Annotated in this window: 53 protein-coding genes and 3 tRNA genes (2 of these 56 running past the window's edge); 37 read left to right on the top strand and 19 right to left on the bottom strand. The window is 63.7% G+C overall.

All coding sequences use genetic code 11. From position 1 onward, the window contains the following. Positions 1–913: the 3' portion of an acetyl-CoA C-acyltransferase FadA gene (fadA, locus tag G513_RS0111915; protein ID WP_022977074.1), read on the top strand. It extends 248 nt beyond the left edge of the window; 913 of the gene's 1161 nt are visible here — the last part of the coding sequence; its start codon lies beyond the left edge, outside the window; the stop codon is at positions 911–913. Between the two features lie 69 nt (positions 914–982). Here fadA and G513_RS0111910 read toward each other — a convergent pair whose 3' ends face one another. The 7 genes from G513_RS0111910 to G513_RS0111880 form a co-directional block, all read right to left on the bottom strand. Next, complete coding sequence (locus G513_RS0111910; RefSeq protein WP_022977073.1) at positions 983–1648, bottom strand: TetR/AcrR family transcriptional regulator; 666 nt, start codon at positions 1646–1648, stop codon at positions 983–985. 19 nt (positions 1649–1667) lie between these two features. Next, positions 1668–2456, bottom strand: coding sequence for an enoyl-CoA hydratase (locus G513_RS0111905; RefSeq protein ID WP_022977072.1), 789 nt, complete (start codon positions 2454–2456; stop codon positions 1668–1670). 149 nt (positions 2457–2605) lie between these two features. Beyond that, positions 2606–3067: a hotdog fold domain-containing protein gene (locus tag G513_RS0111900; RefSeq protein ID WP_022977071.1), complete on the bottom strand. Its 462-nt coding sequence runs from the start codon at positions 3065–3067 to the stop codon at positions 2606–2608. Between the two features lie 4 nt (positions 3068–3071). Beyond that, entirely contained in the window at positions 3072–4031 is a 960-nt protein-coding gene (locus G513_RS0111895) for a ribose-phosphate diphosphokinase (RefSeq protein WP_211219660.1), read from the bottom strand. Between the two features lie 147 nt (positions 4032–4178). Next, positions 4179–4253, bottom strand: a tRNA-Gln gene (locus G513_RS0111890). A 79-nt stretch (positions 4254–4332) separates the two neighbouring features. Continuing rightward, complete coding sequence (gene lolB / locus G513_RS0111885; protein ID WP_022977069.1) at positions 4333–4965, bottom strand: lipoprotein insertase outer membrane protein LolB; 633 nt, start codon at positions 4963–4965, stop codon at positions 4333–4335. Continuing rightward, positions 4962–6653, bottom strand: a complete 1692-nt coding sequence (locus G513_RS0111880; protein ID WP_022977068.1) for a tetratricopeptide repeat protein — start codon at positions 6651–6653, stop codon at positions 4962–4964. Before G513_RS0111880 ends, lolB begins: the two co-directional genes overlap by 4 nt. A 222-nt stretch (positions 6654–6875) precedes the next feature. On the opposite strand from G513_RS0111880, the gene hemA reads away from it, so the two are divergent. The 13 genes from hemA to G513_RS0111820 all read left to right on the top strand — a co-directional run bounded on the left by hemA (position 6876) and on the right by G513_RS0111820 (position 19457). Further along, positions 6876–8138: a glutamyl-tRNA reductase gene (hemA, locus tag G513_RS0111875; RefSeq protein ID WP_022977067.1), complete on the top strand. Its 1263-nt coding sequence runs from the start codon at positions 6876–6878 to the stop codon at positions 8136–8138. 110 nt (positions 8139–8248) lie between these two features. After that, positions 8249–9337, top strand: coding sequence for a peptide chain release factor 1 (gene prfA, locus G513_RS0111870; protein WP_022977066.1), 1089 nt, complete (start codon positions 8249–8251; stop codon positions 9335–9337). Then, positions 9337–10299 (top strand): peptide chain release factor N(5)-glutamine methyltransferase, encoded by a 963-nt coding sequence (gene prmC / locus G513_RS0111865; protein WP_022977065.1) that lies wholly within the window; start codon positions 9337–9339, stop codon positions 10297–10299. Before prfA ends, prmC begins: the two co-directional genes overlap by 1 nt. After that, complete coding sequence (locus G513_RS0111860) at positions 10296–10670, top strand: MmcQ/YjbR family DNA-binding protein (protein ID WP_022977064.1); 375 nt, start codon at positions 10296–10298, stop codon at positions 10668–10670. Before prmC ends, G513_RS0111860 begins: the two co-directional genes overlap by 4 nt. Further along, positions 10667–11398, top strand: a complete 732-nt coding sequence (locus G513_RS0111855; RefSeq protein WP_022977063.1) for a HesA/MoeB/ThiF family protein — start codon at positions 10667–10669, stop codon at positions 11396–11398. Before G513_RS0111860 ends, G513_RS0111855 begins: the two co-directional genes overlap by 4 nt. 49 nt (positions 11399–11447) lie before the next feature. Beyond that, positions 11448–11834, top strand: a complete 387-nt coding sequence (locus tag G513_RS0111850; protein WP_022977062.1) for a hypothetical protein — start codon at positions 11448–11450, stop codon at positions 11832–11834. Positions 11835–11900: 66 nt separating this feature from the next. Continuing rightward, positions 11901–12704: a crotonase/enoyl-CoA hydratase family protein gene (locus tag G513_RS0111845; protein ID WP_022977061.1), complete on the top strand. Its 804-nt coding sequence runs from the start codon at positions 11901–11903 to the stop codon at positions 12702–12704. A gap of 95 nt (positions 12705–12799) precedes the next feature. Further along, the gene (locus G513_RS0111840) at positions 12800–14506 is read left to right on the top strand and encodes a proline--tRNA ligase (RefSeq protein WP_022977060.1); all 1707 of its coding nucleotides are present in this window, start codon (positions 12800–12802) and stop codon (positions 14504–14506) included. Positions 14507–14650: 144 nt separating this feature from the next. After that, on the top strand, positions 14651–14896 hold the full coding sequence (locus G513_RS26135; protein ID WP_022977059.1) for an antitoxin: 246 nt from the start codon (positions 14651–14653) through the stop codon (positions 14894–14896). Further along, complete coding sequence (locus G513_RS0111830) at positions 14896–15300, top strand: type II toxin-antitoxin system VapC family toxin (protein ID WP_022977058.1); 405 nt, start codon at positions 14896–14898, stop codon at positions 15298–15300. Before G513_RS26135 ends, G513_RS0111830 begins: the two co-directional genes overlap by 1 nt. 1 nt (position 15301) lies before the next feature. After that, entirely contained in the window at positions 15302–18208 is a 2907-nt protein-coding gene (locus tag G513_RS24470) for a class I SAM-dependent DNA methyltransferase (protein WP_022977057.1), read from the top strand. After that, the gene (locus G513_RS26530) at positions 18205–18870 is read left to right on the top strand and encodes a hypothetical protein (RefSeq protein ID WP_022977056.1); all 666 of its coding nucleotides are present in this window, start codon (positions 18205–18207) and stop codon (positions 18868–18870) included. Before G513_RS24470 ends, G513_RS26530 begins: the two co-directional genes overlap by 4 nt. Before the next feature lie 2 nt (positions 18871–18872). Next, positions 18873–19457 (top strand): lytic transglycosylase domain-containing protein, encoded by a 585-nt coding sequence (locus G513_RS0111820; RefSeq protein ID WP_022977055.1) that lies wholly within the window; start codon positions 18873–18875, stop codon positions 19455–19457. Between the two features lie 15 nt (positions 19458–19472). Here G513_RS0111820 and G513_RS25955 read toward each other — a convergent pair whose 3' ends face one another. After that, positions 19473–20093, bottom strand: coding sequence for a LysM peptidoglycan-binding domain-containing protein (locus G513_RS25955; protein WP_169560626.1), 621 nt, complete (start codon positions 20091–20093; stop codon positions 19473–19475). Positions 20094–20702: 609 nt separating this feature from the next. Between G513_RS25955 and wrbA the strand changes: the two genes are divergently transcribed. Both wrbA and G513_RS22715 read left to right on the top strand, forming a co-directional pair. Further along, positions 20703–21299, top strand: coding sequence for an NAD(P)H:quinone oxidoreductase (gene wrbA, locus G513_RS0111805; protein WP_022977052.1), 597 nt, complete (start codon positions 20703–20705; stop codon positions 21297–21299). Continuing rightward, positions 21296–21652 carry a DUF2069 domain-containing protein gene (locus tag G513_RS22715; protein ID WP_084711494.1) on the top strand — a complete coding sequence of 119 codons (357 nt, stop codon included), beginning with the start codon at positions 21296–21298 and terminating at the stop codon, positions 21650–21652. Before wrbA ends, G513_RS22715 begins: the two co-directional genes overlap by 4 nt. A gap of 21 nt (positions 21653–21673) precedes the next feature. Here G513_RS22715 and zapE read toward each other — a convergent pair whose 3' ends face one another. After that, positions 21674–22813 carry a cell division protein ZapE gene (gene zapE, locus G513_RS0111795; protein ID WP_022977050.1) on the bottom strand — a complete coding sequence of 380 codons (1140 nt, stop codon included), beginning with the start codon at positions 22811–22813 and terminating at the stop codon, positions 21674–21676. Between the two features lie 4 nt (positions 22814–22817). After that, on the bottom strand, positions 22818–23573 hold the full coding sequence (locus tag G513_RS0111790) for a lysophospholipid acyltransferase family protein (RefSeq protein ID WP_022977049.1): 756 nt from the start codon (positions 23571–23573) through the stop codon (positions 22818–22820). Between the two features lie 36 nt (positions 23574–23609). On the opposite strand from G513_RS0111790, the gene xerD reads away from it, so the two are divergent. Then, complete coding sequence (gene xerD / locus G513_RS0111785; RefSeq protein ID WP_022977048.1) at positions 23610–24578, top strand: site-specific tyrosine recombinase XerD; 969 nt, start codon at positions 23610–23612, stop codon at positions 24576–24578. A 220-nt stretch (positions 24579–24798) separates the two neighbouring features. On the opposite strand, the gene G513_RS0111780 is transcribed toward xerD, so the two are convergent. The 3 genes from G513_RS0111780 to G513_RS0111770 all read right to left on the bottom strand — a co-directional run bounded on the left by G513_RS0111780 (position 24799) and on the right by G513_RS0111770 (position 26625). Then, positions 24799–25161, bottom strand: a complete 363-nt coding sequence (locus tag G513_RS0111780) for a hypothetical protein (RefSeq protein WP_022977047.1) — start codon at positions 25159–25161, stop codon at positions 24799–24801. A 21-nt stretch (positions 25162–25182) separates the two neighbouring features. After that, positions 25183–25884, bottom strand: a complete 702-nt coding sequence (locus G513_RS0111775; RefSeq protein ID WP_028475449.1) for a phosphoadenylyl-sulfate reductase — start codon at positions 25882–25884, stop codon at positions 25183–25185. A 153-nt stretch (positions 25885–26037) separates the two neighbouring features. Further along, positions 26038–26625: a glutathione peroxidase gene (locus G513_RS0111770; protein ID WP_033417743.1), complete on the bottom strand. Its 588-nt coding sequence runs from the start codon at positions 26623–26625 to the stop codon at positions 26038–26040. 140 nt (positions 26626–26765) lie between these two features. Between G513_RS0111770 and G513_RS22710 the strand changes: the two genes are divergently transcribed. Continuing rightward, positions 26766–27320 carry an RDD family protein gene (locus G513_RS22710; RefSeq protein ID WP_022977044.1) on the top strand — a complete coding sequence of 185 codons (555 nt, stop codon included), beginning with the start codon at positions 26766–26768 and terminating at the stop codon, positions 27318–27320. A gap of 29 nt (positions 27321–27349) precedes the next feature. Here G513_RS22710 and lptG read toward each other — a convergent pair whose 3' ends face one another. Further along, on the bottom strand, positions 27350–28408 hold the full coding sequence (gene lptG / locus G513_RS0111760; protein ID WP_022977043.1) for an LPS export ABC transporter permease LptG: 1059 nt from the start codon (positions 28406–28408) through the stop codon (positions 27350–27352). Then, on the bottom strand, positions 28405–29478 hold the full coding sequence (lptF, locus tag G513_RS0111755) for an LPS export ABC transporter permease LptF (RefSeq protein ID WP_022977042.1): 1074 nt from the start codon (positions 29476–29478) through the stop codon (positions 28405–28407). Before lptF ends, lptG begins: the two co-directional genes overlap by 4 nt. A 368-nt stretch (positions 29479–29846) precedes the next feature. Here lptF and G513_RS0111750 point away from each other — a divergent pair, with 368 nt between their 5' ends. Then, positions 29847–31361, top strand: coding sequence for a leucyl aminopeptidase (locus G513_RS0111750; protein ID WP_022977041.1), 1515 nt, complete (start codon positions 29847–29849; stop codon positions 31359–31361). A gap of 118 nt (positions 31362–31479) precedes the next feature. Here G513_RS0111750 and G513_RS22705 read toward each other — a convergent pair whose 3' ends face one another. The 4 genes from G513_RS22705 to G513_RS0111730 form a co-directional block, all read right to left on the bottom strand. Beyond that, the gene (locus tag G513_RS22705; protein ID WP_022977040.1) at positions 31480–34578 is read right to left on the bottom strand and encodes an efflux RND transporter permease subunit; all 3099 of its coding nucleotides are present in this window, start codon (positions 34576–34578) and stop codon (positions 31480–31482) included. Between the two features lie 49 nt (positions 34579–34627). Next, complete coding sequence (locus G513_RS0111740; RefSeq protein WP_022977039.1) at positions 34628–35908, bottom strand: efflux RND transporter periplasmic adaptor subunit; 1281 nt, start codon at positions 35906–35908, stop codon at positions 34628–34630. An 88-nt stretch (positions 35909–35996) separates the two neighbouring features. Continuing rightward, on the bottom strand, positions 35997–37532 hold the full coding sequence (locus G513_RS22700) for an efflux transporter outer membrane subunit (RefSeq protein ID WP_022977038.1): 1536 nt from the start codon (positions 37530–37532) through the stop codon (positions 35997–35999). After that, positions 37532–38185 (bottom strand): TetR/AcrR family transcriptional regulator, encoded by a 654-nt coding sequence (locus tag G513_RS0111730; RefSeq protein WP_169560624.1) that lies wholly within the window; start codon positions 38183–38185, stop codon positions 37532–37534. The genes G513_RS22700 and G513_RS0111730 overlap by 1 nt, the downstream gene beginning before the upstream one ends. Positions 38186–38509: 324 nt before the next feature. Between G513_RS0111730 and G513_RS0111725 the strand changes: the two genes are divergently transcribed. The 18 genes from G513_RS0111725 to G513_RS22680 form a co-directional block, all read left to right on the top strand. Further along, positions 38510–38998, top strand: a complete 489-nt coding sequence (locus tag G513_RS0111725; RefSeq protein WP_022977036.1) for a DUF4282 domain-containing protein — start codon at positions 38510–38512, stop codon at positions 38996–38998. Continuing rightward, positions 38988–41201 carry a DUF1302 domain-containing protein gene (locus G513_RS0111720; protein ID WP_022977035.1) on the top strand — a complete coding sequence of 738 codons (2214 nt, stop codon included), beginning with the start codon at positions 38988–38990 and terminating at the stop codon, positions 41199–41201. Before G513_RS0111725 ends, G513_RS0111720 begins: the two co-directional genes overlap by 11 nt. A gap of 7 nt (positions 41202–41208) precedes the next feature. Next, the gene (locus G513_RS0111715) at positions 41209–41934 is read left to right on the top strand and encodes a hypothetical protein (protein WP_022977034.1); all 726 of its coding nucleotides are present in this window, start codon (positions 41209–41211) and stop codon (positions 41932–41934) included. After that, positions 41931–42722: a hypothetical protein gene (locus tag G513_RS0111710; protein WP_022977033.1), complete on the top strand. Its 792-nt coding sequence runs from the start codon at positions 41931–41933 to the stop codon at positions 42720–42722. Before G513_RS0111715 ends, G513_RS0111710 begins: the two co-directional genes overlap by 4 nt. Next, on the top strand, positions 42719–43483 hold the full coding sequence (locus G513_RS22695; RefSeq protein WP_022977032.1) for an Abi-alpha family protein: 765 nt from the start codon (positions 42719–42721) through the stop codon (positions 43481–43483). The genes G513_RS0111710 and G513_RS22695 overlap by 4 nt, the downstream gene beginning before the upstream one ends. Positions 43484–43563: 80 nt before the next feature. Beyond that, entirely contained in the window at positions 43564–44850 is a 1287-nt protein-coding gene (locus G513_RS0111700; RefSeq protein ID WP_022977031.1) for a DUF445 domain-containing protein, read from the top strand. Beyond that, entirely contained in the window at positions 44847–45632 is a 786-nt protein-coding gene (locus tag G513_RS0111695; protein ID WP_022977030.1) for an outer membrane lipoprotein-sorting protein, read from the top strand. The genes G513_RS0111700 and G513_RS0111695 overlap by 4 nt, the downstream gene beginning before the upstream one ends. Positions 45633–45799: 167 nt before the next feature. Continuing rightward, a tRNA-His gene (locus G513_RS0111690) sits at positions 45800–45876 on the top strand. 17 nt (positions 45877–45893) lie between these two features. Continuing rightward, positions 45894–45969: transfer RNA gene (locus G513_RS0111685), tRNA-Lys, on the top strand. A gap of 177 nt (positions 45970–46146) precedes the next feature. After that, positions 46147–47355, top strand: a complete 1209-nt coding sequence (locus G513_RS0111680; protein ID WP_022977029.1) for a tyrosine-type recombinase/integrase — start codon at positions 46147–46149, stop codon at positions 47353–47355. Positions 47356–47463: 108 nt separating this feature from the next. Beyond that, positions 47464–47811, top strand: coding sequence for a hypothetical protein (locus G513_RS0111675; RefSeq protein WP_022977028.1), 348 nt, complete (start codon positions 47464–47466; stop codon positions 47809–47811). A 24-nt stretch (positions 47812–47835) separates the two neighbouring features. Beyond that, positions 47836–48489 carry a hypothetical protein gene (locus tag G513_RS0111670; RefSeq protein ID WP_156891608.1) on the top strand — a complete coding sequence of 218 codons (654 nt, stop codon included), beginning with the start codon at positions 47836–47838 and terminating at the stop codon, positions 48487–48489. A gap of 105 nt (positions 48490–48594) precedes the next feature. Then, a complete protein-coding gene (locus tag G513_RS0111665; protein WP_022977026.1) occupies positions 48595–48813 on the top strand; it encodes a helix-turn-helix transcriptional regulator in 219 nt (72 codons plus the stop codon). A 352-nt stretch (positions 48814–49165) separates the two neighbouring features. Beyond that, on the top strand, positions 49166–49678 hold the full coding sequence (locus G513_RS24935; RefSeq protein ID WP_245563115.1) for an ATP-dependent Clp protease proteolytic subunit: 513 nt from the start codon (positions 49166–49168) through the stop codon (positions 49676–49678). A 260-nt stretch (positions 49679–49938) separates the two neighbouring features. Then, positions 49939–50619: a hypothetical protein gene (locus tag G513_RS0111655; RefSeq protein ID WP_022977024.1), complete on the top strand. Its 681-nt coding sequence runs from the start codon at positions 49939–49941 to the stop codon at positions 50617–50619. A gap of 23 nt (positions 50620–50642) precedes the next feature. Then, positions 50643–53381: a DUF927 domain-containing protein gene (locus G513_RS22685; protein ID WP_022977023.1), complete on the top strand. Its 2739-nt coding sequence runs from the start codon at positions 50643–50645 to the stop codon at positions 53379–53381. Positions 53382–54493: 1112 nt separating this feature from the next. Continuing rightward, positions 54494–56857 (top strand): M20/M25/M40 family metallo-hydrolase, encoded by a 2364-nt coding sequence (locus G513_RS0111645; RefSeq protein WP_022977022.1) that lies wholly within the window; start codon positions 54494–54496, stop codon positions 56855–56857. Between the two features lie 270 nt (positions 56858–57127). Beyond that, positions 57128–57671: the 5' portion of a TetR/AcrR family transcriptional regulator gene (locus G513_RS22680; RefSeq protein WP_022977021.1), read on the top strand. It continues 179 nt past the right edge of the window; the window shows 544 of its 723 coding nt (coding positions 1–544); the start codon lies at positions 57128–57130; the stop codon falls past the right edge of the window.

Below are 57671 nucleotides of genomic sequence, written 5' to 3'. Positions count from 1 at the left end.
GGGCCAGACCGTCAATCGCCTCTGCGGTTCGTCGATGACCGCGATCCATTCGGCGGTCGGCGCGATCCAGGCCGGAGCCGGTGAAATCTTCATCTGCGGCGGTGTCGAACACATGGGCCATGTACCGATGGACTACAACTTCGACGGCAACCCGGAACTGTCGGTCACTACTGCGAAAGCGGCGGCGATGATGGGTCTGACTGCCGAAATGCTGGCGACAGCGTTCCAGCTCAGCCGTCTGAAGCAGGACGAGTTCGCGCTGGCCTCGCATCAGAAGGCGGCGGCTGCGCAGAAGAATGGCGGCTTCAAGAACGAGATGGTCCCGGTCGCCGGACATGATGCCGATGGTCTGCCGATCCTCGTCGACTTCGATGAGGTCGTCCGTGGCAACGCCAATATCGAGGACCTCGGCAAGCTGAAGCCGGCGTTCAATCCGAAGGGTTCGGTCACGGCCGGCAACAGCTCGGCGCTGTCCGATGGCGCGTCGGCGGTACTGGTGATGACTGCCGACAAGGCCAAGGCGCTGGGTCTGAAGCCGCTGGCCCGCATCGTGTCGATGGCGAGTGCCGGTTGCGATCCGTCAACGATGGGCCGCGGCCCGGTGCCGGCGACCCTGAAGGCGCTGAAGCGCGCCGGCCTGACCCTGGCCGACATCGACTACTTCGAACTGAACGAAGCCTTCGCCGCACAGGCGCTGTCGGTGATGACCGAGCTGAAGATTCTCGACCGCATGGACCGCGTCAACCTGAAGGGTGGGGCGATCGCGCTCGGCCATCCGCTGGGTTGCTCCGGTGCTCGCATCACCGGTGCGCTGGCTCATGTGCTCAACGAGCAGGGCGGCCGCTACGGTCTGGCGACGATGTGCATCGGCATGGGTCAGGGCGTGGCGACGATCATCGAACGCCTGCATTGATCGCTTGCTGAGCTGTAAAAAAGGCCGGGTGATCCCCGGCCTTTTTGTGTCTGTCTTGTCTGCGGCGAATCAGGTCTGGATAACGGTCATGCCCGGGGCGATGCCGCGGCCGAGCTTGGCGCGCGTTCCGCTGAGGCCGAAAGTCTGGATGCCTTCGACCAGCATGCGGGTCGCAAAGCGAGCGGCCTGATCGGGATCGCGGCCGCCCTGTTCGCAGAGCACGCGGCCGATCTCGAAAGCCATGCCGTAGAGCGCGGCGGCCAGCAGATCGACATCGAGTTCCGGGAACAGGCCGCGCGCCATCGCATCGTTGAGATCGCCCTTCAGCTGCTGCATCGGGATGCCGACCACGGTTTCCTTGAACAGGCTGCGCACCGCGTACTCGTTGCGCAGAATCAATTCGAAGAAACAGGGCTCCTCGATGATCTTCTCGAACAAGGTCTGGAAGGCGCCGTACAGGAAGTCGCTCAAGGTCGCGGCTTCGGCGCGCATGGCGTGCATGCGCCGGGTGATCTCGCCCATGCGCTCGTCCAGCACTTCCTTGAACAGCGCTTCCTTGTCCGGGAAGTAGTTATAGAAGGTCCCCGGCGCCAGCCCGCTTTCTCGGACGATGTCGCGCACTGTCACCGCATCGAAGCCCATTCCCACGAAACAGACGCGCGCCGCTTCGATCAGCGTGGCGCGGTTCGCCTGCTTGTTGTGTTCGCGCTTGTTATCGCGAGGCAGGGAGGACAAGGCTTTCGTCCTCGGCCGTTCAGTTGAACTTCGAGAAATCCGGCTTGCGCTTGGCGATGAACGCGGTCATCGCTTCCATCGCTTCCGGTTGGCGCAGCATTGGAATGAAGTGATCGGCTTCGAGCGGAATCGCTTCCTGGATCAGCCCGTCGGACCAGCGCTTCATCAGCATCTTGGTCACCCGCAACGCGTTCGGCGGCTGGGCGGCAAGCTTCAGAGCCCGGGCCAGTGCATGGGCTTCGACCTCGTCTTCCGGCAGCACCGCATTGACCAGACCGCTGGCTTCAGCCACCGCAGCGGTGAACGGCTCGCCGAGCAGCAGCATTTCGGCCGCCTTCACATGGCCGATCATTCGCGGCAGCAGATAGGTCGACGCGAACTCGGCGCAGATGCCGATGTTGACGAACGGGAACTGGAGACGGGCGCCGGTGCCGGCGTAGACGAGGTCACAGTGCAGCAGCATCGTCGCGCCGATACCGACCGCCGGGCCGTTGACGGCAGCGACCACCGGCTTCGGCAACGCGGCCAGCGCATGCATGAAGCGCAGCACCGGGTTCTCGTCTTTCGGCGTGTTGTGGTCGAGCTTCAGAAAGTCCTGCAGGTCGTTGCCGGCGCAGAAGGAATTGCCGGTGCCGGTGAACAGCACGACACGGACTTCCGGGTTCGCGGCGGCTTCGTTGACGGCGGCTCCCATCGCCAGATACATGTCCTGGGTCAGCGCGTTTTTCTTGTCGGCGCGGTTCAGGCGGATGGTCATCACGCGATCCTTGATGTCGGTCAGGATCAGCGGGTTCTGAGGCTGGGTCACAAGCAACTCCGGGATAGTCAGCGGGCAATGAGCCATCATGCCCCAGCCCCTATCGCGTCGTCATTCGGTAATGAAGCTTGCCGTAGCGTTCAGCGAAAGCCCGGTCTGGTTGCGAGGCCAAAAAATGCTGCGCCTCGGCGAGTTCCGGCTCAGCGACGCGGCGACACGTACATGGTGATGTCGGCTTCCATGACCACGATGCCGGCGCTGTCCAGCACCTGCACCGGCAGCACGACATCGCCGCGAAAATCGTCGGCGAACGCGGGCGTCCATTCCAGCACCGCATGCAGATCGGTCGCCGCCTTCTTCAGATAGCGCACGGTCATGCCTTTCGGAATCCAGCGCAGGGCCTTCGGCAAGGTCGCTTCGATCAGCAGGCCACCGACCAGTTCGCAGAGATTGCACATCGCGATGGCGTGAACGGTGCCGATATGGTTCTGCACCGAGCGCCGCTTGCGCAAGGATGCTTCGCAGCGGCCAAGCCTGAGATCGGTCACCAGCGGCCGGATACTGCCGAAGTAGGGCGCAGTGCGGCAGACGCCGCGGGTGAACAGTTCGCGGCCCAGCGGGAGCCGGGACAGGGCAGCGAAGAGCTTGACCGGCGACGGCATGGGATCAGTCGACGTACAGCGAGCTGACCGATTCCTCGGCGCTGACTCGGCGGATGGTTTCCGCGAGCAGGCCGGCGATCGACAGCTGGCGGATCTTCGAGCAGGCCTTGGCTTCCTTCGACAGCACGATGGTGTCGGTGCAGACCATCGAGTCGAGCTGGGAATTCTGGATGTTCGAGATCGCCGGCCCCGATAGCACCGGATGGGTCACGTAGGCGACGACCTTGATCGCGCCATGTTCCTTCAGCGCTGCAGCGGCCTTGCCGAGCGTGCCAGCGGTGTCGACGAGATCGTCGATCAACACGCAGGTCTTGCCGGAGACATCACCGATGATGTTCATCACCTGCGATTCGTTGGCGCGCGGACGGCGCTTGTCGATGATCGCGAGGTCGGCCTCGTCGAGTTGCTTGGCCAGTGCACGGGCGCGAACCACGCCACCGACATCCGGCGAAACGACGATCAGGTTTTCGTACTTCTGGCGCCAGATGTCGCCGAGCAGCACCGGGCTGGCGTAGACGTTGTCGACCGGGATGTCGAAGAAGCCCTGAATCTGGTCGGCGTGGAGATCGACGGTCAGCACGCGATGGGCGCCGCATTCGCCGATCATGTCGGCCACCACCTTGGCGCTGATCGGCACGCGCGCCGAACGCGGGCGACGATCCTGTCGGGCGTAGCCGAAATACGGCACGACGGCGGTGATACGGCCTGCCGATGCGCGCTTGAAGGCGTCGAGCATCATCAGCAATTCCATGATGTGCTGGTCGGTCGGTGCGTGCGTCGGCTGGATCACGAAGACGTCCTTGCCGCGAACGTTTTCGAGAATCTCGATCTGTACTTCGCCGTCCGAGAACCGGCCGAGCGACATCTTGCCGAGCGGCATGTGCAGGTAGTTCGCGATGTCCTGAGCGAGCGCCGGGTTGGCACTGCCGCTGAACAACATCAACTGGGCTGAACTGTCAGACATCGGGGCTCGGGTTCTTGGTGAGAGGGCCGGGGGCAACGAGGGGACAGCGGGGTTGCGTATGCCGGCAGGATAAGAAACTGGATCCCCGCCTTCGCGGGGACACTCGATCTTGTAAGCGCCGTGCAACCGGCGCTGACAGAATCTGAGTGGCTGGGGCGGATGGACTCGAACCACCGAATGGGAGGATCAAAACCTCCTGCCTTACCACTTGGCGACGCCCCAACATCTCAAAGCGCGCGAATTATAGCGTCGTGATGCGCGGGCTTGGCGGTCCGCGCAAGATTATTCGCACGCAAACGCGCTAGGGCGTGCCCGACCATTCGTCGATCACCAGGCGGAAGCTGCGATTGCCGTTCGACAGAGTGAGCTTGCGTGGCAGCGCCAGCGAATTCACGGCCTGATATTCCAGATACTCGATCTTCCAGCCGGTCTGCTCGAAAGTTTCGGCGCGGCCGATCTCGTCGAGCTTGACGATCTTCGGCGCATCTTCGTAATGACGCGTCAGCGCCGGTACGCCGAGTACCCAGTAACGCAGCATGCCGAGTGGCACGCTCCAGCCAAGACGTTCCTGCATGTAGCTTTCCGGCTCGCGCGTGGCGATGACGCCGTTCTTGCTGCGGATCTCCACGCCTTGCGGATCACCGCTGATCGCCAGCGCACCGACGCCAAGCGGGCCGGAGATGCGCATATCGATACGCTCGCCGCTCTGCGTCCAGTCGATATCGCCACGGCCGCCGGCGATGCCGGACTCGGCAATCCGGCCTTTCAGCCCGAAGCTCTGCACGGCCGCGATGTTCGAGCGGCGGATGCCCCAGTTTCGTTCAGCCAGATCGGTATTCAGCTGCTTGACCGGCCGGCCGCCGCAGGCGCTGAGCAGCAGGGCAACCAGCGCAGCGACGATCAGACGCTGCGTTGGCAATCGGGTTGGCTTCATGGCATCAGTCGTTTGACGGTTTCTTGCAGCACAGGGTGGTCGGGCGCCGTTTCCTGCGCCTTCTTCCAGACCTGCTGCGCGCGCTCTCGTTCACCGGTGCTCCACAAGGCTTCGCCGAAATGGGCCGCCACTTCCGGATCCGGGAATGCTTCATAGGCGCGGGCCAACAGCGCCACGGCCTCGCTCGCGCGGCCTTGCCGGAAGCGCAGCCAGCCCATGCTGTCGATCACCGACGGATCCTGCGGCGTCAGTTCCAGCGCCTTGACGATCAGCCGTTCGGCTTCGTCGAGCCGGGTGCCGTGCACGGTCAGCATGAAGCCGAGGGCGTTCAGCGCCCGGGCGTCGGCCGGTTCGCGCACCAGCACGGCGCGCAAGTCGGATTCGGCCTCGTCGAGCCTCTGCATGCGCTCATTGATCAGCGAACGGGCGTAGAGCAGTTCCGGATCGTTCTCGTAAAGCTTCAGCGCTTCGGAATACAGGCGCTGGCCTTCATCGAGTTCACCGGCGTCACCCAGCAGCTGACCTTCGATGACATATAGACGAGGTGCCAGCTGCGGATACTGCTCGCGCAGCTGCTCAAGCGTGGCGCGGGCGTCCGGCAGGCGGCCGAGGCGGGCCAGCATCGTCGCTCGGCGGATGGTGGCGTCGAGCACCTGCTGCCCGCTGCTGACCAGCGTGTATTCCTTCAGCGCGTTCTCGAACTGGTCACGCCGTTCGGCGATGCGGCCGAGGTAATAGTGCGCATCGACGCCCCGTTCCTTGCCGGTCGACAGCGCCTTGAAACGCAGCTCGGCTTCGTCGAGCTTGCCTTCGTCGAGATCGAGCAGGCCGAGCATGTACTGAGCGTCGGTATTGTCGGCCTCGTGCTTCAGCACGGCTTTCAGTTGCTTGCGCGCGCGGCCCTTCTGGTTCGCTTCGATCAGCAGCCGCGTGTAGCCCAGCCGCAGATCGGATTCGATCGGATTGTTGCGGACCTGATTTTCGAGCAGGCGATCGGATTCGGTGAAATCGCCCTTGCGCACCAGTACGCCGGTCAGCAGCAGCGGCGCTTCCTTGGAGCCCGGCTCGAGGCGCATCGCTTCGCGCGCCGAGCGTTCCGCCAGGTCGATGTCATTGAAGCGCAGCGCCAGCAGACCCTGGGCGTGCCAGGCGCCGCTGCGTTTCGGCTGAGTGGCGACCAGCCGCTCCATCAGCAGCAGCGCCGACGCGGCGTGGTCCTCTTCCTGCGACAGCAGCAAGGCCACATGACGGAAACCATCGTCCGGGCCACCGGGATGATCGGCGACGATCGCCATGCACTGCTGGAAGGAGTCATCGACCAGCCCGGCGCGCAGCGCCAGCCGCAGGATCACTTCGCGGGCTTCGAGGCTGGTCGGTTCCAGCTTCAGCCACTTGCGGGCGCCATTCAGCGCCAGATCGGCATCGTTGGCGCTCAGGGCCAGCATCGTGGCGCGGGCTGCAAGCGCCGGATCACTGACGAAATCAAGCGCCTGGATGAATTCTTCGGCCGCAACCTGGGGCTGCTTGCGCCCGGCGGCGACCTCACCCGCGAGGATGTGGTACTGGGCCTGGGCCTCGCGGGATGGCGCTGCCGGTTGATGCGCCGCGCTGGCCGAGGGTGCCGAATCTGCCGCCTGAAGAGCCGGGCTTAGCAGGCAGCCGCCAAGCACGGAGATTGCAAAGCCCAACGGGAGTTGCAGGGACGGACAGGAGGCTTGCACGTAGAGTTCGGCCAGGGAGAAATCGTGAACGTATTGTAGCGCTCCGCTTCGATCAGGCGTCCTCCGTCCGCCGCCGAAAGGGCGGTTGGGCGGCTCGTGAGGGGCTCGCCGTTGACGGTAGTGACGGCGCTTGCTTGTGCCGGCCGACGTCATGCCGGAAAATCAACCAAACGAGACATCTGTGACCCCATGGCCTTATTGACACTCGGACTCAGTCATCACTCCGCGCCGGTTGAAACGCGCGAGCGACTGGCGTTCACCGAGGCCGAAATTCCCGAGGCGCTGATTCGCCTGCGTGGACTGTCCGGAGTCAGCGAAGCGGCGATCCTGTCGACCTGCAACCGCACCGAGATTTTCGCCGTTGCTTCACTCGACCACGAAGTGCGTCTGCTCGACTGGTGGCAGCGCGAGCGCCAGGCGCCGGCCGGCACCATTGCCGCTCATACCTATGTGCTGCGTGATCGCGGCACGGTCAAGCACTCGCTGAGAGTCGCCTCCGGCCTCGATTCGATGGTCCTCGGCGAGCCGCAGATCCTCGGCCAGATGAAGACCGCGTTCGCGCTGGCCCAAGGCGTGAAGTCGCTCGGCCCGGTGCTGTACCGGCTTTTCCAGCATTCGTTCTCGGTGGCCAAGCTGGTGCGCAGCGAGACCGAGATCGGCGCCCATCCGGTGTCGATCGCCTACGCCGCCGTGCAGATGGCGCATCACATCTTTTCCGATCTGCGCAATCAGAGCGTGCTGCTGATCGGCGCTGGCGAAACCATCCAGCTGTTGGCGCGGCATCTGAAGACCAGCGGCGTCGGGCGCATCGTGGTTGCCAATCGCAGCCTCGAGAAAGCCCAGGCGCTGGCGACCTCGCTGGGCGGCTACGCGATCAGTCTCGCCGAGATCGCCACCCATCTTCCGGAAGCGGACGTGGTCATTTCCTGCACCGCCGCGCGCGGCTTCATTCTCGGCAAGGAACCGGTGGCGCATGCGCTGGCGCGTCGCCGCCGCAAACCGGTGCTGATGATCGATCTCGCCGTGCCGCGTGATCTCGATCCGGCGATCAGTACTCTGGAAGACGTTTATTTGTACACGCTGGACGATCTGAAAGCGGTGATCGCCGGCAACATGAAGGTGCGCGAGAACGCCGCCAAGCAGGCCGAAGCGCTGGTCGAAGACCACGCCACGCAGTTCGAGCGCTGGCTGGAAAGCCGCGATGCCGGCGTCACCATTCGCCGCTTGCGCGACCAGGCGCGGATCAGCCGCGATGACGTGCTCGAAAAAGCCGCGCGCAAGCTCGCCAACGGCGAAAGCCCGGCCGCGGTGATGGCCTTCGTTGCTGACACGCTGACCAACAAGCTGCTGCATGCACCGAGCAAGGCCTTGCGCTCGGCTGACGTGGTGGAGCAGTCGCAGTTGATGGACGCGGCGGAACGGCTGTTCGATCTGCCGCCGCTGGAACCCTGAGCGCAGCCATGGTCGGGATCGGCGAGGAAAGCGGTCAGCCTTAGCGAGCCTCACTCGCTGTGCTGCATCGCCTCGTTCCGCCGCCCACTCACGCCTGTCGCCTCTGGACCATGAAACCCAGCCTGCTCCGCAAGATCGAAACCCTCGCCGAGCGCCGCGCCGATGTTGCCGGCGAGCTCTCCTCGCCCGAAGTGCTTGGCGATTCCGACAAATTCCGTCGGCTGTCGCAGGAATACGCAGCACTCGGCCCGGTGGTCGACGCCTACGACGCCTATCGCGCGGCGCTCGACGAGATCGAAGGCCTGGAGCTGCTGAAGGCCGACAGCGACCCGGAAATGCGCGCGATGGCCGAGGCCGATCTGCCGGCGCTCAACCTCAAGCGTGATGCACTGCAGCTGGAACTCGAATCCTTCCTGGTACCGAAGGACCCGCTCGACAACAGCAACGTCTTCCTCGAAATCCGCGCCGGCACCGGCGGTGACGAAGCGGCGATCTTCGCCGGTGACCTGTTCCGCATGTACCAGAAGTACGCCGAGGCGCAGGGCTGGGCGCTGGAAGTGCTGTCCGAGAACGAAGGCGAGCACGGCGGCTTCAAGGAAATCATTTCCCGCATCGCCGGCTTCGGCGCGTACTCGCGACTCAAGTTCGAAAGTGGCGCGCATCGAGTGCAGCGGGTGCCGGAAACGGAGGCACAGGGCCGCATCCACACCAGCGCCGCGACCGTCGCCGTACTGGCAGAAGTCGAAGAAGCGCAGGCGATCGACATCAATCCGGCGGATCTGAAGGTCGATACCTATCGTTCTTCCGGCGCCGGCGGCCAGCACGTCAACAAGACCGAATCGGCGATCCGCATCACCCATCTGCCCAGCGGCGTGGTCGTCGAATGCCAGGAAGAGCGCAGCCAGCACAAGAACCGCGCGAAGGCGATGAGCCTGCTCGCCTCGCGCCTGCTCGACGCCGAGCGCAGCAAGCAGGACAGCGAGATGGCGGCCACGCGCAAGAAGCTGGTCGGTTCCGGCGATCGTTCCGAGCGCATCCGCACCTACAATTTTCCGCAGGGCCGGGTCACCGATCACCGCATCAATCTGACGCTATATCAGCTCGATCGGGTGATCGCTGGTGAACTCGACGGTGTCATCAAGCCACTGCTCGCCGAGCATCAGGCCGAACTGATGGCCAGCGCCGGGGATGCCGGCTGATGTCGGCGGACGAGACGGCCGCACCCACGGTGCAGCTGCCGAGCGATGCAACACCGCGCCCGGTACCGAACGTCCAAGGTCTGGCGCCAGGCACCGTCCGCGATTGGCTGAACTGGGCCGAGTCGGAACTGGAAGCCACGTCAGACAGCGCGCGCGCCGATGCCGAAGTGTTGCTGGCCCGGCTGATCGGCAGCGAACGCTCGCAACTGCGTTTGCGTCACGAGGACGCGATCGAAGCGGCGACCGTGCTGCGTTACGCCTCGACGATCGAACGTCGCAAGCTCGGCGAGCCGGTGGCCTACATCACGACGCGGCAGGGCTTCTGGACCCTGGAGCTGGCGGTCGACACCCATGTGCTGATTCCGCGGCCGGATACCGAGACGCTGGTCGAATGGGCGCTGTCGCTGTTGCCCGAGAAGACTTCTGTGGCACGCGTGCTCGATCTCGGCACCGGTAGCGGCGCGATTGCTTTGGCGATTGCCAGCGAACGACCGAGTACTTCCGTCATCGCCACCGATGTTTCCGAAGCGGCACTCGATGTCGCCCGCGAGAACGCGCGGCTCAATGAAGTCAGTAACCTCGAGTTCATCTGCTCATCCTGGTTAGAAGGCTTGAGTAAAAGCGCTTGCGACGAGAGAGGGGAAAGCAGCTTCGATCTGATCGTTTCCAATCCTCCTTACATCGCCGAAGGCGATAGCCACCTCACCGAGCTCCGATACGAGCCGCGCCTCGCGCTGACTTCCGGTGCTGACGGACTGGAGGCGATCCGCGAGATCATTCGCGATGCGCCAGCGCATCTGAAAGCGGGTGGCTGGCTGTTGCTCGAACACGGTTACGAACAGGGCTCTGCAGTACGATCCCTGCTGCAAGCGGCAGGCTTCGTCGAGCTTGAAACGCGGCGCGACTTCGGCGGCCAGGAGCGCGTCAGCGGCGGTCGCAAAGCCGGGAATGAAAGCGAATGAACGCGAAGAAGTCGGCCGGACTCAGCTTTGAGGATGTGCGCCGACTGGCGCTGGCCCTGCCGAGTGTCGAAGACGGCACCAGCTACGGTACGCCGGCCCTCAAGCTGCGCGGCAAGCTGTTTCTCCGTCTGCGCGAAGACGGCGAAACCTTGGTGGTGCCAGCCGATAATGCTGCCCGCGAATACTGGATGCAGGTCAATCCAGAAACCTTCTTCATCACCGATCACTACGTAGGCTATGACCGCCTGCTCGTCCGCCTGCCTGCAGTTCGTGAGACGGCTTTGAAGGTGATCATCGAAACGGGTTGGCGACGGATTGCGCCAGCCAAACTGCTGGCGCAGCACCCCACGATCGGCGAGCCTCGGCCGTGAGCGTCGATCTCCAGCGCTACAGCCGCCAGATCGTATTGCGCGAGGTTGGGGTGAACGGCCAGAGCCTGCTGCGTGACTCGACCGCCTTGATCATCGGCATCGGCGGCCTCGGCTCGCCGGCCAGCCTGTATCTCGCCGGTGCCGGGCTTGGTCGGCTGATTCTCAGCGACCGCGACCATGTCGATCGTTCGAACCTGCAGCGGCAAATCGTCTATCGCATTACCGATCTTGGCCGCGCGAAGCTCGATGCGGCGGCCGACAACCTGCGCGCGCTGAACCCGGAATGCGTGATCGAAACGCGGCCGGGGCCGCTCGATGAGGCAGGCCTTGCCGCGGCAATAGGCGAGGCCGACATCGTGCTCGACTGCTCGGACAACTTCCCGACGCGCTTCGCGGTCAATGCCGCCTGTGTCGCCGCCCGCAAGCCGCTGGTGTCGGGTGCTGCGATCCGTTTCGAAGGCCAGATCGCGCTGTTCGTGCCGGGTGGTCCCTGTTACGCCTGCCTGTTCGGCGAGCACGGCGAAGCGACCGAAACCTGCGAGGAAGCCGGCGTGCTCGGCCCGGTGGTGGGCGTGATCGGCGCGATGCAGGCGCTGATCGCGATCAAGGCCTTGCTCGGCATCGGTGACGACGCCGGCCGCCTGCAACTCTGGGATGCGCTCAAACTGTCGTGGCGGCGTCTGAACATCGCCCGTGATCCGCGCTGCCGCGTATGCGGCAGTAACTGAACAAACTTGCCGCGTCTGCGGCAGCCCCTGAACTGATCCTGAAATTCCGATGCCAACGCCCAGCACGCCAATCCTGATCCCGCGCCGCTTCGCGATCCGCCTGCTGCACGAGGCGCAGATCGCCACCGAGCCGTTCCTGAGTCTGGTCGTCGCCGACGAAGCCGAGGGCAGTGCGCCGAACGGCTGGATGCCACTGGCCGCCGGCGCGTCGATCGCCGATGCGCAGACGATGCTGGCCACGCATGGCAAGCGCATCTGGGCGCTGTACCGCCATCGGCCGGAGCTGCCGAATCCGCCGCTGGCAGAAGATTTCGCCGATCACCCGGAACTGCTGCGTTTGACCGCATCACTGGCGATCAAGGGCGTGCTGCAGCTGCGCGGCTGGTGGTGGCTGGATGCCGACATTGTCGAGCAGGAACTCGACGTGGAAGCCTGAAGGCTCGCACGCTGGCAGAATGTCAGTACGACTGTTCACAAGAACGATAGCCCGAGAGGAGTTCCCATGACTGATACCGCTGCCGCCGCCCCCAAGATCCTGACCGAACGTCGCGGCCATGTGTTGCTGATCGCCTTCAACCGGCCAGAGAAGTACAACGCCTTCGACCTGGACATGCATCACCAGCTCGCGGCTGCGTATGGTTTGCTCGATACCGATCCGGAACTGCGTTGTGCGCTGGTCTACGCCAACGGCAAGCACTTCACCGCCGGTCTCGATCTGCCGAAATGGACGCCGGCGTTCTCGTCCGGCCAATGGCCCGATCTCGCCGAGCACGAGCGCGATCCGTTCGGTCTGATTCCCGAGAAGCGTGTCTCCAAGCCCGTCGTGTTCGCGATGCATGGCATCTGCTACACGGTGGCGATCGAGCTGGCGCTGGCGGCCGATATCCGCGTTGCAGGCGACGACTGCCGCTTCGGCCAGATCGAAGTGAAGCGCGGTATCTATGCGGTTGGCGGGGCGACGGTGCGCATGGTTCAGGAATTCGGCTGGGGCAATGCGCAGCGTTATCTGCTGACCGGCGACGAGTTCAACGCCGCCGAAGCACTGCGCATCGGCCTGGTTCAGGAAGTCACGGCGGCCGGCGCGCAGTTCCAGCGCGGGCTGGAGATCGCCGAAAGAGTCGCCGCGCAGGCGCCGCTGGGCGTTTACGCATCGCTCAAGTCGTCGCGTATCGCGATCGAGCAGGGCGACCAGAAGGCGATCGATCGTCTGGTCAAGGACCTCGCGCCGATCATGGGCAGCGAAGACGTGAAGGAAGGCGTGCAGTCCTTCGTCGAGCGGCGTCCGGCGCGTTTCACGGGCAAATAAGGCTGAATTCGGCGCCGCCCCAGCGAACTGCGCGGGGCGGCGCTTTCGCGTGAACGCTACAATCCGCGCCGGTCTTTTCCCGCTGATTGCCTGCCATGCGCCTGTCCCGCTTTCCGCTGTCCACGTCGAAGGAAACCCCGGCTGATGCCGCGATCGTCAGTCATCAGCTGATGCTCCGTGGCGGCTTCATTCGCCAGCTCGGTTCGGGCCTGTATTCGTGGATGCCGATCGGCCTGCGGGTGCTGCACAAGATCGAGAACATCGTCCGCGAGGAAATGAACCGCGCCGGTGCCGCCGAGGTGCTGATGCCGAGCATCCACCCGGCCGAGCTGTGGCAGGAATCCGGTCGCTGGCAGGTGATGGGCGACGAGATGCTGCGCCTCAAGGACCGGCATAAAAACGAGTTCTGCTACGGGCCGACGCACGAGGAAGTGATCACCTTCCACGTCCGCCAGGATCTGCGCAGCTACCGCCAGCTGCCGGTCAACTACTACCAGATCCAGACCAAGTTCCGCGATGAGCGCCGGCCGCGCTTCGGCGTGATGCGTGCGCGCGAATTCATCATGAAGGACGCTTACAGCTTCCACATGGATGCCGCGTCGCTGGCTGCCGAATACGAGAACATGCGCGCCGCCTACTCGAAGATCTTCACGCGAGTAGGTGTCGAGTTCCGCATCGTCAAGGCGGATGGCGGCGCCATCGGCGGCTCTCGCACCGAGGAGTTTCACATCCTTGCGCAGGCCGGCGAAGACCTGCTGGCGGTCAGCGATGAAGGCGATTACGCGGCCAATGTCGAAGCGGCGGAAACCTTGCCGCAGCCGGCGCACGGCGCTGCCAGCGAGACGCTGACCAAGGTCGCTACGCCGTATCAGAAGACCTGCGAAGACGTTGCCAAGCTGCTCAAGCTGCCGCTGGCTCGCGCGCTGAAGCTGATCGTGGTCAAGGGCGCGGAAGGCGGTTTGATCGCGCTGGCGATCCGCGGCGATCACGAACTCAACACGATCAAGGCCGAGAAGCATCCGAAGATCGCCGCGCCGCTGAGCCTGGCCAGCGATGCCGAAATCCAGGCGGCGTTCGGCTGCGTGCCGGGCTTCCTGGGGCCGATCGAAAACAAGATCACCGTGATCGCCGATTACGCGGCCGCCGCGCTCAGCGATTTCGTTTGCGGCGCCAACGAAGCCGGCTTCCACGTCACTGGCGCCAACTGGGGCCGTGACGCCGCCGAGCCGGAAGCGGCCGACCTGCGGATGATCGTCGAAGGCGATCCGTCGCCGGACGGCCGCGGCACGATCAAGCTCTATCGCGGCATCGAAGGCGGCCACATCTTCCAACTCGGCAAGAAGTACACGAAGGCGATGAACGTCACCGTGCTCGACGTCAATCAGCAGCCGGTGACGCCGGAAATGGGCTGCTACGGCATCGGCGTGTCGCGCATGGCAGCTGCCGTGATCGAACAGCGCAACGACGCCAACGGCATCCTCTGGCCGGATGCGATCGCGCCGTTCCGGGTCATCGTCTGCCCGATCGGGCTCGACAAGGCCGATACCGCCGCCGCCGTGAAAGGCGCTGCCGAAACGCTCTACGCCGAGTTGCTGGCGGCCGGCGTCGACGTGGCGATGGATGACCGCGGTTTGCGCCCGGGCGAGATGTTCAAGGACGCCGACCTGATCGGCATCCCGCATCGCATCGTCATCGGTGCCAAGGGGCTGGCAACGCAGCAATTCGAATACAAGCGCCGTGATGCCGCCGCCGCTGAGCTGATTGCGGCGACGACGGCTGCGGTCCTCGAAAAGCTCGCGTAGTTCGTAGGTCGGGCCTCGCCCGACGGTTTTTGTCTGTCAGTGGCGGCGCAAGTCGGGCAGGGCCCGACCTACGGAAACTGCGCATGTGGATGGCCTCCGGAGTACGATATCGGCATTGCCGTATATCAAGCTCCGGAGTCGAACATGACCGCCACCGCCAAGGTTTTCACCACCGGCCGCAGTCAGGCCGTGCGCATTCCCAAGGATTACCGTTTCGACTGCGATGAAGTCACCGTCGAGCGCGATGGGGACAAGCTGGTGCTGACGCCGAAGCGCAAGGTGCCGCGCTACAGCAGCTGGGCCGACTACGCCCGGAATGCGCCAGTGCTGGACGACGAATTCGAGGTCCCCAAGGATCCACCAGGTTCAGAGCGGGACATCGAATTCTGATGCGCCTGCTGCTCGATAGCAGCGTCTGCATTGCCGTGATGCGCGATCGCCCCAAGGGGTCGCGTCGCCTGGCAGAGTCCTGGTCGAGATCGGACACGGCAGTGAGCAGCATCGTGCTCGCTGAACTGGAGGTCGGAGCCCGCCTGTCGGCACGACCGGAACAAGCCCGCGAAGCGCTTGACCGTCTGCTGGAGAATCTGTCGATCACGCCGTTCGATCAGGCCGCAGCCGAGCGCTACGGCAGTCTGCGCGCGAGCTTGCAAGCGGCTGGCCGCCTGATTGGCCCGCTCGACATGCTGATCGCCGCCCACGCCCTATCCCTGAACCTGCCCCTGCTGACCGGCAATGTCCGCGAGTTCGAGCGGGTGCCTGGCCTGCAGGTGATTTCACTCGACGAAGCCTGAGATGACCCCCGCCGTCTTCATCACCCGCTGGAAAAACGCTGGCGGCACCGAACTGGCGAACGCGCAGTTGTTTGTCGTCGAGCTGTGCGAACTGCTTGGCCTGCCGCGCCCGGAGCCGGCCAGCGATGATCTGCGCGACAACGCCTACGTGTTCGAGCGGCGCATCCGCGAACGGCTGGGTGATGGCAGCGAGGCCGAGCGGCGGGTGGATTGCTACCGGCGTGCGGCTTTCGTGCTGGAAGCGAAAAAGCTGCATGCCGGCACGGCGACGCGTGGCTTCGACGAAGCGCTGATGAAGGCTCGCGCGCAGGCCGAAGGCTATGCCCGAGCGCTGCCGGCCAATGAAGGCCGGCCACCATTCCTGGTGGTGATCGATGTCGGCCGGGTCATCGAGCTGTATAGCGAGTTCTCTCGCTCAGGCGCCACCTATGTCCCGTATCCGGACCCGCGCTCGCACCGCATCCGCATCGATGACCTTGCCCGCGAGGACATTCGTGAGCGTCTGAAAAACGTATGGCTCGATCCGGACGCGCTCGATCCAGCCAAGGTCAGCGCCCAGGCCACTCGCGAAGTGGCCGCCGAACTCGCCCATATCGCCAAGGCACTGGAAGCGGCAGGCCACGCGCCGGAAGCGGTGGCCGGTTTCCTGACCCGTTGCCTGTTCACTTTCTTTGCGGAGGATGTCGGCCTGTTGCCGGCCAAGGCCTTCGAAACTCTGCTCGGCGATCTCGCCAAAGCGCCCGCGCAGTTCGTGCCGATGCTCGGTGAACTCTGGGAAGCGATGGACGTCGGACGCTTCTCGGTTGCCATCCGCGCCGAAGTACGACGCTTCAACGGCAAGCTGTTCAAGCGGCCGGACGTGCTGCCGCTGAACCGCGACCAGATCGAAGACTTGCATGCCTGCGCCAAGCGGCGCTGGAATGAAGTGGAACCGGCGATCATCGGCACCCTGCTGGAACGCGCGCTCGATCCGCGCGAACGCCACAAGCTCGGTGCCCACTACACGCCGCGCGCCTATGTCGAGCGCCTGGTGCTGCCCACGGTTATCGAACCGCTGCGCGCCGACTGGGCGCTGGCGCAAGCCACCAGCTTGAGTCTCGCCAAGGACGGCAAGCCCGATCAGGCCGTCGCCACCCTGCGCCGCTTCCACCACGATCTCTGTCAGGTGAAAGTGCTGGACCCGGCCTGCGGCTCCGGCAACTTCCTGTACGTGACGCTGGAACACCTGAAGCGCCTCGAAGGCGAAGTTCTGGACCAGCTCGCCGCCCTGACCGGTGGCCAGCAGAAACTGGAAACCGAAGGCCTGACGGTGGACCCGCATCAGTTGCTCGGCATCGAGGTCAACCCGCGCGCCGCCGCCCTCGCCGAACTGGTGCTGTGGATCGGCTATCTCCAGTGGCATTACCGCACCCGCGGCGGCAACGCCGAACCACCGCTGCCGGTGCTCAAGGACTACGGCAACATCGTTTGTCGCGACGCCGTGCTGGCCTGGGACAAGGTCGATTTCGTCACGGACGAACACGGCGTGCCGGTCACGCGCTGGGACGGGCGGACCATGAAGCGTCATCCGGTGACGGGTGAGGAAGTGCCGGACGACAGCGCGCAACGGCCGATCGAACGCTATGAAGGCGTGCGGCAGGCGTCTTGGCCGGATGCGGATTTCGTGGTTGGCAATCCGCCGTTCATTGGTGCCTCGACGATGCGCCGCGCGCTCGGCGACGGCTATGTCGACTCTCTGCGTGGCATCTGGCCGGCAGTGCCGGAGTCCGCCGATTTCGTCATGTACTGGTGGCACCACGCCGCCAATCTGACGCGGCAGGGCGAGCTGCGCCGCTTCGGCTTCATCACGACGAACTCGATCAGGCAGACCTTCAATCGCCGGGTGATCGAAGCCGCGCTCGGCGGCGATCCGGCGCTGCAACTTGCGTTCGCGATTCCCGATCACCCTTGGGTTGATGCGGCGGAAGGGGCGCAGGTGCGGATTGCGATGACTGTCGGCGCTCCGGCCAGCGCTGCGGATGGGCGGCGCTCGGAAGTGCTTAGCGAAGCGGATGGGGCCGACGACGAAATCATGGTCACGCTGCGCGAACGCAGCGGAACCCTGCACGCGGACTTGAGCGTTGGCGCTGACGTGACCAAGTGCGCCGCGCTGACGGCCAATCAAGGCCTGAGTTCGCCGGGCGTGAAACTGCATGGCTCGGGCTTCATCGTCACGCCGGATCGGGCGGCAGAACTTGGTTACGGACGCGTGCCGGGGATCGAGCGGCACATCCGCGAGTACCGTAACGGCAAGGACTTGGCTGACGCTCCTCGCGGAGTGATGGTGATCGACTTGTTCGGTCTGCCCGTCGAGCAAGTGCGCAGCGATTTCCCCGAGGTCTACCAGCACGTTCACGAGCAGGTGAAGCCTGAGCGGGACCAAAACAACCGAGCGACCTATCGCGAGAATTGGTGGATTTTTGGAGAGCCGCGACGCGAGCTACGGCCTGCGCTATCCGGCCTTCCGCGCTACATCGCAACAGTCGAAACGACAAAGCATCGACTCTTTCAATTTCTTGATGCGTCGATCCTCCCGGACAACATGCTCATATCGATTGCTTCGGATGACGCATGCAGACTTGGTGTGCTTTCCAGTCGCGTCCACGCTATCTGGGCGCTCGCCGCTGGTGGTCGACTCGGCGTGGGCAACGACCCGCGCTACAACAAATCCCGTTGCTTCGAACCTTTTCCATTCCCCAATCTCAGCGCCGCACAGAAGCCCTCTCCCATGGGGATAGGGCTTCAAGCAGAGTATGCGGGGGGGGGGGGCATGCGGCCGCTGGCGAAGCGCTCATCGACCGCATTCGCGATCTCGGCGAAGCCATCGGTACGCATCGCAAGCGCCAGCAAGTCGCACATCCCGGCTTGACGCTGACCGGCATGTACAACGTGCTTGAACAGTTGCGACGCGGTGCGAGCTTGAATGCGAAGGAAAAGGCGATCCACGAACAAGGATTGGTGTCGGTGCTGGCCAGCCTGCACGACGAACTGGATACGGCTGTGCTCGCTGCCTATGGCTGGAGCGATCTGGCCCCGGCGCTGGTCGGCAAGCCGGGCGGCACCTTGCCGTATCCGGAAGCCGGTGAAGCGCAGACGGCGGCGGAAAGCGAGCTGCAGTCTCGGCTGGTGGCGCTCAATACCGAGCGTGCTGCGGAGGAAGCGCGCGGTGTGGTGCGCTGGCTGCGGCCGGAGTTTCAGGATCCGGCGCGGGCAGGGCAGGCGCGGGCCCCCGAACAGGTGGAGGCCGATCTCGGCGGCGATGCCGATGCAGGGGATTTGCAAGCCGGAGCGCTGGCCGCAAAGCCCGCCAAGGCCGTGGCGAAACAGGCCTGGCCAGCCGAACTGCCGGCGCAGATGCGGGCGCTGACCGAGTTGTTTGCGAGCACCCGCGTGCCCTTGTCGATCGACGCGATTGCCGATCGCTATTCGACGCGCGGCAAGTGGAAGGCGCGGCTGCCGGAACTGGTCGGTACGCTGGAAGCGATCGGCCAGATTCGCTCGGTCGGCAACGGCTGGATCACGGCGCGCTGAGCATGCTGCGGACGTTGCGCATCGCGGTGCTGATGTCGTTGCCCGTGCTGGCGCCGCCGCTGGCCGCTGCGCCGACTCACGCGCCCGAACCCGAACTGCGCCTGCTGATGAAGCAGGCCATCGATTCGGCGACCAGCTTCGACGATCGCTATCTCGCCGAGATCTGGCTGACCGACATGTCCGGGCGGATGGCGAAGTACGCGCCGAAGGCGATCCCCGATACCGAGCGGCGGCTGCGCTTTCTGCGCCTGCTGCATGCGGAGGCGACCAAGGCTGGTATCTCGCCAGAACTGGTGCTGGCGACCATCGATGTCGAAAGCCGTTTCGATCGCTTTGCGGTGTCGAGCGTCGGTGCCCTTGGCTACATGCAGATCATGCCGTTCTGGATCGAGGAAATCGGCCAGAAGGGCGACAACCTGTTCCACACGCCGACCAATCTGCGTCTTGGCTGCACGATCCTGAAGTTCTATCTGGCCAAGGAAAAGGGCAGTTACGTTAAGGCGCTGGCGCGCTACAACGGCTCGATCGGCAAGCCGGATTATCCGTACCTGGTGCTCGATCGGCTGACCAGGCGCTGGAGCCGGTAAAGGCTCGCCTGCGGTCTAGCGCGTGCCGTCGATGGAATGGCTGCCCGCGTAATCCAGCGCCTCGGTTACCGCTTTCAGGCTCGGATAGCGTGGCACCCGCAGTTTCTGGCCGCTCTTCACCTGGCCGGGCTGCGGTAGCGCTTTTGGATTGGCACGCCAGATCAGCGGCCAAAGATTGGCATTGCCGTAGGTTTCCGGCTTTGCAGCGATCTGCCACAGGCTTTCGCCGTTGCCGACGCTGTAGCTGTTGTACGCAGCATCCAGCTCATCGTTCAGCCGCAGCAGGCCGACCAGGGCGTTCTCCTGTTCGCCACGCGCCGCCGTCGCTTGTAGTCGAGCGATGCGCTCCAGCTGCGCATCATCCAGCCCGGTGCGCTCGCTGGCCTTGCTCAGCAACGAGCTGATTTCTGCGGCGGTCGGACTTTCAACGGCGGCAGCCGGCCGAATGCTCGGCGCAGGTGCCGGCGGTAGCGCAGCTTCCGCGACGGCCGCGGTGATCGACGTCGCTGGCGTTTCGCGAGGCACCAGAGTCGGCAGTTTCGGCAAGGGCATCGTCGCCAGCGCTCGGCGTTCCGAGTCGCTGATCACTCCCAATGCCGGTGCACTGGCAGCTGCGACGGCTGGCTTGGTGATCACCGCGGGCCTGGTTGGCGCAGGCGTACTGCTGCTGGCCGAGACCGCGGGCTTCGTCGGGCTGGCCGTCGTCGAGGCGGCATTGGCGGGGGCAGGAGCTGGCGGAGGAACTGGTGCCGCAGCGATGGCTTTCGCCGGCGCCGCTGATGTTGGTGGCACCGTTGTCGTCGTCGCGGGAACGGCGGATTTTGCTGGCGGCGCAGTTGGCTTGCCGTTGCTGCCCGCAGCCGACGTGGCGGCATCCGCACTGACACCCGGCGGTTGTTGCGAAACCGCAACGCTGACCGACGGCAGTTGCTTGGCTTCAGTTGTCGCCGGAGGCCTCGTGGACTTGGTCGAGGAAGGCTTGGGCTTCTCTGCAGCTGGCGCCGTGTCAGCCGGCGCAGCAGGGGCTTGGGCGAGGCTCGGCAAGCTTAGGCAGGCAAACAGCAGCGGCGGAAGCAGGCGAGCGCGGTGCCGGGACAGAAAGATCATGTAGAGCAGACCAGAGGCTTGAGGTGAAAAGAATCGCGGTATCGAAGATGTGATTGTGCGCGTCGGCAAACGTTCGCGTCGTCGAGTCGGGACTGACGGCTGAAGGCCTTACAATCGCCCAAATTCTGGGGTCTTTGGATGATCGACGTACTGGTGTTGTATTACTCGCGGCATGGCTCGACGGCGGCAATGGCGCGGCAGATTGCGCGGGGTGTGGAAGCGGTCAGCGGGGTGCAGGCGCGGCTGCGCACGGTGCCGCCGGTCTCGGCACAGACCGAAGCGGTTGCGCCTTCCGTGCCGGAAGACGGTGCGACCTATGCCACCTCGGCTGATCTGCGCGAATGCGCCGGCCTGGTGCTCGGCAGTCCGACCCGTTTCGGCAACATGGCCGCGCCCTTGAAGTACTTCCTCGATGGCACTTCGGACCTGTGGCTGTCCGGCACTCTGGTCGGCAAGCCGGCGGCGGTATTCACCTCGACCGGCAGCATGCACGGTGGCAATGAGGCCACCTTGCTGACCATGATGCTGCCGCTGCTCCATCACGGCATGCTGCTGGTGGGCCTGCCGTACAGCGAGCCAGGCCTGTCGGCGACGATGAGCGGCGGTACGCCTTATGGCGCGAGCCACGTCGCCGGCACCGGGCCGAAGCCACGTGTGCTGACCAAGGACGAGATCGAGCTTTGTCAGGCGCTCGGCCGACGCGTTGCGACGGCCGCCGTGAAGCTCGCCGCATGAATATTCAAACGAGTGGCCGTCCCTTGAGCCGGTACGCGCATTCCGCCGCGCTGCTCTGCCATGTCGCGCTGGTGATCGGCCTGTGGCTTTGGGCGACGCCGCTGACCGGCTTTCTGCTGGTGCTGCCGCTGCTGATCGCTGTGCCGGGCCTGATTCGCGGCCGGCGCTACACCGCAGGCTGGATGACCTTGCTGATCTCCGGCTACATCGCTGCGCTGATGTCCGAAGCCCAGGCCGTACCGTCGCGTCACGATCTGGCGCTGGTATTCAGCGTCATCGCGGCGCTCGAGTTCGCGGCGCTGGTGCTGTTCGTGCGCTGGTCGGCACGCGAGAACGGCGTCGCTCGAATCTGATGCCTTGATTCGGGGCTGGCCTCAGCCCCGATGCTCGCTGGCCAGATATTCCTCGGACTGCATTTCGCGCAGCCGTGACTCGATGCGGCCGAACTCGAACTTGAGCTTGGTGCCGGTATACAGCTCATCGGCCGGCACTTCGGCACCGATCAAGAGTTTCACGCCGCGGTCGTAGAACTCGTCGACCAGGGTCATGAAGCGGCGCGTGGCGTCGTCGCGGGTGCTGTCGAGCCGGGGTACGCCGGTGAGCACCACGGTGTGATGCAGGCGGCCGAGTTCGATGTAGTCGGCGGCCGAGCGCGGGCCTTCGCAGAGCGCGTCGAAATCGAACCACACCGCGCCTTCGGCGATGCGCCGAGCGTGCAGCACGCGGTCGTTCAGGGTCAGCTCGCCCGGGCCGGTATCGCCATGGGGTGCCAGCGCTTCGAAGTGGCGAGCGAGTGCCGCTTCGGCGCGGGCATCGCAGGGATACAGGTATAGCTCGGCGTCCTGCAGCTGGCGCAGGCGGTAATCGGTGCCGCCGTCGACATTGAGCACGGTGACGCTGCTCTTGAGAACTTCGATCGCCGGCAGGAAGTTCTGCCGCTGCAGGCCGTCCTTGTACAGGCCATCCGGCGGCACGTTGCTGGTGGCGATCAAGGTGATGTTGCGCTTGAACAGCGCTTCGAAGAGGCGGCCGAGGATCATCGCATCGGCGATGTCGGCAACGAAGAATTCGTCGAAGCACAGCACGCGGGTCTGCTCGGCGATTTCATCGGCGACTTTCTGCAGCGGATCGGTATCGCCCTGGTAGCGATTGCGCCGCGCATGCACATCGAGCATGAAGCGATGGAAATGGGTGCGCCGCTTGCGGCTGAACGGCAACGCGTCGAAGAAGGCGTCCATCAGATAGGTCTTGCCGCGGCCGACGCCACCCCAGAGATACAGGCCCGGCACCGCATTCCAGCTCAGGCGGCTGGAGCCGAAGCGGCGGCGCGGCGGGCTTTCGATCAGGGTTTCGTAGACCTTCTGCAGTGCTGCGACAGCGGCAGCCTGCGCGGCATCGGACACGAAGCCTTCGCGCTGCAGATCCGCCGCGTAACGCTGCGCGGGCGGCGGCGCCAGTTCGGTCGCAGGGATCAGATCATCGTTGTTGCTGCGGCCAGAGCCGAACAGGGCCATGCGATCAGCTCCGGGTTCCGAACGGTGGCGGCGTCCAGTCACCAGCGTCTCCGTCGGCGCTGTTGGCGAGCATCACCGCGCGTGCGCTGGCACTCAGCGCATCGGCCGCCGCTCGGCTGTCGTCACTGGCCTGCATCGCCGGAAAGCATTCGATCTCGATCGGCGCCCAGCTGCACAGCCGTGCACCTTCGCCGAGCAGGGTTCGCGAGCCGCGAATCACAGCCGGCACGATCTTGGCGCCCGAGCGGCCGGCGATCACGAAAGCACCGGGCTGGAACGGCAGCATCAGCGGCGCGGCGCGGAAGGTGCCTTCCGGGAAGATCGCGAACGATTCGCCGGCCTTGACTCGATCGATCAGTGCCTTGGTGGCCTTTGCGGCTTCACGCGGCGATTCACGATTGACGAAGCTGACGCCCATGCGGCGGATCACGCGGCCAACGTAAGGCCATTCGCCGGCGCCGTGCTGAACCAGAAAGGTGAAGCGCGCCGGCAGCGCAGCCGTCAGCAGCAGGCCGTCGAGATAGCTTGCGTGATTGCAGATCACCAGCGTCCGCTCATTGGGAAGATTCTCGAGGCCACGCACGCGGAACGGAATGAAGCTGAACAGCAGCCAGGCACGCACCGTGAAGCGGCCGATGGCGCGGCGCAGCGGCAGCCCCGGGGCGATGATCAGCAGCGGGCAGAACAGCAACAGCACGACGACGACAAACACCAACGCCGAATAAATGCCATGCAGCTTGCGGAGGAAATTCAGGAGCATGCGTGAGGGAATTGACGAGCGAACTATTATAGGTCGATGACCGAGGCCGCCCCGATCACGCTGCACCCCGCGGATGCCGCCGGCATCGAACGCTTCTGCGATCAGCTGTGGCTGGAGCATGGCCTGTCGAAGAACACGCTGGTTTCCTATCGCTCCGATCTGAGCCTGCTGGCGCGCTGGCTGCGCCGCCAGGACATCCTGCTCGATGATGCCGACGCAACGGCGATCAAGGGCTATCTCGCTGCCCGGCTTGAGCAGGCGACGCGGCCGACTCAGGCAGGTTTCTCGGGGCGCCAGCCGGTCCAGCGTTTCGGCGCCGGATCGCAGGCCCGCTTCATCACCGTCTGCCGCCGCTACTACGGCTGGCTGCTGCGCGAACGGGTGCGCAGCGATGATCCTTCCGCCCAGCTCGACATGCCGCGCCTTGGTCGGCGTCTGCCGAAGACGCTGGCGATGCGCGAAGTCGAAAGCCTGCTGGCCGCGCCCGATGCGATGCAGACGCTAGGCCTGCGCGATCGGGCGATGCTGGAACTGCTGTACGCCTCGGGGTTGCGGGTCACTGAGCTGATCCGCCTGCGCCGCGACGAGATCAATCTGGAGCACGGCGTCGTGCGGCTGATCGGCAAGGGCAACAAGGAACGCATGGTGCCGACCGGCGAATTGGCCCTCGACGCGATCCGCGAATGGCTGCGCCACGGCCGTCCGCAGATTGCCACCGCCGATTCCGCCGACTGGGTCTTTCCGAGCACCCAGGGCGGGCCGATGACCCGTCAGAACTTCTGGATGCTGATCAAGCGCTACGCGCTACAGGCCGGCATCCGCTCGCCGCTGTCACCGCACACCTTGCGCCATGCCTTCGCAACGCATCTGCTCGAGCACGGCGCCGATCTGCGCGTGGTCCAGACGCTGCTCGGGCATTCGGATCTGTCGACGACGCAGATCTATACGCATGTGGCGAAGGCGCGGTTGAAAGCGCTCCATGCGCAGCATCATCCCCGAGGGTGAAACGGTTGCGAGCATTGCTCGCAACCGTTTCACGCCCGGCCATGGATGGCCGGGCAGGGGTCCGACGAACAAGGACGCGTTCTCGCCGGGGAGGCAGGGAAAGGGGCGTCGAGCCGGAGCTCGCAACCGTTTCACGCCCGGCCATGGATGGCCGGGCAGGGGCTCACCGAACAAGGGCACGTTCGCGTCAGGGATGACGGGGAACAGGTCGTAAAGCTGACTAAGGCCGCCAGACCGTCTCAGTTTCAGGATCGTAAACCGCCAGTCCCAGCGCCAACGCTGTATCGCGCACCATCGGCAACACGTCGTCGACCCGTGACGGCACGATGGTCAGGATTGCGACGTCGTGCATCAGATTGTCGAGCAGCGGGCCGTCGGCCCAGACACTGCGCTCGATCTGGTCCTCGCGCAGGTTGCTGATGCAGGGATGGCGCGCCGTGACCCGCTCGATCAGTTCGACCAGCAGCGGGTGTGGCGGCAGGCCGCTTTGCTCGAAGGCTTCCGAGCGACGATCGAAGTCGTCCCAGACCGCAGCGTCGTCCGCCGGTATCGGCAGCACGCTGAACATCAGCAGACGGCTCATCGGAAGTGGTTCAGAGAGGGCTCAGAGGTGCAGGCCGCACTCGGTCTTCGGCTTGCCCAGCCAGCGTCCGCTGCGGCCGTCGCCGGCCACGGTGCAATGGGTGCAGCCGATCGACGAATAGCCGCGCGCCACCATCGGATGGAATGGCAGATCGTGTTCCTTGATGTAGGCGTCGCGCTCTTCGCGAGTGACGTCGATCATCGGGTTGAACTTCAGCACGCCACGACGCAGCTCGAACACCGGCAGGCCGGCGCGGTGATCGGTCTGCCAGTGCATCAGGCTCGACATCCACACCTTGTAGTTCGGCTTGATCAGTTCCAGCGGCTCGACCTTGTTGATCGAGCAGCAGAAATCCGGATCGCGCTCGTAGGTCTTGTCGTCGATCGTGAACTGGTGCTTCCAGTCCTCGGCGCGCACGTCTTCCACCTTCAGCTTGAACAGATCGATCAGGAACTGCCGGTACTGGATGGTTTCCGGGAAGTGGTAGCCGGTGTCGATGAAGTGGATCGTCTGATCCGGCTTCAGCCGCGAGACGATGTGCAGGAAGTAAGCGGACGTCGCAGCGAACGACGAGGTGACCAGCACCTGCGACGGCGAGAAATCCTCGTACAGCTGCTTCAGGCGTTGTTCGAAGTTCAACGGCAGGTAGCGCTCGTTGAGCGCAGCCACATCTGCTTCGCTGGGGCCAGCGATTGGCGGAACGGTGAGGGTCGCGTCATCCATGTCGGTCATCCTGTCGGCTATAGGTCCCGTTCAGAAAACGGTCCTTTCTCTGGCTCAAGGACGCGGAGTTTAGGGATGCAACCGCAGCGCAACAATCGTTTGGCCCTCATTCCTTGCAAAAAAGCTAAGAATATTCTCGCCGGTGAGCGGGGCTTACTCAGCGCTGGCCGTTCTTGCACCGGCCGGCGCGGGCTTGGCGAGTTCGGTCTTGATCGCTTTCAGCAACTCGGGATTCGACGGCGTGACATCGCTGGCGTAGTGGGCGAGCACCTTGCCGTCGCGGCTGATCAGGTACTTGTTGAAGTTCCACGCAGGCGCTTCGCCGGTTGACGCTTTCAGCTGCTTGTAGAACGGATTGGCGTCCGCGCCATCGACCTTGGTCTTGCTGTACATCGGGAAGCTGACGCCGTAGTTGGACGAGCAGAACTTGGCGATGCTTTCGTCGGTGGCTTCTTCCTGGCGGAACTGGTCGGACGGAAAGCCGAGTACCACCAGACCTTCGTCCTTGTAGGTCTTGTAGAGCTTTTCGATGCCCTCGAACTGCGGCGTGTAGCCGCAACGGCTGGCGGTGTTGACCACCAGCACGACCTTGCCGGCATAGCTCTGGCAAAGGTTTTCGCTGCCGCCGAGCAGGCGCTTTTCATCGTGATTCAGCACGTGGCCGTTGCAATCGACCGCACGAGCCGGCGAGGCGAGGGCAAGCAGTGAAACGGCGGCTGAGAACAGCAGGGCCTTGCGCATCGTGAAGCTCCTGGACAATGACATGAGGAATACAATGCCGCGCCGCTGGGTTTGCTCAGGGCTGCAGGCGGAATTCGGTTTCGCGATCCATTGCAGGCTGATCGGCCGCAGCATGATACCGGCTTGCCTTCCTGAACCTCATGTCTGAACTCGCTTTGCCTGCGCCGCTGTGGCGCCGTTTCGCTGCCTCGATCTATGACGGACTGCTGCTCGTCGGTCTGTGGATGGTCACCTTGCTGCTCAGCCTGCCGTTGAACAATCTATTCAATCTCGGTCCTGGCAATGCTTTGACGCGCGCCATGCTGTTCGCCGTCGGCTTCGGATTCTTCGCCTGGTTCTGGACGCGTGGTGGCCAGACCTTGGGCATGCGTGCCTGGCGGCTGCAGGTGCGCCGCGAGCATGGCGAACTGCTGCGCCTGCCGATCGCCGCCGTACGCTATGTGGCGATGATGATCTGGTGGGGCTTGGTGCTGACGCCGCTGGCCGTGCGGATGATCGATCGCATTCCGAAGCTGGCGGTGCTGGCGCCGAACGCTGACGTGGTGGCGGTGCTGGCGCTGATCGTCGTCGTTCTGGCAGTGATTGCCTGCCGGCTCGACGGCCGCCGTCGTCTGCCGCATGACTGGATCGCTGGCAGCGAAGTGGTGCTGCTGCCGGCCAATCCGTTTCCGGCCGAAAAGAAGCGCCGAAAATAATCTGTATCTGACCCCGATTTAGCGCCGATTCAGCGGGCGGCGCGCAGACGCCAGGTAGCGATGATCGCGAGCAGGAAAGTCGGCAGGCCGGCGGCCATCGGGGCTGGCCAGCGGTACAGATCGCCGATGCTGACCGATACCTTGTTGAGCACGTAGAAGACGATGCCAACCATCACGCCGGCGATCAGCCGCTGGCCGGCGCCGGAGTCGCGCAGCGTGCCAACCACGAACGGCACCGCGAACAGCATCATCACCATCACCGTGACGGGTTCGACCAGCTTGCGCCACAGCCAGATGCGGTATTTGGTCGCATCCAGCTTGTTGTCGTCCATGTAGGCCACCAGGTTGTACAGGCCGCGGACCGACAGCACATCGCCTTCAAGAATGAACAGTTTCAATACGTTGGGCGTGATCGAGCCGGTGATCTCGATCTGGTCGAGCTTGACCACCTTGGTATGGTCGCGGCTCAGTTCGGTGCGCTTGATGCCGGTCATCAGCCAGTGGCCGTCGACATAGCGGGCTTCGTCGACGGTCGATACCTGGACCAGGCTGCCATCGGCGGCGGTGCGGAACACGGTGAGATCGCGGCCGTGGTCTTCGGCGAGCAGGCTGCGGATGCGCAGGATGTTGTCGGCGTCGCGCAACCATAGCGAGCGGTCCAAGGTGCCGCGTTCGCCGCGCGCGTCGTCACGAAGCTCCCCGGCCAGACGTTCGCCGGCCGGACCCAGCCAGTCGCCGAGGACATAGCCGAAAGCCCCGAGCATGGCGCCGGCCGTCAGGGTTGCGCCGCCGATCCTGAGCATCGACACGCCCGCTGCGCGCATCGCCGTCAGCTCGCTGCTGCGGGCCAGGGCGCCGATGCCGAGCAGGCCGCCGAGCAGGGCCACGATCGGCAGCAGGATGTACAGGCTCGACGGCATCATCAACAGGCTGTACTGAACCACCTGCAGGACTCCGTACGTGCCTTTGCCGGTTTCGCCGATGTCCGAAATGAACACCACCAGCGTGTAGATCGTCACCAGACCGAGCGCGACCAGGCCGGTCAGCGCCAGCACCGTGCGGATGATGTAGCGGTCGAGCTGGTTCATGCGACGACCTGCTGACGGCGCCGGATCATCCACAGCGCCGCACCCAGTACCAGCGCATGCGCCCACCACAGGCCGAAGCCGGTCGGCATCTGGCCCTTGCCGATCCAGGCCTGGCCGACGCCGAGCAGGTTGGTGTAGAGCAGGTAGGCGAGGATGCCGAAGACGATCTTGCTGTAGCGGCCCTGCCGTGGCCGCAGGTGCGACAGCGGCACCGCGAGCAGCGCCAGGATCAGCACCGATACCGGCGCGGCGATGCGGAAATGCAGTTCGGCCAGATCCTTCGGATCATCGCTGCCGAGCAACGCTGCGGTCGGGCTGAGCTTGCGCTGGTTGTTGAGGTAGGTGAATGGCGGCGGCGACAGGCGCAGGGTCAACGCATCGAAGTTGCTCACTTCGTAGGCGGCGTCACCCGGCGTGCCGGAATAGCGGTGGCCGTTGCGCAAGGTGACCACGCGGTCTCCAGTGACCGTGTCGATCTGTTGATCGCCGTGATCGGCGACGACGACGCTGGACGCTGCCGTTTCCTCGATCTCGGCGAATACCCGGCCCAGGTTGCGGCCATCGGCACTGATCGAATCGGTATAGAACACCGCGCGGCCACCCGCCACGGTCTTGAACTGGCCAGCCTCGAATGGCGTGAACTGCACCAGCCGCTTGGCATCCTTGACCAGGAAATCCGCTTGCCGGCCCGCCCAGGGGCCGATCGAGAACGACAGCGCCGCGGTCAGCCCGGTCAGCACCGCAGCCAGGCCGAGAAAGGGCCGATAGAGACGACCGAGTCCTGAGCCACACGCAGTCATTGCGGTGATTTCGTTATCGCTGTAGAGCCGGCCGAGCGATAGCATGATGCCGAGCAGCAGCGACACCGGGATCAGGATCACCAGATAGCGGAGGCTGGACAGCAGCGCGACGTTCATCAGCAGCTCGCGCGGCAACTCGCCCTTGGCGGCGACGCCGAGCACGCTGGCGAAACGGGTGGCGATCATGATCGCCAACAGGATGAAAGTGACGGCCGCCCACGCGGACAACACTTCGCGCAGCAGGTAGCGGTCGAGAATGCGCTGGTTCATTAAAGATGATGGTTCACGGCCCCTATCGTAACTGACCACCAGCCGATGCTGGCAGGCCGGCGGGAAACGGAACCGGGGTCGCGACGTCGGCAAAAGCCTTTCGGAATCATCCGATCAAACGTGCGGTCAAGGAACTGGGTCACAGTTTCTGGCAGAGCAATTGCAGGCATGCCGGTGAGAATTCATCAGAATCGGTGAAAAAGACAGGTTCTTGACGAAAGAGGCACTCAATTCCCAACTCTGGTAAAAAAAAACCGCTAGCAAAATCGTGATTTTTCGCTAGATTCGGATAAGCAAATTTAAATTTCTCAGATCAACAGCCGATCTGTCGACCCTGCCTACTTAACTCCTGAAACTGAACGATCGAAATGGAATATTTCGTCAAGAGCGGCAACCCCGAGAAACAACGTGTTGCCTGCGTCATTGTCGGCATCTTTGACCGTCGCAACACCACCGAAGCGGCCGAAACAATCGATAAAGCCAGCGATGGTCTGCTCGGCAGCATCATGCGTCGGGGGGACATGGACGGCAAACTCGGCCGCACCGTGGTCCTGCACAACGTGTCCGGCGTGTTCTGCGATCGCGTGCTGCTGGTCGGCCTCGGCAAGGAGCGCGATTTCGATGAAGCCGCGTTCCGCAAGGTTCATTCGGCTGCCGCCCGGGCATTGCGAAATACCGGCGCGATCGATGCCGTCAGCTATCTGACGCATCTGCCGGTCAAGGGGCGCGACTATCATTGGAACGTGCTGCAGGCGGCGCTGGCCACCGATACCGAGTTCTATCGTTTTGACGAAATGCGCGGCGAGAAGTCGCGCGAAGACATTGTGCTGCCGAAGATCGAGCGCCTGACTTTCGATGTGCCCCGGCGCAGCGATCTGCCGGCCGGCGAGAAAGGGCTGCAGGAAGCGCAGGCGATCACCGAAGGCGTTTCGCTGGCCAAGCGGCTGTCGAATCTGCCCGGCAATATCTGCACGCCGACCTTCCTGGCCCAGACCGCCATCGATCTCGGCAAGAAGTACGAATTCACGGTCAAGATTCTCGAAGAGTCGGACATGGAAGCGCTCGGCATGGGCGCGCTGCTGTCGGTGAGCCGCGGCAGTCGCCAGCCGGCGAAGCTGATCATCATGGAATACCTGAAGGGCACGCCGGGCGAAGCGCCGATCGCGCTGGTCGGCAAGGGTCTGACCTTCGACGCCGGCGGCATTTCCATCAAGCCGGCTGCAAAGATGGATGAAATGAAGTTCGACATGTGCGGCGGCGCCAGTGTCATCGGCGCTTTCGCGGCAATGGCCGAACTGAAGCTTCCGATCAATGTCATCGGCGTCGTCGCGGCGAGCGAAAACCTGCCTGATGGCGCGGCGAGCAAGCCGGGCGACATCGTCATCAGCATGGCCGGCATCACCATCGAAGTGCTGAATACCGATGCCGAAGGTCGCCTGATCCTCTGCGATGCGCTGACCTATACCGAACGCACCTACGATCCGCGCATCTGCATCGACATGGCCACACTGACGGGTGCCTGCGTCGTCGCGCTCGGCAGCCACGCTTCGGGTTTGTTCTCGAATCAGCCGGGTCTGGCGCGCCAGTTGCTGGCTGCCGGCGAGCAGATTGGTGACCGCGCCTGGGAACTGCCGCTGTGGAATGAGTACGACGGCCAGATCAAGAGCGAATTCGCCGACATCGCCAACATCGCGACGGTCGGTGCTGGTGAGGCAGGGGCGATCGTCGCCGCCATGTTCCTGCATCGCTTCACCAAGAAGATGAAGTGGGCGCATCTCGACATCGCCGGCACGGCCTGGCACGGCAAGGCGGCGACGGGTCGCCCGGTGCCGCTGCTGACCCAGTACCTGATCAACGTGGCGGCGAAGCGCGGCGACGACTGATCGCAGAGTGGAATGGCGGCTTGGCCGTCCATTCCACTCGCGCAGCGCAACGAAAAACCCCTGCATCCGGCGAACACCGGATGCAGGGGTTTTTCATGTACGCCTAGGTTCGAAGAACTCAGAACCGATGCGGAACCGGCTCCGTTGTTGCCTCAGGTTCGGCGGCCGGCGTTTTCTTCGCCTTGTGAGCGCTGGCCAGCCACAGGTACATCGCCGGGACCACGAACAGCGTGAACACGGTGCCGATAGTGATGCCGGTGGCGATCACCAGACCCATGTGATTGCGGCCTACGGCGCCGGCACCGCTGGCGATGACCAGCGGCATGACGCCGAGCACCATCGCGGCGGTGGTCATCAGGATCGGCCGAAGACGGGTTTCGGCAGCGATCTCGATCGCTTCACGCTTGCTGTGACCCAGCGCCACCTGCTCGTTGGCGAACTGCACGATCAGGATGCCGTGCTTGGCGATCAGGCCGACCAGCGTCACCAGTCCCACTTGCGTGTAGACGTTCAGCGTGGCGAAGTCCAGAAAGATGAACACCATCGCGCCGAAGATCGCCATCGGCACCGACATCATCACCACCAGCGGATCGCGGAAGCTTTCGAACTGCGCGGCCAGGGTCAGGAAGATGATCACCAGTGCGAACACCATGGTGGTCAGGAAGCCGCCGGATTCCCGGACGTACTGCCGCGACACACCGCCGTAATCGATCGTGTAGCCCTGCGGCAGGGTTTCCTTGGCGATGTCGTTGAGGATCTTCAGCGCTTCACCCTGGGTGCCGCCGAATACGGCGCCGATGGTGGCCGAGTTCATCTGCTGAAAGTGCGGAATCGACTGCGGCACGGTTTCGGTCTTCAGCGTCACCACGGTCGAAGCCGGCACCATGCCACCGGTCGAAGTGCGGATGTAGTAGTTGTCCAGCTGATCGGCATTCAGGCGATCGCTGGTCTGCACCTGCGGAATGACCTTGTACGAACGCCCCTCGATCGAGAAGTAGTTGACGTAGCCGCCGCCCAGCAATGAACCGAGCGCGCCGCCGACATCGCGCATGGTCAGACCAAGTGCGGCCACCTTGTCGCGATCGACGTTGACCGTGGTCTGCGGCTTGTCGATCTTCAGGCCGTTGTCGAGCACGTAGAACTTGCCGGTCGCCTGCGCCTTGCTGACCACGGCATCGGCCACCGCATAGAGCTTCTCGAAGGAATCGGTAGTGTTGATCACGAACTGGATCGGCAGGCCATTGCCGCCACCGGGCAGCGGCGGTGGATTGACCCAGAAGATGTTGGCACCGGCAATCTTGTTGCTGCGATTCTGGAGATCGACCGACAGCGCATTGGTATCGCGTGTGCGATCCGCGTACGGCACGGCCACGAAGCCGCCGATTCCGGAGTTGACCGTGCCGACGCCTTCGATCTGGAACGCGCTGGCGTACTCCGGCGTTTCCTTCATCACGCCGTAGATCTGGTCGGTGTAGGTCGACATCTGCTTCAGCGTCGCATTCGGCGGACCGCTGACGATGTGGATCAGAAAGCCCTGATCTTCGGCTGGCGCCAGTTCGCTTTTCGCGAGTACGCCGGCCATCGGCATCACCATCATCACCGCGATCAGGCCCATGATCACGAAGCCGAAGACCACGATGGTGACCCAGCCGTTGAGCATCCGGCCGAGCATCCGCCGATAGGAAGCCGAGAAGCGCTCGAAGTTGCGATCGAGCATCTGCACGAAGCGGTTGGAGCCGTGATCGTCGCGCAGGAACATCGCGCACATCATCGGCGACAGAGTCAGCGCCACCACGGCAGATACCGCGACCGCACCGGCCAGGGTGAACGCGAACTCGGAGAACAGCACGCCGGTCAGGCCGCCCTGGAAGCCGATCGGCACATAGACCGCGATCAACACCACCGAGATCGCGATGATCGGCCCGGCCAGTTCGCGGGCGCCGACCAGCGCCGCCTGCAGCGGCGTCTTGCCCATCTTCATGTGACGGTCGACGTTCTCGACGACGATGATCGCGTCATCGACGACCAGGCCGATCGCCAGCACCAGCGCCAGCAGGGTCAGCAGGTTGATCGAATAACCGAGCACCAGCATCACGAAGAACGCGCCGATCAGGCTCAGCGGCATGGCGATGATCGGGATGATCACCGAGCGGAAGCTGCCGAGGAACAGGAAGATCACCACTGTGACGATGGCAAGTGCTTCGATCAGCGTCTTCTCCACTTCGCTGATCGAGGCGCTGATGTACTCGGTGGAGTCGTAGACGATCTCGCCTTTCAGGCCTTCCGGAAGCTGGGCCACCAGTTCCGGGAAAGCGGCGCGGACGTTCTTGATCACGGTCAGCGCGTTGGCGTCCGGCGCCACCTTGATGCCGATGAAGACCGACTGCTTGCCGTCGAAGCGGGTACCGGAATCGTAGCTTTCGGCACCCAGCGACACCTTGGCGACGTCTTCCAGACGCACCAGCGAGCTGCCTTTCTGCTTGATGACCAGCTTCTGGAATTGCTCGATCGAATGCAGATCGGTGCCGGCGGTCAGATCGACGCTGACCATGTCGCCGCGCGTGGTGCCCAGCGCCGACAGGTAATTGTTGTTGGACAGGGCCGTATAGACGTCAGCCGCGGTCAGGCCGACGGCGGCCAGCTTCTGCGGATCGAGCCAGGCGCGCAGCGCGAACTGGCGTCCGCCGAGCAATTCCGCCTGCTTGACGCCAGAGACCGTCTGCAGCTTCGGCTGGACGACGCGAACGATGTAGTCGGTGACCTTGTTCGACGGAATGCTCGTCGAGTGGAAACCCATGTACATCGCCGCGACTGCTTCACCGACCTGTACGGTCAGCACCGGCTGCTGCGCTTCCGCGGGCAGCTGGTTGATCACCGACTGGACCTTGGTGTTGATCTCGTTCAACGCACGATTGGCGTCGTAGTTGAGCACCAGGGTCGCAGTGATCGTCGAAGCGCCGGCGACGCTGGTCGAGGTCAGGTAGTCGATGCCCTGCGCCTGCGCCACGGCCGCTTCGATCGGCGTGGTGATGAAGCCGGCGACGACATCGGCGTTGGCGCCGTAATAGACCGTGGTCACGGTCACGGTGGCATTTTCGGTCAGCGGATACTGGCGCACCGGCAGCCCGAACATCGAGCGCAGGCCGAGCACCAGGATCATCAGGCTGACGACGGTCGCCAGGACCGGCTTCTTGATGAACAGATCGGTGAATTTCATGAGGATCTCATCGTCCTTGAGCGAGCGGGGCCAGTGAACAGGGACCGGCTCACTCGTCGACCGGCTTCGGAGTGGCGTTATTGGCCGGCTGCACGTCGTTGTTGACCGCCACCTTGATGCCGGTCTTCAGCTTCAACTGGCCGCTGGTGACGACGATGTCGCCTTCCTTGACGCCGGTCAGGATCGCCACCTGATCGCCACGGGTCGGGCCGACCGTGACGAACACTTGACGAGCCACCATCACCGGCGGCGCGTCGGAGGCTGGCGCCGGCGGTGCGGGCGCAGCAGCTGGCGCTTCCTTGCCTTCCGCCTTGGCCACTTCAGCAGCTTGTGCCGACTTGATCTTGGCGTCCTCGGCGTCGAGCCGCTGGGTTTTCTTCAGCGCCGCCGGGGTGTTCGGATCGTCCGCCTTCTCGCTGCCGCGCGGCACCACCAGGAACACCGTTTCACCGTAGGGATTGAAGCTGACGGCGGTCTGCGGCACGGTCAGATAGCGAGCCTTGGCGCCGACGGTCACTTCGACATTGGCGAACATGCCCGGCAGCAGTTTCTTGTCCGGATTCTTCAGCGTCGCCTGCACCTTGACGTTGCGGGTATCGGCATCGATCGCCGGCTCGACGGCGCTGATCTCGCCGGTGAAGGCGACGCCGGGGAAGCTGTCGGACACCGCCGATACCTTCTGGCCCAGCGACAACGAGGCGAGCGCCTTCTGCGGCAGATTGAAGTCGATGTAGATCGGATCGAGCTGCTGGATGCTGACAATCGCATCGCCCGGATTCAAGTACTGACCGCGGTTCAGCGTCGAGATGCCGAGCCGTCCCGAGAACGGCGCGGCGATGGTTTTCTTGGCTACCGTCGCTGCCTGTTCGGCCACTGCGGCGCGTGCCGAGGCGAGAGTCGATTCCGACTGGTCGAGCTGGGCCTGGCTGATCGCATCGGCGCTGCGCTGTTCCTGATCACGCTTGGCCACGCTTTCGGCCAGCCGCAGATCGGCCTTCAGGGCATCGAGCCGGGCCACATCGCTGACCGCATTGAGCTGCACCAGCCGCTCGCCAGCCTTGACCTCGTCACCGGAGCGGAACGACACGTTGTCGACCAGGCCCGCGACTTCCGTCGACAGGGTCACGCCGCGCACCGCACGCACCGAACCCGCGGCGGCCTGGGTCGGCTGCCACTCTTCGAATGCGGCGGTCAGCGTGGAAACCGCGACCTGCGGTTCCGGCGCGGCCGCGAAGCCGGCCATCATTTTTTTGATCTGAAACGCCTTGACGCCGACGATGACGACCAGGATCAGAACGACGACGCCGATGAGGGTGAGCCAGCGCTTCATGAGGTTCTCCGGGAGTTTTGCATTCCGAGCTTCGAGGCGCGGTCAGTCGAGTGATTGGATGATCGTGTGCAGCAGTTGGGGGCGGCGATCACGGCGCACCCACGGATGAGCTGGCCGATTCGGTCGGCAGCGTGCCGCCCGGCGGGCCATTGGGCAGTTCGGCGTCTGCATTTCGGGTTGCCCAGCCGCCGCCAAGCGCCTGGAACAGCGCGGCGGTATCGCTGAGACGGGAGACGCGGGCGGCGATGTAGCCGGCGCGGGCCTGGGTATCGCGGGTCTGGGCATCGAGCACGGCCAGCGAGCTGCTGCTGCCGAGCTTGTACTGGCTTTCGGTCAGTTTCAGGCTCTGCGCAGACAAATCAGCGGCGGTGTACTGGGCCTGCAGATACTCGGCGTCGGTTTCCAGTGCACGCAGCGCATCGGCGACATTGCGGAAGGCATCGAGCACGGTCTGCCGGTAATCGGCCGCCGTCTTGTCGAGAGTCGCGAATGCGGCACGGCGTTCGGCTCGCAGCTTTCCGGCATTGAACAGAGGCTGGGTGACATTGCCGGCAATCGACCAGACATTGCCGGTGAACAGCTGATCGATGACCGAAGCCTGGGTGCCGAACTTGGCGGTCAGCGCGATCTGCGGCAGCAGGTTCGCCGTGGCCACGCCGACCCGTGCCGACGCCTCGTGCATCGTCGCTTCCGCAGCCCGGATGTCAGGCCGCTGACGGACCAGCGACGACGGCAGCGAGATCGGCAGCTCCTGCGGCAAGTTCAGTTCATCGAGTTCGAACGGCGCGCTGACGTACTCGCTCGGCAGCTTGCCGAGATAGACCGCGAGCTGGTTCTGCGCCTGGGTCATCGCCAGCTTGTAGGCCGGCAGCTTGCCGCGCTCGGTAGCGACCTGCGACTGCATCGACAGCAGTTCGGAGCGAGCGATGGCGCCACTGTCATAACGGGCCTGGGTGATCTTCAGCAGCGATTCCTGCTGCCGGATCACCAGCTCCTGGCCGACCATCAGGGTGCGCTGCTCGATCTCGCGGAACGCCGTGGTGACGACGTTGGCGATCAGCGTCTGATAGGTGGCTTCAAGCTGCCATTGCTGGAACTCGGCGGCCGCCCGCTCGGCTTCGACGCCGCGCCGCGTGCCGCCCCACAGATCGAGCCCGTAGCTGACGCCGACAGAGGTGTTGTACAGGTTGTAGATCACGCCGCCGCCGCCTGGATTACCGAAGGTGGCGGTATCGATTTTCTGGCGCGAGGCATCGAAAGTGCCGTCCACCGTAGGGAACAGGCTGGAACGTTCGGCGCGATAGTTAAGCTGAGCCACGCGCAGCGCCGCCTGCGCGGAAGCGACGCTCGGGCTGGCGATCAGGGCCTGTTCGACCAGCGCATCGAGCTTCGGCGCACCGAACAGCGTCCACCAGCGATCCGGCAGTGCTTTGCCGGCCAGGAACTGTTGCGCTTCACCGCCCACGACTGCGGTGGAAACGGTCGCACCGGGCAGCGCTTCGCTGGTGTAGCGCGCGGTTTCCGGAGCCGCAGGCGTGGTGAAGTCCGGACCCAGCGCGCAGCCGCTGGCAAACAAGGCCGAAGCGAACAGGCTCAGTCGGGTCCGTGAAGGCAGTTGCATCATCACGTCGGTTTCCTCTGGAATTGGGCAGCGTCGACCGCGACGCTCGCCGCGTTGTCGGGCAGCAGGCCATGCAGCAGCGTCTTCACGATTTTCACGGCGTACTCGGCTGGAACGGTCGCATTACCCATGCCGGGCGTGCGGCTCAGGATGTTGCGGTTCTGGAAGAACATCATTTCGCTGGCGCCGAGCATCCAGGCTGCGATACCCGGATCAAGCTCGGGCCGGAACTCGCCGCGATCGACCCCTTCCTGGAACAAGGCGATGACGGCATCGCAATTGCGCTGGAAGATGTTTTCGGCGATCTCGCGGCCCTTGCCGCTGCCGGCATTGAGCACTTCGCGAAAGATCAACTGGGTGCGGGCCTCGTTCTCGAACATGTCGTGAAATTCGAACTCGACCAGACGTAGCAGTTTCTCGGTGGAACTGAGCGGCTGCAGCAGCAACTGTTCGGCGAACTCCGCGTGACCCTTGCAGGCTTCGCGCATCACATCGAGATACAGCGCTTCCTTGGAATCGAAGTGATGAAAGATGTTGGCCTTGCAGACGCCGGCGCGCGACGCGATCTCCGACAGCGACACGGCATCAAAGCCGGTCCTGGAAAAAAGCGACGCGGCAGCATCGAGAATCGACCGGGCACCGGCTGGAAGGCTCATCGCATCGACTCGTGACATCCGGCAGGGCTGAAAGGGTTTCGAAGCGGTGAGCAAGCTACTGACTGACCGGACGGTTAGTCATTCTAACCACGCCATTAATGTGCTGGCAAGCAATGACGGTTTGATGTGCGCTGCGAGGCGCGGAACGCCGGATCAAGCCGGAGGGCGAGGGCACGGACTCTGCCATTGTCGGATGTCACAGTCATGTGTAGTCTGCTTTGACGAGATCGCTTGCCGGTTCACGGAATCAGCGCCGACGGCGATCCCGAAAATGACAGAACAAGGCGGCCAAGCCGTCGGTGGTGGGGGCGGGGAGATTCGGTGATGAAGGCAGACCCTCAGGGTTCGACGGATGGCATGCCGGCCTGGGCGGCTGCGCGCGCAGAGCTGTCGGAGGTGCTGGTCGGGCTGACCGATCTGCAGTTGCGCACCATTGTCACCACGCGGATGGCGCCGGCCATCTATCTGCTCTGCGTCGCCGGCGTGGCGGCGATCAACATCTATCTGTCGGTGCTGGTGTTCGGCTACTCGCTCACCCTGGGACTTGCCTGGACCTTGCTGATCATGCCGGTGCTGTTCGTCTCCGGCGTGGTCGTGGTCCGGGTGGCGCTTGAAGTGATCCTGTCGATCTTCCGGATCCTCGTGAACCTGGAAACGCTGATGGGCCACGTCGTCACCTTGAAAGGCCAGACCGAAACCATCGTCGATCGCACCGAAATCATCGAGCTGCCGCGCATCCAGTTCTGGAAGCCAAGGCGCAGCAGGAAGAATCAGGACCAGGATGACGGCCAGAGCGACGCCGATGCGCGTTAGGGCCATCTTCGTTGCGGCCTTGCTGGCGCCGCTGCTGGCCAGTGCCGAACCCGCCGGTGACAGCTGGACCGAAGGCTGGGTCCACGAGTGGACCAACCGGGTGTCGATCGGCACCGCAGTACGTGTCGAAGGCCGTGATCCGAATCTGGTCGGCAAGTCCAATCTCGATCCGAACCTGTGCGCGGCCGACGAATGCCTGTCGGTCAGCCCCAGCAACAGCGAGCCGAACAACCGCTATCTGCTGGCGCCGGGCGCGCGCAATTCGGTGTACGACGAAGGCGACCTGAACTACGACAAGGGCGATTTCATTTCCTCGCCGATCAAGTGGACCTCGCGTTTCTCGATCCGCCGGGACAACCTGAAGATCGAAGTCGGCGGGCTGTTCTTCTACGACTACATCAACGCCACCTTGAAAGAGAACCACCCGAACCAGATCGTCGTGCCAGGTCCGGGGCCGGGGCAGGTGGTGCGCAACAAGCGCGACATCGACACCATCCACCAGATCGGCTACGGCGCGCAGTTGCTCGATGCCTACGTGCAGGACACGTTCGAGATCGGAGGTCAGGCGATCGATTTCAGCATCGGCCGCCAGCGGCTGGTGTGGGGCGAAGCGAGCTTCGCGACTCAGGGCAGCCTGAATTTCATCAACCCGCCGGACGTCAACAATCTCACCCGTCCCGGCGGCACTCTGGACGAGGTCTACCGGCCGGCTGGCATGCTGCTGGCGCGCGGCCCGTTCAATGACGATCTGAGCTTCGAGGCCTTCTACCAGTTCGAATGGAGGCCGGTCGGCATTCCGCCGCGTGGCTCCTATTTTTCGTTCTTCAACGCCAGCAATCACCTGACTGCAAACGAAGGCATCATCGCGCCGTTCGCCAAGGCGCCGTATGACCCGCTGCAGATCGGCACGCCGGGCAACGACATTCTTGATCTCGTCAGCACCACCAGCTTCACTCTGCGGCGCGGCGAAAATCGAAATGCCCGCGATCAGGGGCAGTTCGGCGTGGCGCTGTACTGGCATCCGGACAACGATTGGTTCCACGGTTCGGAATTAGGCCTGTACTACTCGCGCTATCACTCACGCATTCCGACGGCGAGCGCCACCGCCGCCAACGCCAGCTGCGCTCGCGCCGAGGGCAACCCGGCCGGCATCGATCCGGTCGACCTGACCAGCTTCATCGCTGCCTGCGGCGTGCCTGGCACTCATCTGCGTGAAGCGGTGCCGCTGGATACCGCGCAGTACTTCCTCGAATACCCGGAAGACATCCATCTGTTCGGCGCCAGCTTCTCGACGCTCTATGAAGGCGTGGCGATCCGCGGCGAGTTCTCGTTCCGGCCGAACCAGCCGGTGCAGATCGATCTCGAAGACGTGCTGTTCGCCGCGCTGCAGCCGGCGCTGCCGCGCAACGACATTCCGCTATTCACCGCCAACAACACTGTGGAAGGTCTGCTGCTGGCGCTGCAGGACCCGGGCAATGCGCTGGCGGTGATCGGCAATGCAGCCGGCAATCTGCCCGGGGCGATCAGCACGCTGCAGGCGCTGGCCGGCGCGCCGAACGTGCTCGGCACCACGGTGCCCGGTTCGCGGACGGCGATTCCCGATTTCCTCACTGGCTACCGCGGCGGCATTCCGGGTGAAGTGGCTCCGGGTGCCTACATCCGCGGCTACCAACGGCTGGCGGTGCAGCAAAGTTCGATCGGCCTGACCAAGGTCTTCGGCAACACCCATTTTCTTGGCACCAAGGACTCGGCACTGCTGTTCGAGCTGACCAGCATCTGGGTGCCGAACCTGCCGTCGCGCTCGCGGCTGCAGTTCGAGGCGCCGGGCACCGATACCCATGCCGGGCAGGGCGCTTTCGACACCGGCAACGCGATCATCATCAATCCGATCCGCAACACCGGCGGCTATGTCACCTCGTTCTCGTCGGGCTACCGCCTCGGCGCGCTGCTGCATTACACCGATGTGCTGATTCCCGGCCTCGATGTCAGCCCATTCCTGGTCTTCACCCACGACATCTACGGCGTCTCGCCCGGGCTGGCAGAAAACTTTCTCGAAGGGCGCAAGCTGATGGTCGGCGACTTCCGCTTCAGCTACGGCGACTTCGACGTCAACCTGGTCAGCACCTTCTTCTTCGGCGGCGGCCGCCGCAACACGCTGGCGGATCGCGATTTCGTTGCCGCCAGCATTGCCTACAAATTCTGAGAGCCGGATGAAAAATCTCCTTGCCGCGATCGGATTGATCGCCGTCATCGGCGTGATTGCCGGCGTGCTGATCGGCGTCTGGGTCTTCCGCAATGTCGATGCCCGCCTGCTGCTGAGCAATCAACCAGCGACGGTGATCATTCCGGAGCCGCTGCGCGTTTCGGCGCAGGTGCTGAACAATCTGGAAATCGAACTTGATACCAGCATCAAGACGACGGTGCCGATCGATCAGGTGATCACCATTCCGATCGCCGAAACCCTGAACGTGATGGCCGATTTCGACGGCGATGTGCCGATCAAGATGAATGTGCCGGTGCGCGACAAGATCCAGATCGACCAGATTCTCGACATCGATACGGTGATCAAGGCCGAAATTCTCGGTGACAAGCACGATCTGCCGCTGCGCGGAAAGATTCCGGTCAAGGCAGTGGTGCCGGTCAGCCTGAACATTCCGGTCGATCAACTGGTGCGGCTGAAGTTTCGTGCGCCGGTACAGGCCCGGCTCAAGCAGGCGCTGACGGTGCCGCTGAAGGCCGACATCACGACGACGATCCCGATCAAGAGCCAGATGAGCGTGCCGGTGAAATCGGCTCTTGAAGCCGTCATCACCATTCCTGATCCAGCGAAGATCGTCATCGTCGAATCCGATCTGCTGCTGCCACTGCGCACGGTGCTGCTCGGCATGCGCGGCAATCCTGCGCCGGCAGCAACTGCTCCGACTCCAGTTCCATGAGCAAACCGGGCGGGGTCGGCCGGCTGTTCAAGTGGGTTCTCGGCCTGGTTGCGGCTGGCGGACTTGCGCTGGCGGCCGCTGCGCTCGGTTTCTGGCTGTACGCCAATCTGTTCGTGGGCCTGACGATTACGGATCAGGCCGGCATGATCACCCTGCCGCCGAAGTTCACCGCCTATGCCCAGGCCACCAACAACGTGACGATCAAGCTCGATGGCTACATCGATGCGATCGTGCCGTTCAAGCAGACTCTCGATCTGCCGATCGAAGGCGATTACACCGCCGACATCGATTTCGATACGGTGGTGCCGGTCAAGTTCACGATCGAGTACAGCGGCCTGATTCCGGTGGACACCTTCGCCGACATCGAAGGCCGTACCGATTTCGTCTACCAGAACGTCAAGCGACTCCGGAACGTGGCTTTCAAGGGCCGGGTTCCGCTGCAGTTCGAGCAGCCGGTGAAGTTCGTGGTGCCGATCGACACCTCGCTGCGGGTGAAATTCCATGGGCCGATCGGACTCAAGCTGAATCAGACGATCAAGGCGCCAGTCGATACCGTGCTGAAGACGCGGATCAAGGCGCAGCGTGAAGTGACCACGCCGATCCTTGCCCGGTTCGGGCTAGAAGTGACTTCCCCGACCGAGGCCATCCCAGTCATCATCCAGCACTCGGATCTGCGCTTGAAAGCCGATACGCTGCGGCTCGAAAAAGCCCCCGACATCCTGCTGCCCCAGCGGCCCCAACCTGGCCATCGAACAGAGCCATCCACGGCCGGAGAGCCCGCATCATGAGCAACAAGAAAAATCCTTCGCTGTGGCAACGCGCGCTCGAAGCAGCAACCGGTGAGGAAGGTGCCACGGGTTCGGCGCTGGCCAATCGCATCCTCGCCAAGATGCCCGGCGGGGCGATCGTCCAGGAGCAGCTCGGCAAGGCCGAGAAGCGCGTGCTCGGCGAACTGAAAGCGCGGCTCGATCGTCTTGAGGGCGAGCAGTCGACGACCGTGCAGGTGGTCGCCTTCTCGATGGAAAGCATCGACAAGACCCACGCGCCGACTCGCGAGCTGCGCGCGCCAGGCGAGATCCTCCGCGCCTTGCTGCAGGCATCGAGCGAGCAGACCAAGGAGCAGGCCGAGCTGGCTTACTACAGCCTGCTGGTGCGCAATCTGTTGCCGGACGAGGCACGCATCCTGTCGGCGCTGTCGGATGGATCGGCCTATCCGATGATCTCGCTGGTCGCGCTGTCGAAGCTCGGCATGGTGTCCCACACGGTGCTGGAGTACACCTGCAATGTCGGCCGTGCCGCCGGCGTGCAGTTGCCGGAGATGACGCGAGGCTATCTGCAGCGTCTGGCGGCTGCCGGGCTGGTCGAGACCGGGCCGGAGGACTACGCGCTGACCACCAAGTACGAAATCCTCGAAACCGACGACGTGCTGCGCAAGCTGATGGCGCAGATGAAGACGGCGGGTCAGCGCAGCCAGATCAAACGCAGGACGCTGAAAATTTCCGAGCTGGGTCGCAACCTGTGGGAAGCCTGCCGGATCACCGAAGATTGAGCCGCACAACCGACAACGCAGTGCCAAGCTGAAAAGGCAATTCGTAAAACAATAAAGCTGGACGCAAGGGGGAGAAGGCAATGCAAAGCTGGTCACAAATCGTCGCCGACGTGCAGCTGAACTGGTGGCTCTATCTGTCGATGCCCTTCGTGGCAGCGGCGATCGGCTATGTCACCAAGATCGTCGCGATCAAGATGATGTTCCAGCCGATCGAGTTCATCGGCTTCAAACCGTTTTTCGGCTGGCAGGGCATCGTGCCGCGCAAGGCGGCGACGATGGCGGCAATCGCCTGCGACACCATGACCTCCCGGCTGATCAGGCCGGAAGACATCTTCAACAAGCTTGATCCCGACCGCATCGCCAAGGAAATCGAGAAGCCGCTGCTTGCGGCCGTGGAAGACATCACTCGCGAAGTGGCGGCGGTCTACTCGCCGGGCCTCTGGGAAGCGGCGCCGGAAACGGTCAAGCGGCTGATCATCAGCCGCATCCAGAACGAGGCGCCGAACATCGTCCGGTCGATCATGATCGACATCAAGCAGAACATCGATTCGGTGTTCGATCTGAAGGACATGGTGGTCTCGAACCTGCTGCGCGACAAACCCCTGCTGAATCGCATCTTCCTGGAAGCTGGCAGCGGCGAATTCAAGTTCATCCGCAATTCCGGCATCTACTTCGGCTTCATCATCGGCATCGTCCAGGCCGTGACCTGGGCGCTGACCCAGAACCCGCTGGTGATGCCGCTGTTCGGCCTGTTCACCGGCTGGTTCACCGACTGGCTGGCGCTGAAGATGGTGTTCAACCCCAAGCATCCGACCAAGTACTTCATGGGCCTGGTCGAATGGCAGGGCCTGTTCCTGAAGCGCCGCGCCGAAGTGTCGGCCGAGTACGGGCGCCTGATCGCCAAGGAAATCGTCACCCCGCACAACATCATCGATGCGGTGCTCAAGGGCCCGCTGTCCGACAAGCTGTTCACGATGGTGCAGAAGCAGGTGCAGAAGGTGGTCGACGAGCAGTCGGGCATCGCCAAGCCGTTCGTGGTGTTCGCGGTCGGCAGCAGCAAGTACCAAGCGATGAAGCGCCTGGTCGCCGAAGAGATCATGAAGCGCCTGCCGGCGACCTTGAAGCACATCGAGGAATACGCCGCCGACGCGATGGCGATCGAAGACACGCTGGCGACCAAGATGACCGAACTGTCGGTCGAGGAATTCGAGGGCCTGCTGCATCCGGCTTTCGAGCAGGATGAGTGGATCCTGATCGCCGTCGGCGCATCGCTTGGCTTCATCGTCGGCGAAATGCAGGTGTTCATCATGGAACATCTGGCCAAGAAGGCGCCGGTGGTCGACGCAGCACTCTCGCTGCTGCAATGAGCTTCACAGGGCCGCGCGCCGCGCGGTGGGCGGCCCTGTGCTGTCTGGCGCTTGCCTTGCCGACAAAGGCGGCGCGCGATGAAGCCGTACTGCGCGCCTGCCTCGCGGCCAACGCCTCGGCGGCCAGCCTGGCGCAGGACATCGCGATCACCCAGACCGACGCCAACGGCGCGATCAAGCGTCTGTCCGGCCGCTGGTACTGGCGCCGTGGCTCACCGGATCAGCAGGCGATGCTGAAGCTGGCAGCGCCCGCCGATCTCGCCGGAGCTTCCTATCTGTTTCTGCGCAAGTCCGGCAAGGAAGCGTTCTATCTCTATCTGCCGAGCGTGCGGAAGGTGCGCAAGGTGGTCGGCGCCACGGTGGCGCAATCGCTGTTCGGCAGCGGCCTGTCCGCTTTCGATCTGAAGTTCCTGTTCAGCGGCCTGAGCGGCGGCCAGTTCAGCTATGTGGGGCCGGACAAGGTTGGCGCGCGGACCGGCGAACGCTGGCGCTACGTGCCGCCCACCGATCCCGACATCCTCTACGACCGCGCTGATCTGGTCATAGACGACCTCTGGTGCCTGCCGGTGAAAGCCGAGTTGTACGGCGGCGTACCGTGGAAAACGCTGATCGTCGATCAGGCCACGGTGACCCAGGTCGACGGCCGCTGGCGGGCAGGCAGGGTGCTGATGCAGGACCTTCGCGAAGGCAGCCGATCGGAGATCAGGCTTGGCACCGAGCAGACCGACAAAGTCCTGCCCGATGCGCTGTTCAATCCCGACAAGTTCTACCGCCAGCCATGAAAGATCGGAGATCGTGAAAAAGTGCTGGCACATTGGCAACAGACGGGTATACTGCGCGCCGCAATGAAGTGCAGGACACTTCGACGGTTCGAGGCAGAACCTGAAGATTCCAAAAGCCTTGCGAACAGTTCAGGTTGGTACCGAACTGCGTTGTAATTGCAGTTATGGTGGGCGTAGCTCAGTTGGTTAGAGCTCTGGATTGTGATTCCAGAGGTCGTGGGTTCGAGTCCCATCGTCCACCCCATTTTCGGCAAGTCGTGCGGGTTGCTAGCTCAATTGGTAGAGCAGCTGACTCTTAATCAGTAGGTTCCCGGTTCGAGTCCGGGGCAACCCACCATACGGCTTAAAATCGAAGTCCAAGCGGGTCCAAGAAAGTCCATCAAGCCGCACCTTTTCAAGGGGTTGCGGCTTTTTTTGTGCCTGCGAGGTCCGCAGAAGTCCAGCAACATCCGTTGACAGCCGGTCCTGCGCGGGGGTATCTCTGGGGGTATTCGCAGAGGGCAGGGGGTATCGCATGGCATTCACGGACGTGACGGCACGCAACGCCAAGCCAGCCGACAAGGCGCGGAAGATCGCCGCCGGTGGCGGGCTGTATCTGCTGGTACAGCCGAACGGCTCAAAGCTGTGGCGTTACAAGTACCGGATCGAAGGCAAGGAAAAGCTGCTAGCCATCGGCAGCTATCCCGAAGTGACGTTTGCCAGCGCGATGAAGGCGCATCGCGACGCCCGGACGCAGGTTGCCAGTGGCATCGACCCATCGGCCGCGAAGGTGCAGGGCAAGGCAGTCCGCCGCGCCGTGACCGAGAACAGTTTCGAGTCGATCACGCGCGAATGGCTGGCACAGAAATCCATCGTGCCGACCTACCTGGAAAAGATCACCGCACGCATGGAAGCCGACGTGCTGCCCTACATCGGCAACCGACCCGTTGCGGAGATCACCCGCGCTGAACTGACGGCGGTACTCAAGCGCATTCAGGATCGCGGCGCGATCGAGACGGCGCACCGTGCGCGCAGCGAGATCGGGCAGGTGTTCCGCTACGCGATGAAGGACGACCGCGCGACCGTCGATCCGACCGTGGCCCTGCGCGGGTCGCTCAAGTCGCCCGAGGTCAAGCACTTCCCGGCGATCCTTGACCCGAAGCCATTGGGCGAACTGCTACGCGCCATAGACGGCTATCAGGGCGACCCCGTGACCCGCGCCGCGCTGCGCCTTGCCCCGCTGATCTTCGTGCGCCCCGGCGAGCTGCGGACGGCACGCTGGGAAGACTTCGACCTTGAGGCAGCCGAATGGCGCTACATCGCCAGCAAGATGGGAAATCACCATCTCGTTCCGCTGGCAGTGCAGGCCGTCGACGTGCTGCGCGATCTGTACCCGCTGACCGGCCCGGCTGGCTATGTGTTCCCCGGCGCACGCACCAAGCTGCGCCCCATGTCCGAGAACACCGTCAACGCGGCTCTGCGGCGGATGGGCTACCCGGTCGGCACCGCCACCGGGCACGGCTTCCGCGCCAGCGCGCGGACGCTGCTTGCGGAACTGGGATGGCGGACGGATGCGATCGAGCGACAGCTCGCCCACAAGGCCAGCGGGCCGCTCAAGGGAGCCTATGACCGGGCGCAGTTCCTCGCCGAACGCCGGAAAATGATGCAGGCATGGGCCGATTATCTGGACGCGCTGCGCGAGGATCGCAAAGTGGTCGCGGGCAACTTCGGACGCGCGGCCTGATCGAGCAAGACCGGCAAGCCTCGCGCCGGATCACGCGGGGCAATGAGGCGGGCCGATGGCGTGCTGAGAACACGTCATCGGCCCTGACTCGCAACATGGAGTAGAGCCATGCAGCAGGCTGAGACGAAGGGTAGCAGCGAGGATGGCATCAAGCAGGTGCCGAGCCTCGATGGCTTTCGCGCGGCGCGCGCGGACAAGTTCGGATACGCATGCAAAGCGGCAGACGGTGAAGAGGTGAAGTTCTACAGCGTCAACCCTGGCGCTTCTGTTGCAGACGTTTTGGGGGAAATTCTCTGCGTTGTGAATGTAATCGAAGCGCTGTCTAGGGGCATCGCCGAGCGTGTGGATGGTAACGACGAGATTGCCGCGCAACTGGCCTATGGGGCATTGCGCTTTGCGGAGCAGGCCAGCGCCCTGACCAGCTCTGCGCTCTCCGCCAATTGGGTGCAGTCATGAGCCGCTGGCGAAGTTGATCCGCTAATGCCGACGAGGCGGAAACCGAAGTTCGACGCAGCAAGGCGCAATCCGCCTGGAGTGGTTGCGCCAGATATTCCGCTGTCAGTTGAAGATCGGGGGAAGGTCCAAAGTATCTGCCCTTCCCCCGATTTTGAGGCTGCTATTCGGGATATTGCGGAAGTCTATGCGGCGAGTTTGATAGCGCGCGCGACACGCGAGACGCTGACCGAAAGGCGCGATGCGATCAAGCATGCAGGCAAACGCGCGCATGACCTGGCGAAGGTGCTTGCGTCAATGCCCGAGGGTGCAGTTCATGCTTTGGACGACATCGAGGGCGTTCTTTTCGATAAGGCCGGCGGCGTTGATGAGGCAGCTTCCGCACTGTATCGCGTGTCTTTTCTGGCAAATAAGTACTTCGAAAAATTTCCGAAAGTCCCTAACCGCATCCCTCAAAGCGATGCCGAGATTCACGCCGCGTGGAAGCTGCTCAGGGTATTTGAGCGGTTCGGCTTGGAAGCCTCGCTGAACATCGATAGCAGCCAAGCCGTCGGATCGGTCATTCGAGCCTTTGCCATCGTGGTGCGAGCCGCGCGAAGTCACGTTGATCTGAAGCCGGTGAGCCTTCGGGTTGCGACGCTGGCGAACTACCTACGCGACGCGTCAACTGCGGAGTATTGAACTACCTGAGAAACCGGGCAGTTCGGCTTATTCCTGTAAATGCCAGCTGACTAGACGATTCCCCCGAAGCCCGAGGCGACCCGCCCGGCATCAGGAGGACTCTAGATGGTCAGTCAGCACAAACAATCGCTGTTGCGGCGAGATCAGGTCGAGTTGCGCACTGGCCTATCCCGTTCGTCGTTGTATGCCTTGGTTCAATCCGGCGAGTTTCCCGCCCCGATCGAACTGAATGGCCGGAGCCGTGCATGGATCGAATCCGAGGTTGATACCTGGATTGCCGGGAAGATTGAGGCCGCCCGGCCAAGCCATCTGAAGTGCGCATGAAGCCCGTTCCTCTGTTTACGGGCCGTCAGCTTGTCGCCGAATTGAGCCGGCTTGGGGTTGGCGATTGGAGGGCGGAAGCCGTGCGGCAGTGGATCCGCCAGCCGAATCCTTGCCCGATCAAAACGCACAGCGATCTATCGAACGGCGAAGGGCACCTGTACGACCTTGCGGCCGTTCTCGATTGGCTCGCACACAAGGATGAGTCTCGGCCCGGTCTTGTTCACTGCCCTCGCTGTAAGCGCGAGAACGCGCGTGCAGCGCTCCAAAAGCTATCGGAGAGCCGATCAACACACGTCCTGATACGCGCGTTGCGCGCGGTCATTCGTGCACTGATCGGGATGCGGGCTTGATCGTGATAGACGGCGCGATTGGTGATCCGACGGAAGCCGATGCCGTTTTCTACACGGATGTGCTGGCGGCGCTGCGGGCGTGTGGCGATCCGATGCCAGTTGTCCAAGTCACGTCTTGGGGCGGTTCTGCGCGCGAAGGCATCGCGATCTATGACGCCATCCGCTGCGATGGCCGCCCGACAGTGACCAGAGTTCGCAGGATCGCCAGTAGCGCGGGTGCATTGGTCGCGATGGCGGGTGACCGGGTTGAGATCGAGGCCGATGCCTTCCTCATGTTCCACGGCGCAATCGCTTATGTCGCCGGCGATGGGCCGGTCTTCGGCATCGCTGCCGATTTGATCGACCAGACGAACCAAGCATTGGCAGCAGCGATGGCCCGTATAAGCGGCCGGAGCGTGGCCCACGAACTAACGCAGTTGATCGCCGCAGGTGACCGCTGGCTGAGCGCAGATGAAGCGCTGCAAGCCGGATATGTGCACGCCATCGTCGCGCCGCATTACGGGCGGCTGCCATGAGACGGCTAATCGTCTGGGGCTGCCCCGGCTGCGGCACGGTCGCGCCTTTGTATCCAGTTTCACGCGTGACAGGTGGGCACGACTCGCGTTGCCTGACCGCCTATGTCTGCGCGGAATGCTTTTTCGAGTTGCTCGAAGGTGGCTCCCGTTGCGCTTCTCGCGTGTGGTCCCGAGTCGCGACGCGAATCGCTGCGAATCACGCCCTTTTCGTTTTTTTAGATCGGTCTCGTTCCGAGGCCATCACTCAAGGAGATGCACAAATGTCGAAGTTGATTCCCGAAGGCGCGTTGGAATGCTTGAAGAAGAAACTCAAATCATTCCCCGAACAGGTGTTTGGGGTGCAGCAGATCGACCGGGATATGACGCAACGTTTGATTTGTTCGGAAGCCACGTTGACGATGGCGCGCAACGGCATTCGCGTCATGAAAACTGACATTGAGAAATTTCGGCCACAAGTGCTGAAGCTGGCCGCTGCTGTCGATGTGCTTACAGCTCGCCGCAATGAGGCGGCAGACCGGCTAGCTTCATACCGGGATGACCGTGGCAGCGAAATCATCAACGCAGTTATTTCTGGCTTCGACGTGCCGCCACCGAAGGAAACGCAATTGGCAATCGATGAGGCAGAACTAGATTCCGCCTTGAAGCAAGCAACCGACCGTCATGCCGATATGGCACAAAAGCTACGGAAAAAAGAGGCAGAGCTAAAGGAGAAAATCCATGCCGCTTTGGATGCGCGGATCGACGTTGCAATGGCAAAGAGGGTTTGGCTCGAAGATCAGATAGACGAGCTGAATTTTGAAGCCGGCCTATTGGAACGATCCAAGACATGGCCGGACGCCGTTCTCTCCAATTCAGATGACTACATAGACCAGCGATTGGTATTGCCGCGCGTCCGCGCAGAACTCAAAGATGTTTGGGACGCCTACGCGATTCTGCGCTAACGGTGATATCGGACACGTTTGCTATGCAGCTCTCCGAAGTCTTGGGGCAGTTCGGCCGCGCCATGCGCGCGGCCGGACTCGACACCGATGCGACCATTGATGCCGACGGCAAGCTGCATCGCTTTCGTGTGACAGGCGATCGGCGAGACCAGCGCAACGGCTGGTATGTGCTGCATGCCGATGGCCTGCCGGCCGGCGAGTTCGGCTGTTGGAAGCGCGGCCTGTCCGAGACCTGGCACGCCAACATCGGGCGCGAGCTGGACGAAGGCGAGCGCGAGGCCAATCGAGCGCGCCTGGAAGCGATCCGGCGCGAGCGTGATGCCGAGACGCAGCGGGTTCGAGCCGAAGCCCGCAAGAAGGCCGCGAAGCTGTGGGACGAAGCCAACCCGAAGCCGTCGGCAAAGCATCTGTACCTGGCGAAAAAGCAGGTACGCGGCTACGGTATCCGGCAGCTCCGCGAAGCGCTGGTGATTCCCGTCCGCGATGCCGACGGCGCGCTGCATGGCCTGCAATTCATTCAGCCCGACGGGTCCAAGCGCTTCACATCGGGCATGGCGAAGTCGGGCCACTATCACGCGATCGGCAAGCCCGGTGCCGTGCTGCTGATTGCCGAGGGCTATGCGACAGCGGCAACGCTGCGCGAGGCCACCGGGCAGGCCGTGGCGGTCGCGTTCGATACCCGCAACCTGCGGCCCGTTGCGCTGGCGCTACGCGCGAAGTTTCCAGCGGCGCGCATCGTTATCGCGGCGGACAACGATCACCGCACCGAAGGCAATCCGGGCATGGCGAAAGCCACCGAGGCGGCGCAGGCTGTCGACGGTTCCGTCATCGCGCCATCGTTCCCGGAAGGCGATGCCGGATCGGATTGGAACGACTACGCGGCCGTGCATGGCCTGGCCGCTGTGCGCGCCGTATTCGAGACGGCAGGCGATGCCGAGGCCAGCGCACCGGCTGCGCCAGCGGTAGGGCCTGAAGCTGCGCCAGCGGCCCGCGCAGTGCCTCGCGCCAAGCCTGCCGAGGCGAGCGGCAGCGGCAGACAACCCCGTTTCACCCGCGACGATCGCGGCGTCTGGCACAACGCCACCGATCCGAAGGACGGGACAGCGCTTGCGCCGTACTGGGTCTGTCCGCCGATCGAGGTTGCGGCCTACCTGCGCGACCTGGACGGGACGAACTGGGGCCGCCTGCTGAGCTTCAATGATGCCGACGGCACCGAGCACCGCTGGGGCATGCCCATGCGGCTGCTATCCGGTGGCGGTGATGAGATGCGCGCAGAGCTGCTGCGCCTGGGCTTCGACGTGCCGACTTCACAACGCAGCCGCAACCTGCTGACCGACTACATCCAACAATCCCGGCCCGATGCCCGCGCCCGCTGTGTGGAGCGTGCGGGCTGGCATGGCCGCGTGTTCGTGATGCCGGATCGCACCATCGGCGAGGCCGACGAAGCCGTGCTGTTTCAGAGCGAGACCACGGCGGGGCATGTCTACCGGGAGCGCGGCACGCTCGATCAATGGCGCAGCGACCTGGCCGATCTGTGCCGAGGGAATTCCCGGCTGCTGTTCGCGGTGTCGGCCGCGTTCGCCGGCCCGCTGCTGCACTGGGCAGGCGAGGAATCGGGCGGCTTCAACCTGCGCGGAGCATCGAGCACCGGCAAGACCACGGCCTTGCGGGCGGCGGCTTCCGTTTGGGGCGGGCCTGAGTTCATGCGCCGCTGGCGTGCCACCGACAACGGGCTTGAGTCGATCGCCGCGCAGTACTCCGACGGGCTGTTGATCCTGGACGAACTGGGGCAGATGGACCCGCGTATCGCGGGCGATGCCGCGTACATGCTTGCCAATGGCGAGGGCAAGGCCCGCGCCGGGCGCGGCGGTTCGGCCCGTCCCGTCATCACCTGGCGATTGCTGTTCCTGAGTGCCGGCGAACTGAGCCTTGCCGAGCACATGCGGCAAGGCGGCAAGCAAGCGCAGGCCGGGCAGGAAACCCGCATGGCCGACATTCCCGCCGATGCCGGCGCGGGCTTCGGGATCTTCAACACTCTGGGCGGATACGACAACGGCCCGGCCTTGTCCCGTGCGATCACCGATGCGGCGGGCGACGTGTACGGCGTCGCCGGCCCGGCGTTTCTCCGCGCGCTGTTGCCGCGCCTGGACACGCTGCCGGACGCCATCCGCACGCTACGGCGAGCCTTCACCGATCGCCATGTTCCAAAGGGCATCGACGGGCAGGTATCACGCGTCGCGGGCCGACTGTCCGTCATCGCAGCGGCGGGCGAGCTGGCAACGCAAGCCGGCATCACCGGCTGGGAAGTGGGCGAAGCCGATGCCGCTTGCGGCCGATGCCTGGAAGCGTGGATCGACACACGCGGCGGCACCGGCAACCTGGAACCCGTCCGCATGCTGGCGCAGGTACGCCGCTGGCTTGAGAACGAGGCCAGCGCCCGCTTGCAGCACTGGGGCGAAGATTCAAACAGCAAGGATTGGGTGACGGTGAAGCGCGCCGGCTTCCGCTGCGCCGAAGTGTTCGGCGATGACGGCGAAACCTATTACCTGCTGCCGGAGACGTTCGAGCAAGAAATCTGCACCGGCTTCGATCCGCGACAAGTGGCGCAGCTACTCGCCAGCGTTGGCGCGCTGAAGCGGCCGAAGGAAGGCAATCGGCTGAAGCGCAAAGAGCGGCTGCCGGCCCTGGGCTTGACCTGGTGCTATGTCGTGCTGCCGTCAATCTGGCAAGCCGTGCCGGGCGATGCCGAGCCGGGCGCGTGAGGGGCGCGGAGCGCGACCCGAGTTTTCCGCGCGACACTTTCCAAGAATCGCCGGGGACAACGGGGACAAGGCGAAGCCGAAGCGCTGGAAGGCTCGCCGTTGCTGGGCTTTCCGCTGTCCCCGGTCTATGTGTTCTTACTGGGGACACAACGGGGACACCGGGGACAACGGACGGCTTCCATCTTCGATTTGTCCCCGGTGTCCCCGATGACTGTTGTCACGGACATCAGTCACCGGGGACAGAATTTTCTATATAAGTCAGTAGTTTGTATCGATTGTCCCCGGTGTACCCGTTGTCCCCGGTCATTTTGAGAGATGGGCGCTCCACTATGGACTGAATCGGAAAAGGTACTCCCTGGCGTTTTTGGATGCGGGTGAGAAAGACTCGCGGATTTCTCGCAGACACAAGCGTCTGTTTACCAGTTCACAGGTAGGCCGTTAATCAAGTTTCCGCCTGTGTTCACGGCTGCGTAGTCTGGTTTCGCTGGCGAAATGCCAGCCTGAACATTTTTCTGGTGACGACGACGATTCCGCGCGCGCAAAAACACTGGCTCGCGCCACCACGCCATTCCGCCCGCACCGCAGACCGAGCCATTTGCGGAGCACTGAGCCTTGTCTGGGGGTATTTCTGGGGGTATCGTAAAATTCGTGATCGCTGGAATTCCCGCCGTTGCTACGTTTCAGCGCACATTTCGAGTGAGTGGCAACCATCCGCATGATGGTTCAGCAAACAAGCCCGCTGCGCGCGGGTTTTTTTGTGCCTGTCGTTCGGCCTTTTCCGGTGATGTCCGGTCTGGGCGCGAAACCTCGTCTGAAATGTTATCGACAGCCGACAAGCACTCCCCTGATGGCCGTGGTCCACGGTCTCCGGCGATGCCGAGGCTGTTTACGGCATCGATCGTGCGGATCGCCGATCAAGCATTTCGATGAGCAAACAGACCGGCTGGCAGGCCGGTCTTGGCGGGGCTTCCCGCTCCTCTTCGTGGAGGAGCGGGCTTTTAACTCGATCGATGGCGGGAACAAGGTTCTCGGCTGCTTCGGGTCGGTTACTGTTCGGGGCACGCCGTGTCCTGATTCAACTCGGCCTGCCAAACCCTCAGCCGCTGCCGCCCATGACCGATTTCTCGAAGCCGTTCGCCAGCGGTCATCATCGTTCCACCAGCCTGGCTCTGCTCCTGAGCCTGCTGCTGATCGCGCTGCTGCTGGCGTTTCAGGCGCAGCGTTATCGGCCGTCGCCGGCCTTGCCTGCCGATGCGTCGCCGAGCGTGTTTTCGGCGCAGCGTGCGATCGATGCACTGGCTGTCGTGCTGGGCGATGAAAGCCCACATCCGACCGGCAGCGCCGCGAATCACGCGGTGCGGGACCGCCTGGTCGCCAGGCTGACCAGCCTCGGCTATGCCCCCGAAATCCAGACCGGCCGTTCCTGTGACGAATGGGGCGACTGTGCGGTGGTCGAGAACATCGTCGCGCGGCTCGACGGCCGTGAGGCCGGTTCGGCGGTGGCGCTGACGGCGCATTACGACTCGGTGGGCGCCGGGCCCGGTGCCGCCGATGACGGCATCGGTGTGGCGACTATTCTGGAGATCGCGCGTCTGCTGAAGGCAGGCCAGCCGCAGCCGCGACACAGCTTGCTGCTGCTGATCACCGAGGGCGAGGAAACCGGCCTGCTGGGCGCCCGGGTATTCGTCGACGAGCATCCCTGGGCCAAGGAAGTGCGCGCGGCGGTGAACCTCGAAGCGCGCGGCAACGATGGCCCGAGCTTCATGTTCGAAACCGGCCGGCACAACGCCTGGGCGATGGCGCTGTATCAGGGACGCGCTGCGCGCCCGATCACCAATTCGATCTATTACACCGCCTATCAGTTGCTGCCGAACGACACCGATTTCACCGTGTTCAAGGCAGCGGGCTGGGAGGGCTACAACTTCGCGCTGACCGGCAACGTGCAGCACTACCACACGCCGCGCGACAGCCTCGCGAACCTGTCGCGGGACAGCTTGCAGCACCACGGTGACAACGCCTTCTCGATGCTGCTGGCGCTTGCTGAAGCGTCGTTGCCAGCCAGCGGGACCTCCGGGGCGGCGCCAGCGGAAGACGCGGTGTATGTCGATCTGTTCGCCGAGCATCTGCTGGCCTGGCCGGCGGCGCTGGCCTTGCCGATCGCGGCAGGCAGCGCGCTGCTTTGGGTGTTGCTGGTGGGTGTGCAACTGCGCCATCGTCGGCTGGGCTTGCGCGAACTGGCCTTGGCGACAACAGGTTCGATCGTGGCCATGCTGCTGGCGGCGCTCGCCTGTTGGACGCTGCTGCTGGTGCTGCGCAGAGTTTCGGCAATTCCGCCGGAGGCTGCCAGCTATCACTGGAGCGCCCATCCGCTGCCGCTCGATATCGCCAGCGCGGCATTGGCTGCGCTGGCCTTGTCGATCGTCGCAAGATTGCTGAAAAGCCGCGTCGGCCTGACGGCTTGGTGGTCGGCAAGCGGTCTGCTGTTGACCCTGGCCACGCTGGCCAGCGCGATGCTTTTGCCGGGGCTGGGGTTCGCCTTCCAGCTGCCGCTGATCGTTTTGCTGCTGGTCGGGCTGCTGAACCGCCGGGGCAGCGATCGGGCGCTGGTTCTGGCGCTGGTCGCCGCTGCGCTGGCGGCGACCAGCGTCTTCGTTCCCACCATTGGTTTCCTGCATCAAAGCCTGGGACCGGATGCGCTGTGCGTGGCCACTGCCTTGCTGATGTGGGTCTATCTGCCGCTGCTCGGGCTGATCGGATCGGCCGGCGTCCGGTTGCAACGCGGTCTGCTGGCCGCGGCCTTGGTAACAACGGTCGTTTCCGCCGCGATCGCAGCTTGGTTGCCGATGTACAGCGAGGCCTCGCCACAGCGCCTCAACTTCGAATACCTGCTCGATACCGATCAGGGAGCGGCTGAATGGCTGGCGCGACCGGATTCCGGTCTGCTGCCGTCCGAGCTGGCATCCGCCGCTGTGTTCACTCCCAGACCAACACCGGTTTTCCCGTGGAGCCGCGGCCAGGTCTGGCACGCCGACGCACCCGAAACCGGATTGCCAGCCCCCGAGTTGCACCTGCTCGGCAGCGCCGCCGACAACGGCGGCCTGCGCTACGAGGTTCGATTGCAGTCACCCCGCGGCGCATCTTCGATCAGCCTGTGCTGGCCGCCGGGCAGTGCCCCGACTCAGCTCGTGCTCGGTGGCCATCGGCTGCCCGAGCCAGATGCCAGGACCTTGAAAGCGCTGGAAACGCGGCGTGCCGGCTGGCGCTGCATCAGTGATCACGCGCTGAATCCGGATGGCGTCAGCCTGGCATTCACGCTGCCGAGTTCAGCCCCGGTGGAAGCGCTGCTGTTCGATCTCAGCGCCGGGCTGCCGCCAACGGGGCTGAAGCTGTTGATGGCCCGGCCTGAGACGGCAGTGCGGTCTCAGGATGGTGATGTCACCCGGCTGATCCGCCGAGTCCGGATCGGCCCGCCTTGAGCCGTTCGAGGTTGGTAACGTCACAAATATTCTTGCCGAACTACGGCTGGGATCAAGTTTCCATAACTTCCCGGTCTGCTTAAACCTTCGGAAAGCGTGAAGCACGCGCGAAACAGGTTACTGAATAAACGCTGGAATTCATGCCAACAGTTCTCGCGTACGGATAAAAATTTTATGAAATCAATGCAGAAAACAGAGAACCCTGATAAAACCCTGTCAATCAGACGTTAGCGCACGGCGACGGTCCGGCGGACGGGTTCAGGAGCACTTATGGCTTTGAAGCAATCGGATGCAACAGCGGCTGCGAGCGCATCGACTGCCAGCGTTGGCACCGTGGTCACCAAGCGTCGTGGCTACGCCGGCCGCACGGCCGAGCAACTGGCTGGCGAACGTCGGCAACGTCTGCTCGAGGCAGCACTGACGCTGTTCGCGGAGCGCGGCTTTTCCCGCACGCCGATCGAACTGCTGTGCTCTACGGCCCGCGTCACCACTCGGCATTTCTATGAGCACTTCGATTCGCGCGAGGCGGTGCTGATCGCGCTGTACGAGCAGATCAACCTGGAGACCCGTGCCACTGTCATGAAGGCGCTGCAGGTGCGGGGCAAGACAACCGAAGAACTGATGTTCGCGGCGATCGATGCCTTCGTCCAAAGCTGCACGGTCGATACGCGTCGTACCCGCATTCTCTGTGTCGAGGTGATCGGCGTCAGCAGTGACATGTTCGAGCGCCGCCGTCATGCCGTGCACGAATTCGCGACCATCCTCAACATGTTCACGCGTCAGCTGGTGGACTCCGGCGGCCTGCCGCCGGGCG

The organism is Nevskia ramosa DSM 11499 (assembly GCF_000420645.1).
Taxonomy (GTDB): Bacteria; Pseudomonadota; Gammaproteobacteria; order Nevskiales; family Nevskiaceae; genus Nevskia; species Nevskia ramosa.
The sequence above is the reverse complement of the archived record's forward strand: the minus strand, read 5'-3'. Positions and strand labels throughout refer to the sequence as shown.

Bases quoted from the DNA above. Each gene is read 5' to 3' on its own strand.
- lptF (WP_022977042.1), bottom strand. From the start codon at position 29,478: ATGAACCAGCGCATTCTCGACCGCTACCTGCTGCGCGAAGTGTTGTCC.
- lptG (WP_022977043.1), bottom strand. From the start codon at position 28,408: ATGAACCAGCTCGACCGCTACATCATCCGCACGGTGCTGGCGCTGACC.
- G513_RS0111680 (WP_022977029.1), top strand. From the start codon at position 46,147: ATGGCATTCACGGACGTGACGGCACGCAACGCCAAGCCAGCCGACAAG.
- G513_RS0111895 (WP_211219660.1), bottom strand. From the start codon at position 4,031: ATGTCTGACAGTTCAGCCCAGTTGATGTTGTTCAGCGGCAGTGCCAAC.
- G513_RS22710 (WP_022977044.1), top strand. From the start codon at position 26,766: ATGTCTGAACTCGCTTTGCCTGCGCCGCTGTGGCGCCGTTTCGCTGCC.
- G513_RS0111845 (WP_022977061.1), top strand. From the start codon at position 11,901: ATGACTGATACCGCTGCCGCCGCCCCCAAGATCCTGACCGAACGTCGC.
- G513_RS0111850 (WP_022977062.1), top strand. From the start codon at position 11,448: ATGCCAACGCCCAGCACGCCAATCCTGATCCCGCGCCGCTTCGCGATC.
- G513_RS0111860 (WP_022977064.1), top strand. From the start codon at position 10,296: ATGAACGCGAAGAAGTCGGCCGGACTCAGCTTTGAGGATGTGCGCCGA.
- G513_RS0111710 (WP_022977033.1), top strand. From the start codon at position 41,931: ATGAGCAAACCGGGCGGGGTCGGCCGGCTGTTCAAGTGGGTTCTCGGC.
- G513_RS0111675 (WP_022977028.1), top strand. From the start codon at position 47,464: ATGCAGCAGGCTGAGACGAAGGGTAGCAGCGAGGATGGCATCAAGCAG.
- G513_RS0111715 (WP_022977034.1), top strand. From the start codon at position 41,209: ATGAAAAATCTCCTTGCCGCGATCGGATTGATCGCCGTCATCGGCGTG.
- G513_RS0111655 (WP_022977024.1), top strand. From the start codon at position 49,939: ATGTCGAAGTTGATTCCCGAAGGCGCGTTGGAATGCTTGAAGAAGAAA.
- G513_RS22695 (WP_022977032.1), top strand. From the start codon at position 42,719: ATGAGCAACAAGAAAAATCCTTCGCTGTGGCAACGCGCGCTCGAAGCA.
- prfA (WP_022977066.1), top strand. From the start codon at position 8,249: ATGAAACCCAGCCTGCTCCGCAAGATCGAAACCCTCGCCGAGCGCCGC.
- G513_RS0111820 (WP_022977055.1), top strand. From the start codon at position 18,873: ATGCTGCGGACGTTGCGCATCGCGGTGCTGATGTCGTTGCCCGTGCTG.
- prmC (WP_022977065.1), top strand. From the start codon at position 9,337: ATGTCGGCGGACGAGACGGCCGCACCCACGGTGCAGCTGCCGAGCGAT.
- G513_RS0111900 (WP_022977071.1), bottom strand. From the start codon at position 3,067: ATGCCGTCGCCGGTCAAGCTCTTCGCTGCCCTGTCCCGGCTCCCGCTG.
- G513_RS0111840 (WP_022977060.1), top strand. From the start codon at position 12,800: ATGCGCCTGTCCCGCTTTCCGCTGTCCACGTCGAAGGAAACCCCGGCT.
- G513_RS0111740 (WP_022977039.1), bottom strand. From the start codon at position 35,908: ATGAAGCGCTGGCTCACCCTCATCGGCGTCGTCGTTCTGATCCTGGTC.
- G513_RS22685 (WP_022977023.1), top strand. From the start codon at position 50,643: ATGCAGCTCTCCGAAGTCTTGGGGCAGTTCGGCCGCGCCATGCGCGCG.
- G513_RS24470 (WP_022977057.1), top strand. From the start codon at position 15,302: ATGACCCCCGCCGTCTTCATCACCCGCTGGAAAAACGCTGGCGGCACC.
- G513_RS22705 (WP_022977040.1), bottom strand. From the start codon at position 34,578: ATGAAATTCACCGATCTGTTCATCAAGAAGCCGGTCCTGGCGACCGTC.
- G513_RS0111700 (WP_022977031.1), top strand. From the start codon at position 43,564: ATGCAAAGCTGGTCACAAATCGTCGCCGACGTGCAGCTGAACTGGTGG.
- G513_RS0111670 (WP_156891608.1), top strand. From the start codon at position 47,836: ATGCCGACGAGGCGGAAACCGAAGTTCGACGCAGCAAGGCGCAATCCG.
- wrbA (WP_022977052.1), top strand. From the start codon at position 20,703: ATGATCGACGTACTGGTGTTGTATTACTCGCGGCATGGCTCGACGGCG.
- G513_RS22700 (WP_022977038.1), bottom strand. From the start codon at position 37,532: ATGATGCAACTGCCTTCACGGACCCGACTGAGCCTGTTCGCTTCGGCC.
- G513_RS0111790 (WP_022977049.1), bottom strand. From the start codon at position 23,573: ATGCTCCTGAATTTCCTCCGCAAGCTGCATGGCATTTATTCGGCGTTG.
- hemA (WP_022977067.1), top strand. From the start codon at position 6,876: ATGGCCTTATTGACACTCGGACTCAGTCATCACTCCGCGCCGGTTGAA.
- G513_RS26135 (WP_022977059.1), top strand. From the start codon at position 14,651: ATGACCGCCACCGCCAAGGTTTTCACCACCGGCCGCAGTCAGGCCGTG.
- G513_RS0111830 (WP_022977058.1), top strand. From the start codon at position 14,896: ATGCGCCTGCTGCTCGATAGCAGCGTCTGCATTGCCGTGATGCGCGAT.
- zapE (WP_022977050.1), bottom strand. From the start codon at position 22,813: ATGGCCCTGTTCGGCTCTGGCCGCAGCAACAACGATGATCTGATCCCT.
- G513_RS0111645 (WP_022977022.1), top strand. From the start codon at position 54,494: ATGACCGATTTCTCGAAGCCGTTCGCCAGCGGTCATCATCGTTCCACC.
- G513_RS22715 (WP_084711494.1), top strand. From the start codon at position 21,296: ATGAATATTCAAACGAGTGGCCGTCCCTTGAGCCGGTACGCGCATTCC.
- G513_RS0111695 (WP_022977030.1), top strand. From the start codon at position 44,847: ATGAGCTTCACAGGGCCGCGCGCCGCGCGGTGGGCGGCCCTGTGCTGT.
- G513_RS0111720 (WP_022977035.1), top strand. From the start codon at position 38,988: ATGCGCGTTAGGGCCATCTTCGTTGCGGCCTTGCTGGCGCCGCTGCTG.
- G513_RS0111750 (WP_022977041.1), top strand. From the start codon at position 29,847: ATGGAATATTTCGTCAAGAGCGGCAACCCCGAGAAACAACGTGTTGCC.
- G513_RS0111730 (WP_169560624.1), bottom strand. From the start codon at position 38,185: ATGAGCCTTCCAGCCGGTGCCCGGTCGATTCTCGATGCTGCCGCGTCG.
- G513_RS0111770 (WP_033417743.1), bottom strand. From the start codon at position 26,625: ATGCGCAAGGCCCTGCTGTTCTCAGCCGCCGTTTCACTGCTTGCCCTC.
- G513_RS0111780 (WP_022977047.1), bottom strand. From the start codon at position 25,161: ATGAGCCGTCTGCTGATGTTCAGCGTGCTGCCGATACCGGCGGACGAC.
- G513_RS0111665 (WP_022977026.1), top strand. From the start codon at position 48,595: ATGGTCAGTCAGCACAAACAATCGCTGTTGCGGCGAGATCAGGTCGAG.
- xerD (WP_022977048.1), top strand. From the start codon at position 23,610: ATGACCGAGGCCGCCCCGATCACGCTGCACCCCGCGGATGCCGCCGGC.
- lolB (WP_022977069.1), bottom strand. From the start codon at position 4,965: ATGAAGCCAACCCGATTGCCAACGCAGCGTCTGATCGTCGCTGCGCTG.
- G513_RS0111775 (WP_028475449.1), bottom strand. From the start codon at position 25,884: ATGGATGACGCGACCCTCACCGTTCCGCCAATCGCTGGCCCCAGCGAA.
- G513_RS0111725 (WP_022977036.1), top strand. From the start codon at position 38,510: ATGAAGGCAGACCCTCAGGGTTCGACGGATGGCATGCCGGCCTGGGCG.